General features: G+C 65.4%; 54 protein-coding genes and 1 pseudogene (1 of these 55 only partly in view). 29 read left to right on the forward strand and 26 right to left on the reverse strand.

The features are described 5' to 3' along the window. Positions 1-137: 137 nt before the first annotated feature. From AB4Z44_RS10765 to hemW, 3 genes are all read left to right on the forward strand, one after another. Positions 138-371, forward strand: a complete 234-nt coding sequence (locus AB4Z44_RS10765) for a hypothetical protein (protein WP_404714027.1) — start codon at positions 138-140, stop codon at positions 369-371. Positions 372-511: 140 nt separating this feature from the next. Then, on the forward strand, positions 512-1135 hold the full coding sequence (locus AB4Z44_RS10770) for a glycosyltransferase (protein WP_404714028.1): 624 nt from the start codon (positions 512-514) through the stop codon (positions 1133-1135). Between the two features lie 27 nt (positions 1136-1162). Beyond that, on the forward strand, positions 1163-2317 hold the full coding sequence (gene hemW / locus AB4Z44_RS10775) for a radical SAM family heme chaperone HemW (protein WP_404714213.1): 1155 nt from the start codon (positions 1163-1165) through the stop codon (positions 2315-2317). A gap of 97 nt (positions 2318-2414) precedes the next feature. Here the strand turns inward: hemW and AB4Z44_RS10780 are convergent, their stop codons facing one another. Beyond that, positions 2415-3599 carry a penicillin-binding protein activator gene (locus AB4Z44_RS10780; protein ID WP_404714029.1) on the reverse strand — a complete coding sequence of 395 codons (1185 nt, stop codon included), beginning with the start codon at positions 3597-3599 and terminating at the stop codon, positions 2415-2417. Positions 3600-3607: 8 nt separating this feature from the next. Between AB4Z44_RS10780 and rsmI the strand changes: the two genes are divergently transcribed. From rsmI to AB4Z44_RS10800, 4 genes are all read left to right on the forward strand, one after another. Then, on the forward strand, positions 3608-4459 hold the full coding sequence (gene rsmI, locus AB4Z44_RS10785) for a 16S rRNA (cytidine(1402)-2'-O)-methyltransferase (RefSeq protein ID WP_404714030.1): 852 nt from the start codon (positions 3608-3610) through the stop codon (positions 4457-4459). Next, the gene (locus AB4Z44_RS10790; RefSeq protein WP_404714031.1) at positions 4456-4809 is read left to right on the forward strand and encodes a YraN family protein; all 354 of its coding nucleotides are present in this window, start codon (positions 4456-4458) and stop codon (positions 4807-4809) included. Before rsmI ends, AB4Z44_RS10790 begins: the two co-directional genes overlap by 4 nt. Positions 4810-4862: 53 nt before the next feature. Continuing rightward, positions 4863-5807, forward strand: a complete 945-nt coding sequence (gene gshB / locus AB4Z44_RS10795) for a glutathione synthase (RefSeq protein WP_404714032.1) — start codon at positions 4863-4865, stop codon at positions 5805-5807. 101 nt (positions 5808-5908) lie between these two features. Next, entirely contained in the window at positions 5909-7267 is a 1359-nt protein-coding gene (locus AB4Z44_RS10800) for an MFS transporter (protein WP_404714033.1), read from the forward strand. 9 nt (positions 7268-7276) lie between these two features. Here AB4Z44_RS10800 and AB4Z44_RS10805 read toward each other — a convergent pair whose 3' ends face one another. Genes AB4Z44_RS10805 through AB4Z44_RS10820 form a run of 4 tightly spaced genes read right to left on the reverse strand, consistent with a single transcriptional unit; the run spans position 7277 to position 11724 of the window. Next, positions 7277-7579: a YciI-like protein gene (locus tag AB4Z44_RS10805; RefSeq protein ID WP_404714034.1), complete on the reverse strand. Its 303-nt coding sequence runs from the start codon at positions 7577-7579 to the stop codon at positions 7277-7279. Positions 7580-7581: 2 nt separating this feature from the next. Next, the gene (locus AB4Z44_RS10810; RefSeq protein ID WP_404714035.1) at positions 7582-8949 is read right to left on the reverse strand and encodes an efflux transporter outer membrane subunit; all 1368 of its coding nucleotides are present in this window, start codon (positions 8947-8949) and stop codon (positions 7582-7584) included. Further along, positions 8949-10055 (reverse strand): HlyD family secretion protein, encoded by a 1107-nt coding sequence (locus AB4Z44_RS10815; RefSeq protein WP_404714036.1) that lies wholly within the window; start codon positions 10053-10055, stop codon positions 8949-8951. Before AB4Z44_RS10815 ends, AB4Z44_RS10810 begins: the two co-directional genes overlap by 1 nt. Position 10056: 1 nt before the next feature. Beyond that, positions 10057-11724: an MFS transporter gene (locus AB4Z44_RS10820; RefSeq protein WP_404714037.1), complete on the reverse strand. Its 1668-nt coding sequence runs from the start codon at positions 11722-11724 to the stop codon at positions 10057-10059. Between the two features lie 189 nt (positions 11725-11913). Here AB4Z44_RS10820 and AB4Z44_RS10825 point away from each other — a divergent pair, with 189 nt between their 5' ends. The 3 genes from AB4Z44_RS10825 (at position 11914) to AB4Z44_RS10835 (ending at position 14348) form a co-directional block, all read left to right on the forward strand. After that, positions 11914-13068, forward strand: a complete 1155-nt coding sequence (locus tag AB4Z44_RS10825) for a sensor histidine kinase (RefSeq protein WP_404714038.1) — start codon at positions 11914-11916, stop codon at positions 13066-13068. Then, positions 13058-13801 (forward strand): LytR/AlgR family response regulator transcription factor, encoded by a 744-nt coding sequence (locus AB4Z44_RS10830; RefSeq protein ID WP_404714039.1) that lies wholly within the window; start codon positions 13058-13060, stop codon positions 13799-13801. Before AB4Z44_RS10825 ends, AB4Z44_RS10830 begins: the two co-directional genes overlap by 11 nt. Before the next feature lie 196 nt (positions 13802-13997). Beyond that, entirely contained in the window at positions 13998-14348 is a 351-nt protein-coding gene (locus tag AB4Z44_RS10835) for a hypothetical protein (protein WP_404714040.1), read from the forward strand. Positions 14349-14370: 22 nt separating this feature from the next. Here the strand turns inward: AB4Z44_RS10835 and AB4Z44_RS10840 are convergent, their stop codons facing one another. Then, on the reverse strand, positions 14371-15834 hold the full coding sequence (locus AB4Z44_RS10840) for a sulfotransferase (RefSeq protein ID WP_404714041.1): 1464 nt from the start codon (positions 15832-15834) through the stop codon (positions 14371-14373). 279 nt (positions 15835-16113) lie between these two features. On the opposite strand from AB4Z44_RS10840, the gene AB4Z44_RS10845 reads away from it, so the two are divergent. Continuing rightward, entirely contained in the window at positions 16114-16422 is a 309-nt protein-coding gene (locus AB4Z44_RS10845) for a hypothetical protein (protein WP_404714042.1), read from the forward strand. An 89-nt stretch (positions 16423-16511) separates the two neighbouring features. After that, on the forward strand, positions 16512-18416 hold the full coding sequence (locus AB4Z44_RS10850) for a CocE/NonD family hydrolase (RefSeq protein WP_404714043.1): 1905 nt from the start codon (positions 16512-16514) through the stop codon (positions 18414-18416). A 43-nt stretch (positions 18417-18459) separates the two neighbouring features. On the opposite strand, the gene AB4Z44_RS10855 is transcribed toward AB4Z44_RS10850, so the two are convergent. From AB4Z44_RS10855 to AB4Z44_RS10875, 5 genes are all read right to left on the reverse strand, one after another. Further along, complete coding sequence (locus AB4Z44_RS10855; RefSeq protein WP_404714044.1) at positions 18460-19398, reverse strand: GNAT family N-acetyltransferase; 939 nt, start codon at positions 19396-19398, stop codon at positions 18460-18462. A gap of 118 nt (positions 19399-19516) precedes the next feature. Next, complete coding sequence (locus AB4Z44_RS10860; RefSeq protein ID WP_404714045.1) at positions 19517-20206, reverse strand: phosphatase PAP2 family protein; 690 nt, start codon at positions 20204-20206, stop codon at positions 19517-19519. Beyond that, entirely contained in the window at positions 20206-22503 is a 2298-nt protein-coding gene (locus AB4Z44_RS10865; RefSeq protein ID WP_404714046.1) for a TonB-dependent receptor, read from the reverse strand. The genes AB4Z44_RS10860 and AB4Z44_RS10865 overlap by 1 nt, the downstream gene beginning before the upstream one ends. A gap of 107 nt (positions 22504-22610) precedes the next feature. Further along, complete coding sequence (locus AB4Z44_RS10870) at positions 22611-24065, reverse strand: sensor histidine kinase (RefSeq protein WP_404714047.1); 1455 nt, start codon at positions 24063-24065, stop codon at positions 22611-22613. Beyond that, positions 24056-24736, reverse strand: coding sequence for a response regulator transcription factor (locus tag AB4Z44_RS10875; RefSeq protein WP_404714048.1), 681 nt, complete (start codon positions 24734-24736; stop codon positions 24056-24058). The genes AB4Z44_RS10870 and AB4Z44_RS10875 overlap by 10 nt, the downstream gene beginning before the upstream one ends. A 187-nt stretch (positions 24737-24923) precedes the next feature. On the opposite strand from AB4Z44_RS10875, the gene AB4Z44_RS10880 reads away from it, so the two are divergent. Then, positions 24924-25820 carry an exonuclease domain-containing protein gene (locus tag AB4Z44_RS10880; RefSeq protein ID WP_404714049.1) on the forward strand — a complete coding sequence of 299 codons (897 nt, stop codon included), beginning with the start codon at positions 24924-24926 and terminating at the stop codon, positions 25818-25820. A 97-nt stretch (positions 25821-25917) separates the two neighbouring features. On the opposite strand, the gene AB4Z44_RS10885 is transcribed toward AB4Z44_RS10880, so the two are convergent. Further along, complete coding sequence (locus AB4Z44_RS10885; protein ID WP_404714050.1) at positions 25918-26778, reverse strand: transglutaminase domain-containing protein; 861 nt, start codon at positions 26776-26778, stop codon at positions 25918-25920. A 120-nt stretch (positions 26779-26898) separates the two neighbouring features. Here AB4Z44_RS10885 and AB4Z44_RS10890 point away from each other — a divergent pair, with 120 nt between their 5' ends. Beyond that, positions 26899-27132, forward strand: coding sequence for a DUF6894 family protein (locus AB4Z44_RS10890; RefSeq protein WP_404714051.1), 234 nt, complete (start codon positions 26899-26901; stop codon positions 27130-27132). Positions 27133-27323: 191 nt separating this feature from the next. Continuing rightward, positions 27324-29429, forward strand: a complete 2106-nt coding sequence (locus tag AB4Z44_RS10895; protein WP_404714052.1) for a catalase — start codon at positions 27324-27326, stop codon at positions 29427-29429. A gap of 308 nt (positions 29430-29737) precedes the next feature. Here AB4Z44_RS10895 and AB4Z44_RS10900 read toward each other — a convergent pair whose 3' ends face one another. The 4 genes from AB4Z44_RS10900 to AB4Z44_RS10915 all read right to left on the reverse strand — a co-directional run bounded on the left by AB4Z44_RS10900 (position 29738) and on the right by AB4Z44_RS10915 (position 32923). After that, entirely contained in the window at positions 29738-30538 is an 801-nt protein-coding gene (locus AB4Z44_RS10900) for a PEPxxWA-CTERM sorting domain-containing protein (protein WP_404714053.1), read from the reverse strand. A 598-nt stretch (positions 30539-31136) separates the two neighbouring features. Continuing rightward, the gene (locus AB4Z44_RS10905) at positions 31137-31667 is read right to left on the reverse strand and encodes an FxDxF family PEP-CTERM protein (RefSeq protein WP_404714054.1); all 531 of its coding nucleotides are present in this window, start codon (positions 31665-31667) and stop codon (positions 31137-31139) included. Positions 31668-32010: 343 nt separating this feature from the next. Then, positions 32011-32568 (reverse strand): DedA family protein, encoded by a 558-nt coding sequence (locus AB4Z44_RS10910; protein WP_404714055.1) that lies wholly within the window; start codon positions 32566-32568, stop codon positions 32011-32013. A 127-nt stretch (positions 32569-32695) separates the two neighbouring features. After that, positions 32696-32923, reverse strand: a complete 228-nt coding sequence (locus tag AB4Z44_RS10915) for a DUF3072 domain-containing protein (protein WP_404714056.1) — start codon at positions 32921-32923, stop codon at positions 32696-32698. A gap of 141 nt (positions 32924-33064) precedes the next feature. Here AB4Z44_RS10915 and AB4Z44_RS10920 point away from each other — a divergent pair, with 141 nt between their 5' ends. From AB4Z44_RS10920 to AB4Z44_RS10955, 8 genes are all read left to right on the forward strand, one after another. Further along, positions 33065-34072 carry an aldo/keto reductase gene (locus AB4Z44_RS10920; protein WP_404714057.1) on the forward strand — a complete coding sequence of 336 codons (1008 nt, stop codon included), beginning with the start codon at positions 33065-33067 and terminating at the stop codon, positions 34070-34072. A 93-nt stretch (positions 34073-34165) separates the two neighbouring features. Further along, entirely contained in the window at positions 34166-35530 is a 1365-nt protein-coding gene (locus AB4Z44_RS10925; protein ID WP_404714058.1) for a cryptochrome/photolyase family protein, read from the forward strand. A gap of 166 nt (positions 35531-35696) precedes the next feature. After that, positions 35697-35966: a GlsB/YeaQ/YmgE family stress response membrane protein gene (locus AB4Z44_RS10930; protein ID WP_404714059.1), complete on the forward strand. Its 270-nt coding sequence runs from the start codon at positions 35697-35699 to the stop codon at positions 35964-35966. 83 nt (positions 35967-36049) lie between these two features. Next, a complete protein-coding gene (locus AB4Z44_RS10935) occupies positions 36050-36352 on the forward strand; it encodes a hypothetical protein (protein ID WP_404714060.1) in 303 nt (100 codons plus the stop codon). A 21-nt stretch (positions 36353-36373) separates the two neighbouring features. Beyond that, positions 36374-36985: a general stress protein gene (locus tag AB4Z44_RS10940; protein ID WP_404714061.1), complete on the forward strand. Its 612-nt coding sequence runs from the start codon at positions 36374-36376 to the stop codon at positions 36983-36985. 156 nt (positions 36986-37141) lie between these two features. Beyond that, entirely contained in the window at positions 37142-38929 is a 1788-nt protein-coding gene (locus AB4Z44_RS10945) for an AI-2E family transporter (RefSeq protein ID WP_404714062.1), read from the forward strand. Between the two features lie 74 nt (positions 38930-39003). Then, positions 39004-39243, forward strand: a complete 240-nt coding sequence (locus tag AB4Z44_RS10950; RefSeq protein WP_404714063.1) for a hypothetical protein — start codon at positions 39004-39006, stop codon at positions 39241-39243. Positions 39244-40055: 812 nt separating this feature from the next. Further along, positions 40056-40349, forward strand: a complete 294-nt coding sequence (locus tag AB4Z44_RS10955; RefSeq protein WP_404714214.1) for a type II toxin-antitoxin system RelB/DinJ family antitoxin — start codon at positions 40056-40058, stop codon at positions 40347-40349. A gap of 321 nt (positions 40350-40670) precedes the next feature. Here AB4Z44_RS10955 and AB4Z44_RS10960 read toward each other — a convergent pair whose 3' ends face one another. The 10 genes and pseudogenes from AB4Z44_RS10960 to AB4Z44_RS11005 form a co-directional block, all read right to left on the reverse strand. Further along, positions 40671-41381 carry a hypothetical protein gene (locus AB4Z44_RS10960; RefSeq protein ID WP_404714064.1) on the reverse strand — a complete coding sequence of 237 codons (711 nt, stop codon included), beginning with the start codon at positions 41379-41381 and terminating at the stop codon, positions 40671-40673. Positions 41382-41447: 66 nt separating this feature from the next. After that, on the reverse strand, positions 41448-41921 hold the full coding sequence (locus AB4Z44_RS10965) for a hypothetical protein (RefSeq protein WP_404714065.1): 474 nt from the start codon (positions 41919-41921) through the stop codon (positions 41448-41450). A 440-nt stretch (positions 41922-42361) separates the two neighbouring features. After that, positions 42362-42748 (reverse strand): annotated as a pseudogene (locus tag AB4Z44_RS10970) (glycosidase); the annotation flags it as partial. A 405-nt stretch (positions 42749-43153) separates the two neighbouring features. Next, positions 43154-43327: an SHOCT domain-containing protein gene (locus tag AB4Z44_RS10975; protein WP_404714066.1), complete on the reverse strand. Its 174-nt coding sequence runs from the start codon at positions 43325-43327 to the stop codon at positions 43154-43156. Then, the gene (locus AB4Z44_RS10980; protein ID WP_404714383.1) at positions 43245-43706 is read right to left on the reverse strand and encodes a hypothetical protein; all 462 of its coding nucleotides are present in this window, start codon (positions 43704-43706) and stop codon (positions 43245-43247) included. Before AB4Z44_RS10980 ends, AB4Z44_RS10975 begins: the two co-directional genes overlap by 83 nt. A 97-nt stretch (positions 43707-43803) precedes the next feature. After that, positions 43804-43971, reverse strand: a complete 168-nt coding sequence (locus tag AB4Z44_RS10985) for a hypothetical protein (RefSeq protein ID WP_404714067.1) — start codon at positions 43969-43971, stop codon at positions 43804-43806. A 12-nt stretch (positions 43972-43983) separates the two neighbouring features. Beyond that, the gene (locus tag AB4Z44_RS10990; RefSeq protein WP_404714068.1) at positions 43984-47001 is read right to left on the reverse strand and encodes an autotransporter domain-containing protein; all 3018 of its coding nucleotides are present in this window, start codon (positions 46999-47001) and stop codon (positions 43984-43986) included. 723 nt (positions 47002-47724) lie between these two features. Further along, complete coding sequence (locus tag AB4Z44_RS10995; protein ID WP_404714069.1) at positions 47725-49020, reverse strand: glycoside hydrolase family 130 protein; 1296 nt, start codon at positions 49018-49020, stop codon at positions 47725-47727. A gap of 196 nt (positions 49021-49216) precedes the next feature. After that, positions 49217-49420 carry a hypothetical protein gene (locus AB4Z44_RS11000; RefSeq protein WP_404714070.1) on the reverse strand — a complete coding sequence of 68 codons (204 nt, stop codon included), beginning with the start codon at positions 49418-49420 and terminating at the stop codon, positions 49217-49219. 147 nt (positions 49421-49567) lie between these two features. Further along, the gene (locus tag AB4Z44_RS11005; RefSeq protein WP_404714071.1) at positions 49568-49921 is read right to left on the reverse strand and encodes a UrcA family protein; all 354 of its coding nucleotides are present in this window, start codon (positions 49919-49921) and stop codon (positions 49568-49570) included. A 408-nt stretch (positions 49922-50329) separates the two neighbouring features. Between AB4Z44_RS11005 and kdpF the strand changes: the two genes are divergently transcribed. The 6 genes in view from kdpF to AB4Z44_RS11035 are tightly spaced (at most 17 nt apart) and all read left to right on the forward strand, a layout consistent with a single transcriptional unit that may run on beyond the window. Further along, positions 50330-50419: a K(+)-transporting ATPase subunit F gene (kdpF, locus tag AB4Z44_RS11010; protein WP_404714072.1), complete on the forward strand. Its 90-nt coding sequence runs from the start codon at positions 50330-50332 to the stop codon at positions 50417-50419. A 16-nt stretch (positions 50420-50435) separates the two neighbouring features. Next, positions 50436-52139: a potassium-transporting ATPase subunit KdpA gene (kdpA, locus tag AB4Z44_RS11015; RefSeq protein WP_404714073.1), complete on the forward strand. Its 1704-nt coding sequence runs from the start codon at positions 50436-50438 to the stop codon at positions 52137-52139. 17 nt (positions 52140-52156) lie between these two features. Then, on the forward strand, positions 52157-54187 hold the full coding sequence (gene kdpB / locus AB4Z44_RS11020) for a potassium-transporting ATPase subunit KdpB (RefSeq protein WP_404714074.1): 2031 nt from the start codon (positions 52157-52159) through the stop codon (positions 54185-54187). 15 nt (positions 54188-54202) lie between these two features. After that, a complete protein-coding gene (kdpC, locus tag AB4Z44_RS11025; RefSeq protein ID WP_404714075.1) occupies positions 54203-54793 on the forward strand; it encodes a potassium-transporting ATPase subunit KdpC in 591 nt (196 codons plus the stop codon). Next, positions 54790-57432, forward strand: coding sequence for a DUF4118 domain-containing protein (locus AB4Z44_RS11030; RefSeq protein ID WP_404714076.1), 2643 nt, complete (start codon positions 54790-54792; stop codon positions 57430-57432). The genes kdpC and AB4Z44_RS11030 overlap by 4 nt, the downstream gene beginning before the upstream one ends. Next, positions 57429-57671: the 5' portion of a response regulator gene (locus tag AB4Z44_RS11035; RefSeq protein WP_404714077.1), read on the forward strand. The gene runs 450 nt beyond the window's last position; 243 of the gene's 693 nt are visible here — the first part of the coding sequence; its start codon is at positions 57429-57431; the stop codon falls past the right edge of the window. The genes AB4Z44_RS11030 and AB4Z44_RS11035 overlap by 4 nt, the downstream gene beginning before the upstream one ends.

Genomic DNA, 57671 nt, shown 5'->3' on the forward strand with positions numbered 1-57671 from the left:
CTTCGGACTTTAGACGATCGATCGATGACGTCGCGTCGCGCCTTGCCTGGGCGCGTGACGGGCGGATGCCCCTGGCCGGTGCCTTGGGACGATCGTTGCTGATGCGCCCGTTCCCACGATCGGCGAAGCAAAGGATATTGCTCGCTTATCAGGCGCACCAGCTCGCCGCGCCGCAATTTTATCCGTTCCTGCGCTATTCACGTCGCTTCGCGGCCAAGGGCATTCATTTCCGGGCGCTGCCGGCCGACGCGCTGACAGCGGCGAGCTTGCCGCCGAACCTTGACGCCCTGTTCCTTCAATCGACCTACACCCCCGCGAAGGGGAACTCGAAGATCTGCTCGCAAGCCTCAAGGCTGCGCAGCCCGATCTGAAGATCAGCTATTTTGACTGGTTCGCGCCCACCGATGTCCGTTTCGCCGAACGGGTCGAGCCGTGGATCGGCGCTTATGTCAAAAAAAGCCTGCTGAGCGATCGAAACCTTTATGCGGTGCCCACCGAGGGGCATACGATATTGGACGATCATTATTCGGCGCGCTTCCATCTCGAAAACCCGCCGCGCACCTGGACCATACCGCCCGAGATCATACCGAAGCTAACGTTGGGCCCGGCCTTCCACACGGCGCCCAATCTGATCGCTTTGTTTGAGGGGGAATTGCCCCCTGAGACGCAGCGCGACATCGACCTCCATGCCCGTATCGCGACCGGTGGAACGCCCTGGTACAGCGCCATGCGCCAAGAATTGAAGGCGGCGGTCAGCGATCACTTCGGGGATCTTACAGTCGCGAGCGAGGGCCGCGTGTCCTACGTCGAATTCATGCGTGAACTGGGTCGATCGAAACTGTGCTTCAGCCCGTTCGGCTATGGCGAAGTATGTTGGCGTGATTTCGAGGCGATCGCGGCGGGCTCGGTGCTGATCAAGCAGGATATGGGGATGGTCGCGGCCGATCCGGATATCTATCGGGCGGACGAGACCTATGTTCCAGTGGCATGGGATTTCTCGGATCTCGACGCGAAGGTGCGCGCGCTGCTGGCAGATCCAGCACGGCGGCGGCGGATCGCCGAGCGTGCTTTCGCAGTGGTTCGCGATCATCTGCGCGGGCCGGCGCTGGAGCAATTGATCGCCCGCCTGACATAGATGGCAACCGGCGTGAGTGCATCCTTGATGTGGGAGCGGGCCGCAGCGGACGGCAGGGCGATCGAGCCCGGGCATCCGCTCGCACTCTACATCCACTGGCCGTTCTGCGTTTCGAAATGCCCCTATTGCGACTTCAACAGCCACGTTCGCCAGAGCGTGGATCAGGCCGCATGGCGCGATGCGCTGCTGATCGATCTGGCGCACGAAGCCGCAGTCGGGCCCGAAAGAGCGCTGGGATCGATCTTCTTCGGGGGCGGCACGCCTTCGCTGATGCCGCCCGAGACCGTAGCCGCACTGATCGCGGCGGCCGAGCGTCACTGGGGCTTCCTGCGGGATATCGAGATCACGCTCGAAGCCAATCCCTCCTCGGTCGAGGCGGCGCGCTTCGCCGATCTGGCCGCGGCGGGGGTCAATCGGGTCAGCCTGGGATTGCAGGCACTCGACGATGCGACCCTGCGCTTCCTCGGCCGCGCCCATGACGTGGCCGAGGGGCTAGCCGCGCTGGAAACCGCGCAGCGCACATTCGAACGGGTGAATTTCGACCTGATCTATGCACGCCCGGGCCAGAGCGAGGCCGATTGGCAGGCCGAAATGACGCGTGCGCTCGGCTTCGGCACCAGCCACCTTTCGCTGTACCAGCTCACGATCGAGCCCGGCACGCGCTTCGCGACGATGGCCGCACGTGGTGAATTGCCGCCGGTCGATCCCGATCATGGCGCCCGCCTGTTCGAGCTGACCCGGGCAATGACCGCCGCCGCCGGCCTTCCGGCCTACGAAATCTCGAACCATGCACGCCCCGGCGAGGAGAGCCGCCACAACCTCGCTTACTGGCGCTATGCCGATTATCTGGGCGTGGGGCCGGGCGCGCACGGCCGACGCAACAGCGCCTTCACCGTGCGCGCGAAGAAGCCCGAAAACTGGCTCGCACGGATCGAGCGGGATGGCCACGGGATCGAGCAGGAAGACGGACTCGATCTCGCCACGCGGCGGACCGAGGCGCTGCTGATGGGGTTGCGGCTGGAAGAAGGCGTGCCGATCACGCGGATCGATGGTGCCGTGAACATGGGCGCGGTCGATCGGCTGGCGAAGCACGGCTTGATCGAGCGCACGACCGAGCGGTTGCGGGTATTGCCCGCGGGTATGCTGCTGCTGGATGCGATCCTGGCCGAGATCGCCGCGTAAAAGCCCCCGCCCCAAGGTAGGGTTTGTGCGGCTTCATGCGTCCAACCGAAAAAATCTTACGCTTCGCCCCCTCCCCTGGAGGCGAGCACAAATATTCCTAAAAGCCCTTCGGCGCAGGCGACACCGTCGTGCCCCCGCCGGGTCCGATCTGGTGCACCGCCAAGGCGCGCTCCGCGACGTGACCTTCGCTGAAGCGGAATGCGCCATCGACCCCGGCAAAGCCCCCCTGATCGGTCAATTTGTCGATCGGGAACGGATCGTTGCGCTTCCAGTCCTTGGCCACGCGCGCGGTGAGCAAGACCGCATCGTAGCCGAGGCTCGCCAGCCGATAGGGCGAGCGGCCGTAGCGAGCGCGGTAGCGGGTCGCCAATTGGCCGAACGTCTCGTCGTCGACGCTCGCGAACCACGCCCCCGCCATCGCCGGGGCCGCGCTCAGGCCGGGTTCCGCGTTCCACAATTCGGTGCCGAGCAGCCGTACCGGGCCGCCAGCGGCTTTGTTGATGAGCGGCGCCGTGCGGACCGCGATCCGGCCGCTGTCCGCGATCAGCACCGCGTCATATTTGACCTTGGCGAGCTTCGTGATCGCCGCCTGCAGCGAAGCCGCACTGCGATCGTAATTCTGCATTGCAACGACCGTTCCGCCAGCTGCCTCGACGCTGCGGATCAGGATACCCGATGCGTTGCGTCCATAAGCGCCCTGCGGCATCAGCCCGGCAAAACGCGTCAATCCCTTGCTCCGGGCGTAGCGAACGACCCGATCGATCGACTGGACGGGCGAGAAACCGAGCAGCCAGACATTGTCGGCAGTGACGGTAGCATCGTTCGAGAAAGCGATGACCGGCACACGCGCAGCCGCCGCAGCGGCCGATACCGCGCGGACATCCTCAGCCAGCAGCGGCCCGAGCAGCAGGCCATTGCCGTCTGCCAGAGCCTTCGCCGCCGCCGCCGAGGCGCCAGGCGCGGTATCGTAATTGGTGATGCGCAGATCCTTGCCGCCCGTGTCGGCGAGCGCCAGGGCGGCGGCATTGGCGATCGATTGGCCGACCGCGGCATTGGGGCCGGTCAGCGGCACCAGCAGGGCCACGCGATGCCGCGCCTGATCCTCGGGCAGCGCACCTTGTATCGGCTTGGTGGGTACCGTGACGGTCGGCGGGGGGGCCGTTATCGGCGCCGTGGTCTTGGGCACGATCGTCGAGCAGGCACTCAACAGTAAAGCCGCCGCCAGTGCAAAGCCGCGAGTCGGCCATTTGAACGATTGCCGCCCGTACCCAGCCTCTGCCATGTTACGCTATGTCCTTATCCACACCCGAAGACGGGCGCCTGTCGCCGGGCCTCTACATCGTCGCGACCCCGATCGGCAACTTGTCCGATCTAAGCCCACGTGCTGCCAACATACTTTCGCGCGCCGACGCGATCGCGGTGGAAGATAGCCGGGTCACCGCGCGGCTGCTCCAGCATATCGGCACGAAGCGGCCGATGATCCCCTATCACGATCACAACGCCGATCGGGTGCGCCCCGGCCTGATCGCCCGGATGGCAAGCGAGGCGATCGCGTTGGTGTCGGATGCCGGCACGCCGCTTATCTCGGATCCGGGGTTCAAGCTGGTGCGCGATGCGCGCGCGGCAGGCCACGCGGTCGTGACCCTGCCCGGCCCCTGCGCCGCCATCGCCGCGCTCACCCTTGCCGGGCTACCGACCGATCGCTTCCTGTTCCTCGGCTTCCTGCCCGCCAAGGCCAAGGCGCGCGCCGACGCGATCGCCGAAGTGGCGGCGATCCGCGCGACCCTGATCCTCTACGAATCAGGCCCGCGCCTCGCCGCGACCCTGGCGGCGCTCGGCGATGGATTGGGCAATCGCGAGGCGGCGGTCGCGCGCGAGATCAGCAAGAGGTTCGAGGAATGCGTCACCGGCACGCTCTCCGAACTCGCCGCACGCTATGAGGATACCCCGCCCAAGGGTGAGATCGTGATCGTCGTGGCACCACCCGGCGAAGCGCCACCGGTGACCGAGACCGACGCCGATGCGATGCTGCGCGAAGCCCTCACCCGTCTGCCCGCCGCCAAGGCCGCGAACGAAGTTGCCAAGGCGACCGGCCTGCAGAAGCGCGATCTCTATGCGCGGGCCCTCGAGATGAAGGGATGAGGGATCGCCGCCGCGCCGAGCGGGTCGGTCGCGTCGGCGAGACGGCGGCTGCCTGGTGGCTGCGGCTCAAGGGCTGGCGCATCCTCGCGCGGCGGGTGCGGACGCCGGCCGGCGAGATCGACCTGATCGCGCGCAAGGGCGGGCTTGTCGCCTTCGTCGAGGTCAAACGCCGCGCGACCGGGGCCGAACTGGATTATGCGATCGACCATCGCCGCCTCGCCCGCGTCGCCGCGGCGGCCGAATATCTTGGCCCGCGCTACATGGAGGCGGGCGACGATATGCGGGTCGACGTCATCCTGATCGCGCCGGGCCGATCGCTGCGCCATATCGAGAATGCCTGGATCGGGTGACAGGGCCGCGTTGCGACACTAGGTAGGCCCGCATTCGAACCGGAGGGTGAAGCATGAGCCTGCGCGTCGCGGTCCAGATGGACCCGCTCGAGACGATCAATATCGCCGGGGATTCGACATTCGCGCTGATGCTGGCGGCGCAGGCGCGCGGGCATAGCCTGTTCCATTATCAGGCGGGCGACCTAACCTATCGCGACGGCCGCCTGACAGCGCCGGCGCGACCGGTCACCGTCCAGCGCGTCGCAGGCGATCATTTCAAGGCCGGCCCGGTCCAGACGATCGATCTCGCCGCCGATATCGACGTGATCCTGATGCGGCAGGATCCGCCATTCGACCTCGCCTACATCACCGCCACCCATCTGCTCGAGCGGATCCAGCACGAGACCCTAGTGGTCAACGATCCGGCATCGGTGCGCAACGCACCCGAGAAGCTGTTCGTGCTCGATTATGCCGAATTCATGCCGCCGACGATGATCACGCGCAGCCTGGAGCAAGCACGCGCCTTCCACGCCGAGCATGGCGAGGTCGTGGTCAAGCCGCTCTACGGCAATGCCGGATCGGCGGTGTTCCATGTCGGCAAGACCGACGCCAACCTCGCCGCGCTTACCGAATTGTTCGGACAGGTGTGGCGCGAGCCCTTCATGGTTCAGGCCTTCCTCCCCGACGTTTCGAAGGGCGACAAGAGGATCGTGCTGGTCGACGGCAAGCCCGCGGGCGGGGTCAACCGCCTGCCCAAGGCGGGCGAGATCCGCTCCAACCTCGCGGTCGGCGGCAAGGGCGCAGCGACCGATCTGACGCCGCGGGAACTGGAGATTTGCGCGAAGATCGGGCCCGAACTTGCGCGGCGCGGGCTGGTGTTCGTCGGGATCGACGTGATTGCGGGCTATCTGACCGAGATCAACGTGACCTCGCCGACCGGCATCGTCGCGATCGACCAGTTCAACGGGACGGATACGCCGGGGCTGATCTGGGATGCGATCGAGGGGAAGGCGAAGTAGTGCCCTCCCCGTTCCGTCGCCCCAGCGAAGGCTGGGGTCTCGAGCGATCGGAGCGCACCGCCACTCTCCCGGGATCCCAGCCTTCGCTGGGATGACGAACGATGGCTAGCGAAGCTCCTGAACCCGACGGCCTCCTCACCCCCCGCCGCTACTGGGCCACCGTCGCGATCTGGCTCGCCATGTCGCTGTCGGTGCTCGACGGGTCGATCGCCAATATCGCGCTGCCGACGATCGCGAAGGATCTCGGCGCCAATCCGGTATCGGCGATCTGGGTGGTCAATGCCTATCAGATCGCGATCACGATGAGCCTGCTGACGGTGTCGTCGCTCGGCGACATCCTGGGCTACAAGCGTGTCTATATGGCGGGGCTGAGCTTGTTCGTGATCGCCTCGCTCGTCTGCGCGACCTCGACCAGCCTGCCCGCGCTCGCGGCGGCGCGTTTTGCGCAGGGGCTTGGATCGGCGGGAATCATGGGGGTGAACGGTGCGCTGGTGCGCTTCACCTGGCCGCGCGCGAAGTTCGGGCGCGGGCTGGGCTATAATGCGCTGGTCGTGTCGCTGGCATCGGCGGCCGGACCGAGCATCGCCGCCGCGATCCTGTCGCTCGCGTCGTGGCAATGGCTGTTCGCGATCAACCTGCCGATCGGCATCGTCAGCTTGCTGATCGGATCGCGCTGCCTGCCGGTCATCCCGACCGGATCGCAACGGCTCGATCGTGCCTCCGCCGCGCTCAACGCGCTGACCTTCGGGCCCTTCTTTCTCGGGCTGGCGGACCTTGTCCATGGCGGCGTCGCGGTGCGCGCTACGATCGAGCTGGCGATCGGGCTGCTCGCCGGAACCGTGCTGGTGCGGCGCGAATGGAGCCGGCCGCGCCCGCTGGTGCCGCTCGATCTGCTACGCATCCCGCTGCTGCGGCTCTCCTACATGACCTCGATAACCGCCTTCGCCGCGCAGGTGGCGGTGCTGATCTGCCTGCCTTTCTACCTGCTCGGACGGTTCGACTTCAGCCATGTCGAGATCGGCCTGCTGATCACCCCGATGCCGCTCGGCATCGCAGCGGCGGCGCCTTTATCGGGCCGTCTGGTCGAGCGCTATCCAGCCGGCCTGCTCGGCGGGATCGGGTTGGCACTCCAGGGCTCCGGCGCGCTGCTGCTCGCCGGTCTGCCCGATCATCCGCCCCACATACTGGCGGCGCTCGGCACTTTCGTGGTCGGCTTCGGCTTCGGCATTTTCCAGACGCCCAATAACCGGACGCTGCTCGGCACCGCCCCGCCCGAACGCAGCGGCGCCGCAGGCGGCATGCAGGCGACCGCGCGGCTGGTCGGCCAGACCTTCGGCGCGGTGCTGGTGGCGTTGATGTTCCGGATCAGCGGACCAGCCAGCCGTGCAAGCCTGCTGGCAGCGGCGGTGCTAGCGGGGATGGCGACCTTCTTCAGCTTGCGGCGGCTCTCGGTCAGGTAGCCCCCTCCTCTACCGCCGCACCGGCGTCGCGGCGCCCTCGCCTGCCACCGTTAGCCAGCGCCGTACCCGCCATTCCCGCACCAGCCCGTGAACGACATAGGGATCTGAGCGCGCAAACGCGTGCGGCACCGCCGCATCCTCGGCTTCGAACAGCAGAATCGCCCGATCGACCGGATCGTCGAGTGCACCGCCCAGAAGCAACTCGCCCCGGCTGCTCGCTTCCCAGGCGAGCTTCAGATGCACATCGCGAAACGCTGCGCGGCGATCGAGATAATCGGGCGCCAGATCGTAGATCAGCAGGAAATGCGGCATCGTCAGCGCTTCTCCGGCGTCCAGCCGCCGCCGAGCGCAGCATAAAGCTGGACCCGCGCGTTGAGCGCGTCGGTGCGCGCCTGCACCAGCCCGAGTTGCGAGGCCAGCAACTGACGCTGCGCATCGAGCTGCTCAAGATAGGGCGAATAGCCTTCCTTGTAGCGGTTGGTGGCGCGTCGGAGAACTTGCTGGAGCGCGTCGCGCTGGGCGGCGGCGGCAGCAGCCTGCTCGTCGAGGCGTTTCACACCGGCGAGCGCATCCTCGACCTCGCGGAATGCGCCAAGCGTGGCGCGGCGATAGGCGAAGGCCGCCTGATCGCGCTGGCCCGCGGCCGCCTCGGTCGCGCCGGTCAGCCGTCCGCCCTCGAACAGGGGCGCCAGCACGCTGCCGCCGAGCGACCACAAGGTGATCGGATCGACCAAGGCATCCGATACCGCCACACCCCCGCTTGCCGACAAGGTGAGACGTGGCAGGAAGCGTTTGCGCGCGGCGGCGAGCGAGCGGTCGGCGGCGGCGAGCTGATATTCGGCCTGCGCGATATCCGGCCGGCGGCGCAGAAGATCCGACGGCAAGCCAGCGGGGACACCCGGCGCCGCAAGCGAGTCGAGCTTAGCTCCGCGCGCGATCGCGTGCGGTGTATCGCCGGTAAGCAGGCTCAGGCTATCCTCGATGCGGACTATGGCGAGTTCCGCCTGCGGAATGATCTGCACCGCCGCCTGATATTCGGCGCGCGCCTGATCGAGCTCCAGTTGGGGCGAATAACCGCGATCGACCCGCGATTGGGCCAGGCGGAGCGAATCCGATCGCGCCGCCACCGTCGCCCGCGCCACGTCCAGCCGCGCGTCGAGCCCGAGCAAGGTGATATACGCGTTGGCGACCGCATTGGCGATGGCGAGGCGGGCGGCGTCCTGCCCGGCCTCGCTGGCGAGATAGGCATTGCGTGCGGCCGCTTTCTGGTCCGCCAACCGCCCGAACAGATCGATCTCGTAACCGACCTGTGCCAGCGGCTCGTAATAATTCTGGTTGAGTGGCGTGCCGACTCCACTCACGGAGCGGGAACTCCCGCCCGCGAGCGCCCCATCGAGCGTCGGCAGCAAAGCCGCCGACACGGCGCGGAGGTTGCCGCGCGCCTCGCGCACGCGCCCGGCCGAGATGGCGATATCGCTGTTATTGGCGAGCGCGCGCTCGACCAGGGCGGCCAGCACCGGATCGCCGAACGCCTGCCACCAGGTGGCGTCGATCCTGCCGGCAGCGGCATCGTCGGTGCGCCACGCAGCCGGCGGCGGCACCGGTGGCACGGCGACCGGCTGGATCTCCTTGCCCAGACAGCCGCCGAGCAGGAGCAGCAAGGCGGGAGCGAGGCGCCGCATCAGGCGCCGCCATCATGGGTGTGAACCTTGACCTCGACCGACATTCCAGGCCGCAGCCGTTTCGCCGCCTCCTGCCCCGGATCGACCGCGATTCGGATCGCTATACGCTGCGCCACCTTGACGAAATTGCCGGTGGCGTTGTCGGGCTTGAGCACCGCGAATTCGGAACCCGCAGCGGGCGCCATGTTCTCGACATGGCCGCGCAACCTGGTGCCGCCCAGCGCATCGACCTTGAAGGTCGCGCTTTGGCCGATCCGCATATTGTGCGTTTGCGCCTCCTTGAAATTGGCGACGATCCAGACGTCATGCGGGACGAGGAACAGCAATTGGGTCCCCGCCGTGACATAGGCACCGAGGCGCACCCCGATCTCGGATAGCTGGCCGTCGGCCGGCGCGCGGATGATCGTATTGTCGAGATCGACCTCCGCCAGACGAAGCTGCGCCTCGGCCGCCTCCACCGCCGCCTCCAGCGCCGCCCGGCCGACCACGACCGTACGCACGTCCTGCGTGCCGATCGCGCGGCCGGCGGTCGCCTGCCGCACCGTCGCTTCGGCCGCGAGCAGGGCGGCGCGCGTCTGGTCGCGTTCGCGGGCCGAAATCGATCCGTCGGCGACGAGCGCGTCGGCACGGCGCATGTCCTCCTTCGCACGGACCAATTGCGCTTGGGCCGACGCGATCCCGGCATCCTGGCTCTGCGTCGCCACCTCGCGCGATCGCTGCGCCTGCGCCGAATTGGCAAGTTGCGCCTTGGCGGCGGCGATATTGGCGCGCGCCTGCTCGACCCGCGCGCGATAGATACGGTCGTCGATCGTCGCGAGCACCTGGCCGGCTTTCACCTCGGCGAAATCCTGGACGAGGACCTTGGTGACATAGCCGCTCACCTGCGGGCTGATCACGGTCGTGCGGCCGCGGACATAGGCGTTATCGGTCGCCTCGTTGAAACCCGCAAAGGGTGGCAGCCGCCAGGCATAGAGCACCGCCAGGATCGCCAGCAGCGCGATTACCACGATCGACAGGGTCACCCGCATGCTGCGTTCGGGTGGTCGCCAGCCGGTCGCCGGCGGGGCGACGGGCGGATCGGATGGCGGTGCGGTGGGTTCTCCCAATTCACTTTCCCCCTTTGGCCATCTCCGCCAGCTTGCGCTGGAGCAGGATGATCGGTGACACCTCGCCGCGGCGGCGGATCGACATGCGTATCAGCAATCCCCAGATCGCGACTGCCACGGCGAGTAGGCCGACCGTGAAGAAGATGTCGTTAAAGGCAAGGATATTGGCCTCGCGCGTCACTTGCTGGGCGAGCAGGGCAGTACCCTCGGCCCCGCGCAACACCGGATCGCCGATCACGCCGCCCACGGCCCCGCCGCTAGCGCGGATCCGCGCAGCCACGATCGGATCGGTCAGCAATATGTGCTGGACGAGTTCGTTCGAATGGAATTTCTCGCGGATCACCTGCAGCGTGCCCAAAAAGGCGTTGCCGGCCAGCCCGCCGACGCTCTGACTGATGCTGAACAGCACGACGAAGCTCACGAACTGAGTGCCCCCCGCCAGCAGCATCCGTGCCATGCCGATCACCATCGCCTGGCCGAGGAACAGCAAGGAGGCAAAGCCGATGATCGCCTGGCTCAGATAGAAGTTGCTCGGCCGGGTGAGGTTGGTGCCGAACGCATCCATGAAACAGGCGATCGCGATGAGCACCACCGCGACATTGATGGGCCGCGAGACATCGGCCGGGTCGAAGGTCAGCACGCCGACCACGATTCCGGCAATCGAGGCGGCGACGATGATCAGGTTCAAGGTAACCATCTGATCGTTGATCATGCCGACTACGTTCAGCAGCCCGACCGATCCGAACGCCTGTTCCGACAGCAGGATACGCACCGAAGAAGCAACCAGCATCAACCGCACGATCTCATGCGTCGCCAGCCAGCGCGTGTTGATCAACGGGTTGGCACGGCGATGCTCGACGATCAGCCCGGCCGCGATCAGGACGATACCGCCGATCAGCGCCCAGGCGAGCCACTCGCGATCGGTCCACCACTGGATGCGCCCTTCCGACAGCACCGCGATCAGCAGCCACATGCCAGGTGCAAGCAGGCTGAAGGTGAGAAAATCGAGCGGCTCGAACGCCTTGCTTTTCTCGCTCGGCGGCAGCGGCAAGGTCATCACCGCAGCCAGCGTCGACAAGGCCATGCCGAGTTCGAACCAATAGACCATGTGCCAATCGCCCCAGTCGAGCAGCCGGGGCGACAAGGCACGCGCCAGCGGGGTGGCAAGCTGGGGAATGCAGATGCCGATCATCACGCCCGCCAGTCGTTTAGGCGGGGTCATTGCCTGCATGAGATAGAGAATGGTGAGCGTGGTGAGGCCGCTCGCGGCGATCCCACTCACAGCGCGCACCGCCACCGAGGTCCAGAAACCATGGAGGAACAGGTGCAGCAAGGTCGTCACCGCATAGACGACGAGGATGTAACGGATGAACGGCTGCAAGCCGAACTGTTGGCGATATTTGACCAGCAGCAGGTTCGCCGTGATGTTGGTCATGAAATAGGCTGCGGTCAGCCAGGTCACCTCGTCGCTGTAGAGGCCGAGTGTCCCTTGCGCGAAGTTGAGATTGACCGTCACCAGCGCGTTGCCGAGCCCGCCGGTGAGGCCGATCAGGCAGCCGATCGCGAAATAGCCCCGCCGCCGCGCGGCCGGATGATCCGGATTGGCCGGCGATCCGGGCAAGGTCGGCCGCTCGTGCGGCTTGAATATGTAGGCTGCCGGTTCGGCCATTATGCTGTCACGCTCCCGAGCCACCCCGTCCGATCATCACGGTGCAGGAGCGAGGCGTCGTCCGCAAGTGGCTACTCCCAGGCCAGAAGATCGAGAGCGGACGGATTTTTTCCACCAACCCCCGATGCTCGTCGACCAACCGACAGGCGCCAGATGCGTTGTTCAGCTTCCCGAATTATAAACCCCGGGATGCAAACCCTTGAAGCGGCCGCGCCGCCGCTCCCGCACCGTATCGCCTTCATCTCGATCATCGCCTTCTGGACGCTCTATTTCGCGGTCCTGACCTTCCGCGCGCTCGCTATCTATCATTATCATTACGGCATGGCCGCCCGCACGATCGTATCGGTCGCAGGCATCGGCATCACCATCCTGTTCTATCTGATCCTGCGTCGCATCCCTACCACGCGGATGGGGCTCGGCATCACAGTTGCCGCCTTGCTCGCCGCGCCCTGCGCGTGCGTCTATTCGACCGTCAACTATTACGCCTTCCGCCAGTCGGCGATGGAGGAAGAGAGCAAGAGTTGGAGCAAGAAGGCCGCTACGCCGGGGACCGCCATAACCCAGCCCGCGATGACCGTTGGTGCGATGAAAAGCCATGACGAGATGTCGATGCTCGGCGAGATCGCCGATCAAGCGGCCAATGGCTATTTCTTCTTCGCTTCGTGGGCGTCACTCTATCTTGCGCTCTGCTATGCGGCGCGGCTCGGCGCGGTCGAGCGTCGCGCGGCGCAATTGCAGGCGGCGGCGCAATCGGCCGAATTGCGTGCGCTGCGCTATCAGGTGAACCCGCACTTCCTGTTCAACACGCTGAACTCGCTCTCGAGCCTCGTCCTCACCGGCAAGCGCGACGAGGCCGAGCGGATGATCCTCAACCTCGCGACATTTTTCCGCACCAGCCTGACGGGCGATCCGACCGAGGATGTGCCCTTAGGTGACGAGATCCAGCTCCAGCGGCTCTATCTCGATATCGAGACGGTGCGTTTTCCCGAACGGTTGACGGTGGTGATCGATCTGCCCGAGGCTTTGCGATCGGCGTGCGTGCCGGGGCTGATCCTGCAACCTCTGGTCGAGAATGCGGTCAAATATGGCGTGTCGCGTACGCGCCGGCCGGTCACCATCCGCATCCGTGCGCGCGAGGAGCAGGGCAACCTCCAACTCACCGTCGAGGACGACGGCGATCCGATGGAAAATGACGCAGTCCAAGGCACCGGCGTGGGCCTGCGCAACGTCCGCGACCGGCTTGCGGCGCGTTATGGGGCCGATGCGCACAGCCTCTGGGGAAGACGGCCGGAAGGGGGATTCAGCGTGACCTTGCAGATACCGCTGGTGCGCGATGGTTGCTGACGTCCCGCTTCGCACGCTCATCGTCGACGACGAGCCGCTGGCGATCGAACGGCTCCAGATATTGTGCGCGCAGCTCGCCACGATCAGCCTGATCGGTACCGCCAATGACGGCGACGCAGCCCTCCGCCTGATCGAGGCGCTGACGCCCGATCTGGTGCTGCTCGACATCGCGATGCCGGGCCTCTCCGGCATGGAGGTCGCCCGCGCGCTAGAGGGCAAGGCGACGCCGCCGGCGATCATCTTCTGCACCGCCTTCGATCAGTTTGCGGTCGCCGCGTTCGACGTCGCCGCGGTCGGCTATCTGCTCAAGCCGGTCACTTCGGAGCAGCTCGCCAAAGCGGTCGCGCGCGTCCACGAACGCGTCCGCGTCGCGCGCGAGACGCCTACGCAGGCCCCCGGCTGGATCGAGGAATTCTGGGTTCCGCACCGCTCCGAGGTGATCCGCATCGCCGCGACCGACGTTGACTGGATCGAGGCCGAGCGCGATTATATGCGGCTTCACACCGGCACGCGCAGCTTCCTGCTCCACCAGACGATCAGCGAACTCGAACGCCGGCTCGATCCCGAACGCTTCATCCGCGTCCACCGCTCGACGATCCTCAGACGCGATTTCATCGATAGCCTCAAACATGACGGTCTCGGCACCTGGTCGGCCAGGCTCAACGACGGCCGTGAGGTGCGGATCGGGCGGAGCTACCAGGCGGCAGCGAAGGCGATGGCCGGGCGGGTCTGAGGCTGTTGCCATTGCGCCGAAGCCGCTACGAGGCTCACTCTCCCATTTCTGGGAGATGGCTTTCGGGACAGTCCATGAATCAATCGCTGAAGGTGTGGCTCCAGTTTCTCGGGCTTCTGGTCGTTGTGTTCGTCTTCGGCGTAGCGGTCATTTCGCTACGACGAATGGCCGGGCATTGAGCCGACGAGGCGTCACGATGAAGCCTCAGGCCTCGCTCGTTCTAACCGCTATTCTTGCCTTACCCGCCATGGCGCACGCGGATTCGCCTTTTGTCGAAGGCTGGCGCGATCGCGCGATCGGCGGGGCACTCAGCAGCGCCAAACCGTCACGATCGCTGCAACGCTGCATCACCAGCGGGCTCGGCGGATCGTCCGACGGCGCGCTGATCCACCGCGAGGAGCTCGGCCCGCGCATCGTCGAAATCGATACGCCCGCAAGGACTTTCGGCGTGCGCATCGTCGATCAGGGGAATCGGCGCGTGCTGATCTTCGTGACCGATCCCCGCATGACCGAACGCGGCGTGGCGGTGCTCAAGGGCTGCGTCTGAGCAATCCGGGAAGGCATGCGCCCTACCCTTCCCAAGCCTCGATGAACGGCGCCAGGAGCGCCCGGTACGGCTCCGCCGCACCGATCCCCGCGCGGTTGATCGGGCGGCGCACCTGCATCATGCTGGCCGTGGGAACGGGGCGCCGGTTCTCATGCGGCGCGAAGGGCTGTGCTTCTTCGGCCAGCCCGCAATGTGCCAGGATGCGACGGATCCAGCCGTCCGGCTCGGTCACCAGATCCTCGTAGGACAGGACCAGCAGACGATCGCCGAGGATCTCGCGCCATTGCGTCAGCAGGCGATCCTCCAGTCGAAAATGCGCGGCAATGTCGTTCAGATCATAGCTCCACGGCATCGCGCCGGCGGCGAAATTGGTGCGAAAGCATGACCATGCCTGATCGAGCGGATCGCGCGTCATCCAGATCAGGGGCGCGTCGGGCAACAAGGCCGCCACGAGCCCAAGGAAGCGGCTGCTGTTGACCGACTTGTCGACGATCCGCCCCGTCGCGGGATAGAGCTCGTCGAGCCAATGGTCCCACAGACGGGCCGCCGGAGCGACGCCTTGCGTTTCGACGGCGCGCGCAAGCGCGGGCCAGGACGCGCCGCCCATCTCCTCGGCGAGCAGCACCAGCCGGCTCGATTCCCCGCCATCATCGACCGCGCTGTGGCTGGTAAGGATCTGCTCGACCAGGGTCGTCCCCGATCGCGGCAGGCCGGTGACGAAGATCGTCCGTCCGGTCGGCTCGCTTTGCTGGCCGGAGATAGCTGCGATCCGCGCCGCATCATAGCCTTCGACCGCGCGCGCAGCCTCGGCCCGATCGGCCGCGTGATCGTAGGGCATGGTGGCCTTCATCAGCCGCGCGCCGCGCGCGAAGGCCGCGAAGGCGTCCGCATGCTCGCCGCGATCGGCATATGCCTTGCCCAGCGCATAATGATAAGGCGCGCGTTCGGGGCTCGGCGCCTGATCGATACCACGGCCGGCCGCGATCAAACGATCGGCGAGGTCCGGCTCGCGCGCGAAATCCACCGTCATCGCCAGCGAGAGCCAGGCCATTCCCGAATACAGCATCATCCGCGTCGCACGATCGAGCGCCTGCCGCGCCTCTTCCGCCCGACCGAGCGCGAGCGCCGAGATACCGCGAACATAGGCGTTGGTGGCCGGGTTGGGCACGTTTTCGGGCAACGAGCGGAGCAGCGCATCCGCATCCCTGGTTGCGCCGATCGTCGAGAGGAATGCGGCCTTGTGAAACTGCGCCCCGTTGCCACCGCCCGCAGCCTCGACCTGCAGATCGATCGCCTTCTTCGCCAGCGAAAGTTCGCCGTTGCCCGCGGCCAGATATGCCAATTGCTCCCACTGCCCGCCCATCGGCGCCCGGAGCGCGATCAGCCGTTCGACGATCTCGTTGATGCCGGCGCGGTCGCCCCGCTCGAGCGCGGGCCGGATCTGCGCGGCCAAGGCGACGACATTGGCGAGATTGGGGTCGGCCATGATTTCCGGATGGTTTCGTTGATCATCGACATAAGCGCGAACCCGGGGCGGGCACGCGCCCGTCGAGAAAAATTCCTGAACCCCCGCCTCCTCCCTGCGGACCTCAGGGATCGGCGGCGTCTACCCTTTGAACAGCGATCTTGTCGCCTTTATTTCAATGCCGAAATCGAAGGCGACCTGACAAAAGACTGATTTTGTAGACGCTTGTCTGTCAACGTCGCCATCGAACCGAAGCGACGCAACAGAAATCAACGGGAGAGAGGGAGGATGCCATCCATATTGGTTGGATCCACGGCGAAGACAGGGCGAGCCCCGATCGCCATCGGCGATGTCACGAAGCGACAACCCGTCCAGGTCCGCGCGGACATTCCGGACGACCACCCCGCGCTCAGCTTCCCGCCTGCCTGGCCGGGCATCGCGACGATGTCTGACGACAAGGCAATGCCCCCCGAGAAAAGCGGTGTCACCGGGTGCTGGCGCGCTGCGGATCTGAAGCGCGCGATCCGCGCGGCCGAACAGGCGGGTCTTACCGCCTATCGGGTCGAGATCGCATCCGACGGCACGATATCGATCATCGTCGGGAAATAACCGCCGGGTACGATGCGTTGCGCCGCAATCCCTTGCGGCGTCCGACAATTCTGGCACGCTGCCGCCCGACCAAAGGATCGGGGACGGGCATGAAAAATCTTGGGGTGTTGCTGGCAAGCGTGGCACTGGCGTGGGCGCCGGCGGCGCACGCGCAGAAACTACCCAACGGCATCCCTGCCAAATTCATCCCCGTGACCACGACCGACGATTATGATCGCCGCGAAGTCGACGTGAAGATGCGCGACGGCGTGACCCTGCACATGATCCTGATCGTGCCCAGGGGAACGCACGACGCGCCCATCCTGCTCGATCGCACCCCCTACAATGCCGACAAGTCGACCAGCCGGAACGACAGCAACCATGCGGTGATGCTGGTCGCGCCGGCCTACGCCGAACTGCTCCAGGCCGGCTACATCGTCGCGATCGAGGATGTGCGCGGCAAATACGGATCGAAGGGCGAGTATGTGAACGAGCGCCCCCTGATCGGGCCGCTCAACGGCACCAAGGTCGATCATTCGACCGATGCTTACGACACGATCGAATGGCTGACGAAGAACGTCAAGGAATTGAACGGCCGGGTCGGCATCATCGGCACCAGCTACGACGGGATGATGGCGGCCATGGCGCTGGTCCATCCGCATCCCGCGCTCAAGGCGGCCGCGCCGATGCACCCGGTGATCAACACCTGGATGAACGACGACGATTTCCACGGCGGCGCTCTGCGTCTGATCGGCTACGATTATTATTTCAGCCAGGATACCAAGCGCGGCAGCGGCGGCGATCTGTGGCGCGATGCCTATGACGATTACGACACCTTCCTGCGCGCCGGATCGGCGAGCGATTTCGTCAAGAGCCGCGGGCTCGACCAGATCCAATTCGTCAAGGATCTGCACGATCACCCCGCCTATGACGCTTTCTGGCAGGCGCAGGCGCTCGAGGTGATCCTGTCGAAGCAGCCGCTGACCGTGCCGACGCTCTGGATCGCCGGACAATGGGACCAGGAGGATATGTATGGCGCAGTCGCGGCCTATGAGGCGATCGCGAAGAACGACCCCAACCATTTCAACCATCTCGCGCTCGGCCCATGGCGGCATGGCGGGTGGTCGACCGCGGGCGACAGCCTCGGCCCGATCCGCTTCGAATCGGATACCGGCACATGGTTCCGCCAGCATGTGCTCATCCCGTTCCTCGACGGCTATTTGAAGACCGGCGGCAAGCCCGCCGATATCGCCCCGGTCACCGCCTTCCAGACCGGCACCAACGAGTGGCAGCGCCTGTCGACCTGGCCGACCGCCTGCATCACCGGCTGCACGCAGACGAGCCGCAAGCTCTATCTCCAGGCAGGCGGCGGCCTGTCCTTCACGGCACCGGTCGGCGATGGCGCCGACGATTATGTCTCCGATCCGGCCAAGCCGATCCCCTACCGCATCCGCCCGATCCGACCGACCGACGGGAGCGGATCGACCTGGGGCCAGTGGCTGGTCGACGATCAGCGCCCCTTCTCCGACCGGACCGACGTGCTGACGTACGAGACACCCCCGCTCGACGCGCCGATCGCGCTGGCAGGCGCCCCGATCGCCGATCTGGTCGCTGCCACCACAGGCACCGACGGCGATTTCGTGGTCAAGCTGATCGACGTCTACCCGGCCGAATATTTCCCGAAGCCCGAGCTTGGCGGCTATCAGCTGGCGGTATCGATGGACATCCTGCGCGGCCGCTATCGGGAAAGCTTTTCCGATCCCAAGCCGATCACGCCGAACGTGCCTCTATCGTACCGCTTCGCGCTGCCCAACGTGAACCACGTCTTCCTGCCCGGCCACCGCATCATGGTGCAGATCCAGTCGAGCTGGTTCCCGCTCTACGATCGCAATCCGCAGACCTTCGTGCCGAACATCTTCGACGCTAAGCCGGGCGACTATCGCAAGGCGACTATCCGGGTGTTTCACACACCCGCGCAGGCGAGCGCGATCGAATTGCCGGTGGCAGGCGACTAAACATACTTCGTCATCCCCGCCTGCGCAGGGATGACGGTTAAGCTTACCTCGCCCGATACAGCATCGCCACATTGCACCGCGCGTAACGCTTTCCAAACTCCTCCATGATCCCGGCGTCATGGACGAAGCCGAGCTTCTCATAGAGGTGGATCGCCGCTGCGCTCTTGCTGTTGCTCAGCAGGTAGAGCCGGTCGCAGCCCAGCGCATGAGCGCGCGCGATGACCGCCTGGAGCAGGAATTCGCCCGCCTTTCGCCCGCGCGCGCTTTCGAGTACGCCCATCTTGGTCAGCTCGAACTGCCGCTCGCCGGTCTTCTGCAATGCGCAGGTGCCGACGATGCCAAGCTCGGGATCCTCGACGAACAATATGTCGCCGCCAGGCGCGATGATGCGCTCGCGCGGATGTTCGAGCACGTCGAGATCGGTCTGCTCGATCCGGTACATCGTCTCGATCCACTCGGCGTTGATGCGGTAGAAATCACCCGCCAGCTTATCGCTGAACCACCGGATCGCGAGACCGCCCCGTGGCCGTCGATCGAGCGGCCGATCGGCCAGCGCCTGCTCGGCCTCGGCTACCAGCGCGAGCAACGCGGGGACGTCGCATAGCTCCGCCACGGCGGCGCGCAGGCGCGGCCAGAGCGAGGTCATCGCCAGTTCCATCGCCGCCCGCCCCTGCGCGGTCAGCGCCATCGTCTTGCTGCGCTGATCGCGCTCGTCGCGCACCGTCTCGACCAGCTCCATTTCGAGCAGTTTCGAGAGGAGCCGCGTCACCGCCGGCTGGCTGATGCCGAGCACCTCGACCGCCTCCCCGACCGTCATCGGCCCCTGGCGGTACAGGGCGGTCAGCAAAGGCATCTGACTCGGCTGGGTCGGCAGGCCGCAATCCGCCGCGATCCGCTCGGCGCCGGCCTGCAGCCGCTCGGCAAGGCGTTTCAGCCGACTGCCGAGCATCACCGCGCCTTCAAACGCAACTGCATCGATCATCACACCATTCCTCGCATTTACATAACGCACTATATAACACGTTATTTATCGATGCCAAGGAGAAGGCGCATGCGCCGAACTTGCGCATGCGCCTTGCGTCATTCTCTCATGCAGAGCCTTAGTGGAAAGACTGCAACTCGGCTGCGGCGGCGCGGAACTGCGCCTGGAATGCGGGCTGCTGCATCAGCCGCTCGGCGATCAGCATGCCATAGGTCTGCCCGGCAGTCACATCGCTGGCGAAATGCATTTCGCAGACCAGGCGGCTGTGCCCATAGTCCGCCGCACGGGCGAGGATCGCTGGCGCCTTGGTGGGCACCAGATCGGCCAGCACCGCCGCCATCGCATAGCCCATCGTCGCGTGCCCGCTCGGATAGCTGCTCTGCGGTTCGTCGTCGGTGCTGCACGGATGGAGAGTCTTGTCGACGATCCACGGACGGTTGCGCAGGAAATGATCCTTGGCGCGATCGGCCGCCGCTTTCTCCTCGGCCCGCACCGTCTGGAACAAGGCTTTGGTGGCGGGCAGGCGATCCAGGTCGAAACCCGGCCCCATGATCGCGGCGAAGATGGTGACGTCCTTGACTCGGTTGTCGGTCTTCGCCCGGGCTTCCTCAGCCGGGGTGCGCGTGCGGTCGACCACGAACAAGGCGGCCAGTTCGGCCTTGGCGATGGCGCTGCCGTCCGCCGGTGGTGGCGGCAGCAGCAGGGCCGGATCGAAATTGGCCTCGTTCAGCAGCAGCGGGCCGGCCGGGCCCGGCTTCGCCGCGACCAGAACGGTGGCGGCGAGCACAAGGGCGAGCGTGCGGCGCATCAGAATTTCACCGTGATGTCGCCGCTGATCTGGCGGCCGGGTTGGTAATAGAATTGATCGGACGTCTGGTTGACGCCGTGGGCGGCGTTACCCGACGGGCCGCTGCCCGAGAGATTAAGATTCTCGACCTTGCGCGAGTCGAACAGGTCGGTGACGTTCAGCCCGAAGCGCAGATTGCGCCACTGATAGCTCGCCGACAGCACGGTATCATTATAGGGCGAGATCCGCACCGAACGCTGCAGGACGAAGAAGGTCTGCGTCGGATCGAGCGCTTCGGTCGTGGCATATTGCGGACCGGTCCACTTATCGATCAGCGAGAAGCGGATCGGGCCATGCTTGTAGAGCAGGCCGGCCGCAGCCGTTCCTTTCGGCGCATTGGAGACCGGGTTGTGCGTGCCCGCCTCCTTGGCGTAATTGAGCGAGCCATTGGCGAAGATCGCGAAGCCGCCCGCCAGCACGTAGGTCGCCTGACCTTCTATGCCTTTGTAGAGCACGCGCCCGGCGTTGAAATAAGCTGTCTGGGCGGTGTTCGTATCATCGATCACCGTCTCTTGCTGAATCTTGTTATTGATCTTGATGTAATAGAGATCGGCATCGAGGCTGAGCCGCTCGCCATGATAGACCGCGCCGGTTTGGTAATTGGTCGAGGTCTGCGGCTGGATCGACGACAGATTTGGATTGTTGACATACAGGTCGCCGAGGATCGGCAGGGCCATGCCCTTCGCGAACTGGCCATAGACCGACAGGCGCGGCGTGACCGCATAGTTGACGGTCACGAACGGCAGATCTTTTCTGTAATTCTGGCTGATATCCTGCGGGATGCGCGTGGTTTGATTATATTTTGCGTCGATCTTCAGATTGAAATCGACATGCTTGTAGCCAGGCGTGATCGTCAGCCCTTGCAGCGGGCGCAGCTCCAGCTCGACGAACTCTTCGGCATGGCTGAAACCGCTATTCTGGTTGAACTTCACATATTGCGGCGTGTTCGCGCCCTTCACCACCTTCTCGACATAGTTGAAATTGCCGGTGACAAGATCGACGTCGGTCTGCTGGCGGAACGTGTTCGCCTCCTCGATCCACACGCCAGCGGTCAGCGCGCCGAAACCGAGGTCGAAGCGCACCTTGGGAATGTCGCCCCAGACGCGATATTTGTTGGTCTTGGTGTAGCCGGGCACGCCGGAAACCGCTTTCGCGCCGGGCGAAAGGGTCACCGTCTGCTGCGGGCCGCCGGCCGAAACCGGGAGCGCCGTCGCACTGCTGCCGCTCAGCGTCTCGTTGTCGTAATAATACGTGTAGGCCGTGTTGACGAACGTCGTGCCCGGCCGGATTTCGGCATCCAGCTTGGCGATCTCGAAATCGGTCGTCTTGGTGGTCTTGTTGTAATCCCAGTAGCTCTGGCTAGTCGGATCGTTGTTTAGATTATAATATTTGCCGTAAATCGCCTGCTGCGCCAGCGTAACACCATTCTTGTCGGGCTGGAAGAAGTGGTTCTTGTTGTATGTGCTGAGAAGCGACAGATGGACATCGTTGCCCAGCGGGATAACGACCTTGCCGAAGACGTTCTTCTGATTGTAGCCGCTGAGGCTCAGACGGCCGTCGGTCTTGATATATTGGGCTGAGATCACCGCCTCGGTGCCGTTCAATTTGTCGATCGCGCCGGTCTGGAGCAGGCCGCGGAGCAGATAGGTGTTGAAGCTGCCATAGGCGCCCTTCAACTCGATCGAGCGATCGGCGCGCGTCTCGCGCGAGAACAGGTTCATGTTGCCGCCATAGGTCGATTCACCGAGTTGGCTGGCATTGCCGGGGCCGCGATCCACCACGAGCGTTTCGACCGTGTTCGACGGGAAGAAGGTGTTTGAATGGTGCGTCGGACCGTTGGTGTCGCCGAACGGTACGCCATCGTAGGTGATGTTATATTCGCCGTCCTGGAACCCGCGGATCGTCATCTTGGACTCGTTGAGCCCGACGCCATTCTCGCCACCGGTGTTGGCGACCGAGGGCGAGATCAGCGCGATATCGTTGAAATCGGCGCTGGCAGGCAGCGAATCCTCGATGAACGAGCGCGACACGATCGAGGCCGGCTGGGTCGCCCGGAGCGATGCGGTGACCGGCGCGATCTCGTTCGCCTTGGTGCCGGTGACGACGATGTCCGAACCCTCGGCGATGTCGTTGGGCGCTGGCGCGGGAGGCGGCGGCACGCCGTCGGCGGCATGGGCGGACTGACCGGTCAGCGCCATCACCAGAGCGAGTGCAGGCACAGTTATACAGGCGCGCGAACGCCTTGCCGAAATCGTCATGGCTGAAATTCCCCAACAGGTTTTTGCTGTTGGGGCGCGGGTAGGAGCGGTTTGTGACACTTCCGTGCAAACGCATGCTGCAGAAGCGAAGGTTGTAAATTTGCAATCTAGGCGAAGGTGACGCGCCCGCGCTGATCTTCGGAATTTATCCGCGCCATGTCGAAAGCGCGCGGTATAACAGCCTGAAAAGGCTGGGGGCTCGCAATTGCCGGGATGCGGATGCGCACCTGGAGCCCCGGTGCGCCGGCCAAGAGTGCGAGGTTGCCGCGATGGAAGCGCGCGATTGCGTTGGCGATGGCGAGTCCCAGGCCGCTGCCCTTGCGCAGCGAGGAGGCGGTCCCGCGCTCGAACGGCTGCATCACCCGCGCGAGATCGCTCGCGGCGAGCCCAGGCCCGTCGTCGCTCAGTGTGATCACCGCATCATCGTGCTCGCGTTCGAGCGAGAGGACAGCGTTCGTGCCCGCCGGCGTGTGCGTCGCGACATTTTCGAGCAGATTGATCAGCAACTGGTTGATCAGATCGGCATCGCCGACGATCGCGACATCGTCGAGGCGGCGGATGGTGAGCGTGCCGCCATGATCGATCATGACGGGCTCCATCGTATCCGCCACATCCTCCACCAAAGTCCGTAGCGGCAGCGTGGCCATCGCCGACGGATGCTGGCCCGTCTCGATCTCGGCGAGCCGCAGCAGCGCCTCGAAGATACCGATGATCGACGCACACTCGCGATCGGCCCGCTCAAGCAGAGCTGTCGACCCCGGCGCGCCCTCGCGCGATGCCTGCGCCAGCATGCCGCGCAGCCGGGTGAGCGGGGTGCGTAGATCATGCGCAAGATTGCTGGAGAAGAGTTGTTGCGATCGAACCAGCTCCGCCATCTTGTCGAGCATCTGGTTTAGGCTGCCCGCCTGGACCGCGAACATGCCGTCGAGCCGGTCGGTCGGGATCCGCCGGCTAAGATCGCCACCCGCAATCGCAGTTGCGGTTTCCTGCGTTTCGGCCAGACGCTGGGCCGTCATCCGCGCGAACAGCAAGGTCGCCGTCACGCCCATGACGAGCGCGACCAGCGTGATCCCGATCACCATGATCGGCAGGAGCGCGTGGAGGCTCGCCGCCGCCTCGCTATGCTGGACGACGACGAACAGCCCGCCGGTGGAGAGCCGCGTCGCGAGCGCGCGCCCCACCTCATAATGACGGCCGCCGGCGGTAAAGCGAACGTCGGAGAAGCCGGTCGGCGGCGGACCGATATCGAGCCGCCCGGCCAGTCGCCGGCCATGGCGATCGAACAGCAGATAGGTCCGCTCGCTCAGCACCTTGCGGCGCTGCCAATCGAAGATCCTGGCCTGCACCGTCGTATCGGCCGCCGGGTCGTTCGCGACATCCGACACATATTTGGCGGTGTGATAGGTCAGCGATGCATCGATCCGCCGCGCCACCCAATCGTCGGCCACGCCGAAGCCGATCACCCCGACCGCGAGCATAGCTGCGGCGAAAGCCAGCCCGACGTCGATCGCCAGCCGGCCGAGCCGCATCGGCCCCGCCCAGAGCGGGTGCCTCAAGCGCATCGTTCGGCCCGCAGGATATAGCCGGCGCCACGCTGCGTCTCGATCGGATCGCAGCCGATCTCCTGCAGCGCGGTCCGCAACCGGCTCATATTGCTTTCGATGATGTTGGTGGTCGGCGAGAAGGAATAGGACCAGACGCATTCGAGCAGCATCGATCGCGTGACGAGCCGATCGGCATTGCGCATCAGATGCGCGAGCAGGGAATATTGCTTGCGATTGAGCACCGCCGAAGCCGAGCCATAAAGGACGCGATGGCTGCTGGGATCGAGCCGCAACCGGCCGACCTCGATGTTGACCCCGTCCGACCGCGGCACGCCGCGCCGGACGATCGCGTTGAGCCGCGCGGCGAGTTCGTCGATATCGAACGGCTTGGCGAGATAATCGTCCGCGCCCAATTGCAGCCCCTCGATCCGGTGCTTCACCGAAGAGAGCGCGCTCAGCATCAGCACCGGCACGGCACCGCTCTGGCTACGCATATGGCGGATGACCGAGGTGCCGTCGCCATCGGGCAGCATCCGATCGAGCACGACCGCATCATGCGCCCGCCCCGCCAGCGCGGCGATCGCCTCCGACCCTGTCCGTGCGAGCGTCGCACTATGGCCGAAATGGCCGAGCCCCGACACGATATGATCCGCGATAACCGGATCGTCCTCGACCACCAGCAGATGCACGCCTGACTCCTTCGCGCCGGAGCTTCGGCATCTATGACGTTTTGATTTCAGTTACGTGTCGCTTCGCAAATGCCCCTTCCCGTCTCGGGATCCCCCCGGCGCGTTTTCCAACCGTCGTACGCTCGATCCCACAGAGGGTTAATCGTCCCGCTTCCGGGGGCCAGACGGACATGATACGTTCCGGCCCATGCTCGCTTCGTTGCCGGTCGAAACCGCGTCGCCCGATCCCGATTTCGTCGTCGTCGACGTGGAAACCGCCTGTTCGCGGGTCAGCAGCATCTGCCAGATCGGAATCGTCGGCTTCCGGGGCGGGGCCGAGGTCTTCGCTTACGAGACGCTGGTCGATCCGTGCGACGACTTCTCGCCGTTCAACACCCGCATCCACGGCATCAGCTGCGATCATGTCGCCGGCCAGCCGACATTCGCCCATATCCATGCCACGATCGACGCGCATCTGTCGCGCAGGGTCACCGTGGCGCATTCCTATTTCGACAAGGGCGCGCTGGCAGCGGCTTGCCGGGTGCACGATCGCTCCGCGATCGAGACGACGTGGCTCGACAGTGTCCGCGTCGCCAAGCGCGCCTGGCCCGAACTGCCCAGCCACCGGCTCAACGTGCTGACCAAGTTCCTCGGCGTGCGCCACAAGCACCATGATGCACTGAGCGATGCGCGCGCCGCCGGCATGGTGATCGTGCGCGCGATCGACCATACCGGGATCGATCTGGCCGGCTGGCTGGCACCCGCCAACACCCGCGGCGGCGCGGCCCCCAAACCCGCGGCGGAGGGCCCGCTCAAGGACGAGCGGATCTACGTGCTGGGCGGTCCACGCGATGGGCCGCTGGGATTGCGATTGGCGCAGGCAGGCGCGCGCGTTACGGCATCGGTCGGCGTCAGCACGACGATGCTGGTGGTAAGCAACGACCAGCCATTCGGCCGCTTCGCACACGCCAGCGCACCCTACCGGCGGGCCGAGGAACTGCGCCGGGCGGGGGCGAATATCGCGATCCTGAGCGAGGACGAACTGCGTATGCGGATCGATGCGCCGTCGGACGAGGTGGCCCCTGCCCGTTGCGTTGCAGGGTGATGACCGGAGCCCGCCGCCGAGCGACGTCGAGGCGGACCGACCTGATCTTACGCTCGACGCAGCAGACCATGTGCCGGCAATGGACCCTATCGATTGATCAGCCGATGCGCGTCACGACGACCGAAACCTCCATCGCGACGAAATCCTCCGCCGCGCCAAGATAGCCCCCCGTCACGGGCATGATCTGGCGATTGTTGCGCGCGATCGCGACCGGCACCAAATTGGCGCCGCCCGTCCGGCGATGGGTGGGATCGAACGCGATCCAGCCGGCGCCCGGTAAAAAGATCTCGGCCCAGGCATGCGTCGATCCCGCGTCCCCTTCGACCGCGGCGGGATCGTAGAGATAGCCAGAAACCGCGCGCGCCCCGAAGCCCAGATGGCGCGCAGCCTCGATGAACAGGGCAGCGATATCGCGGCATGACCCGCTACGCAGATCCAGTGTCTGCTTCGGGCTCTGCGTGCCCTCTTCGTCGCGCACGCGATAGGCGATATCGGCGGTGACCCCGGCGTTGAGATCTTTGAGCAGCGCCAACGTATCCGTCTGTAGCCCGGCGACGAAACCCCGCGCCCACGTACCGACATCGCCCGTGCCCGACGCCAGCCAATCGGGCTCCCGCAACTGGCCGAGATCGATCATGTCATCGAGCGAATAAGCGAAGGGGTAGACATGCGCTGCAGGATCGATCGCGAAGATCGGCCAATCGGGTGCAGTCAGGTCCACCTCGGCCTTGCCGACGATCGTCAATGTATCGGTACGATCGGGGAAAGTCGCAGTCGCGATGAGGTTCCCGAAGATGTCCTGCGTCCAGCTGATCTCGGCTACCGGATCGCATTGCACGCTGTGCGACAGCACCACCAGTTCGTGTCCGCCGCGCGGCGACAGCAGCAACCGATGCGGCTGGAGCGTCACCGGCGAGCAATAGGCATAGTGCGTGCTGTGTTCGATGGTGAGGCGCATGAGCCTAACAACGCGCGGCGCATCGAGACGGTGCCGGAACTTCTCCATGCGCCAGCAGCTTTGATAGGAAGCGGAAGGTCGGGTCCGGTCCAAGCGCCCACTCGCGACCGAGAGAGGCCCATGATCCGCTATCACTTCAATATTCGTGACGGGACCTATATCCCCGATTGCGAAGGATCGGTGCTTCCCACGCTGGGGCACGCGCACCGGGAGGCAGTATGCCTTGCCGGCTATGTCCTGATGACCCAGCCGGGCAAGTTCTGGAACGGCGAAGCCTGGTTCGTCGAAGTCACGCTCGATGACGGCACCATGCTGTTCCGCGTCAAGTTCCAGGCCGAAAGCTTCACGGCCTGAGGGCCGTGGGCGCGTACTGGTTGGCCGACGAGAAACTGCACGTCCGTTTCATCAGGCAGTCGCGTCGCAGTTAATTCAAGTTAAGTGGGTGATATTTCCTCAGATTATTTTGTCACGTCGGCGGTCTTTTACCGCGCCCACGCGTTGCAGGGTGGCTTTCTATTCAGATGCTATGACAAGGGCCCGCACATATGGCGAACGACCTCGGCTACGACACGACCACCGGTTCCGGCGGTGAGACGCATCAACAGGCGTCGGGCGGCGCGGATGCCGCCTACCTCACGACCAACCAGGGCATCCGCGTCTCGGACAACCAGAACCAGCTCAAATCCGGCGCGCGCGGCCCCGCGCTGCTCGAGGATTTCGTACTGCGCGAGAAGATCTTCCACTTCGATCATGAGCGCATCCCCGAGCGCATCGTCCATGCGCGCGGATCGGCCGCACATGGCTATTTCGAGGCGACCGACGACATTTCGGACATCTCGAAGGCGGCGCTCTTCCAGAAGGGCAGCAAGACCCCGGTCTTCACCCGCTTCTCCACCGTCGCCGGCGGCGCCGGATCGGTCGATACGCCGCGTGACGTGCGCGGCTTCGCAGTCAAATTCTACACGCCCGAGGGTAATTGGGATCTGGTCGGCAACAATATCCCGGTCTTCTTCATCCAGGACGCGATCAAGTTCCCCGATCTGATCCACGCCGCCAAGATGGAGGCGCAGACCGGCTACCCGCAGGCCGCCACCGCGCACGATACCTTCTGGGATTTCATCAGCCTGATGCCCGAATCGACCCACATGATCATGTGGGCGATGAGCGATCGCACCCTGCCCGCCTCGTTCGCGACGATGGAGGGCTTCGGCATCCACACCTTCCAGCTGATCAACGACGCTGGCGACGTCACCTTCGTCAAATTCCACTGGAAGCCCAAGGCCGGGTTGCAATCGACCATCTGGGATGAAACGGTCAAGATCGCTGGCGCCGATCCCGATCACCAGCGCCGCGACCTGTTCGAGCGGATCGACCGCGGCGATTTCCCGACCTGGGAGCTCGGCATCCAGGCGTTCGACAAGGCGTTTGCCGACAGCCTCGATTATGACGTCCTGGACTCGACCAAGATCATTCCGGAGGAGGTGCTGCCGGTCCGCATCATCGGGCAGATGGTGCTCGATCGCTATCCCGACAATTTCTTTGCCGAGACCGAGCAGGTCGCCTTCTGCCCGGGCAACATCGTGCCGGGCATCGGTTTCTCGAACGATCCGCTGCTGCAGGGGCGGCTCTTCTCCTATCTCGACACGCAGAAGTCGCGGCTCGGCACCGCCAATTTCCACCAGCTGCCGATCAACGCGCCGAAATGCCCCGTCATGAACTTTCAGCGCGACGGCCAATTCCAGATGGCCATCCCTAAGGGCCGCACCAACTACGAGCCCAACGGCCTCTCCGCTGAAGGCGAAGCGCGCCCCGGCGACGAGCCTGGCCCGCGCGAATGCCCGGTCACCGGCTATAAATCGGTCACCGCAGCAACCGGCCCGGATGAAGAGGGCGAGAAACTGCGCGTACGCCCGGAGAGCTTCGCCGATCATTACAGCCAGGCGCGCATGTTCTTCCGCTCGCTTGCCGCACCCGAGCAGGCGCACCTCGCCTCGGCTCTGGTGTTCGAACTGAGCAAGGTCGGGCTGGCGCATGTGCGGACGCGGATGCTGTCCAACCTCGTCAACGTCGATCCCGATCTGGCCGGGCGCGTGGCCGACGGCCTTAACATGCCGGTGCCGGAAGCCTCGCCGACTGCAGTGCCGGTCAAGGACATGGAGCCCTCGCCAGCCTTGCGGATCATCGAAGGCCCGCGCGCGCCCAAGTCGATCGAGGGCCGCACGATCGCGATCCTGATCGCGGATGGCTCCGACGCCGCCGCGGTCGACACGCTTACCAGCCAGATCGGCGATGCCGGCGGCCGGCCGGTGATCGTCGCGCCCAAGGTGGGCGGTGCCAAGATGTCGGACGGCTCCTTGCTCCCGGCCGACTTCCAGCTAGCCGGTGGACCATCGGTGTTGTTCGATGCGGTGGCGCTCGCTTTGTCCGCGGAGGGCTGCGCCGCTTTGCTGAAGGAGGCGGCTGCGGTTCAGTTTGTGATGGACGCCTTCGGCCATCTCAAGGCGATCGGCCATACTGCCGAGGCGCAGCCTTTGCTCGACAAGGCCGGGGTCGAGCCGGATGATGGCGTCACGGGTCTCGACAAGGCCTTCATCGCCGCAGCGGCGAAGCGCTTCTGGGATCGCGAACCAAAGCTGCGCACATTGGCCTGAGCCCGCGCGACGCCCCCTCGAGCCTTGCCCGGGCAAGATTCGAGGGCCGCGTCCCGCGGCGCTCGATTTGGAAATCGTTGGAAGGCCGTGGCCATGCCATCGTATGGTTGAAAAGCGTTAACCTCGAATATCGGCTGTAGCCGATTGGTTCTAAAGGACGTTCTCGTTACCGAAGGTGCTGGCCTCCCCCGGACGGCATCTTCGAGCTGCCACTTTCAGCGACAGCGGACGGTCCGCCCGTTTAACGCGCGGGCGGGCCGTCAACCGCGCTGCCAGGGTGGCCCTCACAATGCCAAGGGGGGGCGGTTTCACGCCAAGCGGGCGCTCGGCCGTGTTCGACGCATCGCGCCGCCGACGATGCCGAACCCACCCAGCATCAGCATCCACGAGGCAGGCTCGGGCACCGGTACCGCCAGGAAAGCATTGCCGACCTGCGCGATTGGCTTGGTCGAAGCGATCTGGGTCGTGCCGAGCGTGCTATAAATGCGATCGAGATTGGCCATGTCGGTCGCATCGGGCGCCAAATTGGCCAGCGTGCCGTTGGTGCCGAGCTTCCCGGTGGGATCATTGGTGTAATCGGTGCAGGTGCCCGAATTGGCGTTGCCGAAATTGTGATCGGAATCGTCGAGTCCAAGCGCATTGCCCAGTTCCTGGCATGTCACCAACTGCCGCCACGCCACCGTATTGTACTTTGGTTGTGAGAAGTAATATTCATTCAGCTTGACGGTTGCCTGAACGATGTAATTGTTCAGTGTCCAAACTTGAGTATAGCCGACCCAGCCCGTCGCACCGTAATTGGCATTGCATACCTGGAGGGTGCCATAGGACGCCGCGCATGTCGTGCTGGTCGAAGGGGTGCCGGCTTTGACGACATAATCGATATACTGATCCTTCGACCATTGCGCTGCCGCAGCGGTGACATACGGTGTCCAGGCCGAGCTGACATTTGCCTTGAGCGTAATGGCCAGCGGTCCGGTCCGCGACCACTTCCACCCGTTCCATGATTGCGGCAGCAAAGTAGCCGAAACGGAGGCTGCCGCCAAATTCATCGCTGCAAAAAGCGCGCAGCCGATCACACCGCGAAAAGCGGTCTTCCCAAAGCTCGACATTTCTCAACCCCACCCAACAGCGGCCTGCGAGCGAACACCCGCACGAAGCTTCCCCGGAAGCCCCTTCGACCGCGGTCCTGATCTCATTGAAATGGTTAACAGGCCATAAAGCTGCGGCAAGGGGTTCGTTTAGGCCGACAGGAGGCCGGTCGCGGCGGAACCATTCGAACGTTTAATCGACGTGCGCGCCTTCATCGATAAAATGGCCCGTCTCACCGTACTTGCAACGTCACGCCGCGATTCGGGCGATTGCAATGCGGAGAGAGGCACTTGCGATCGAGCGCACCACGCTGGATCGCGCCGTCGCGGGGCTAGGTCGGCAGGGTGAGATAGGACCCTTGGGCGTCGATGGCCGAAAGGCCGGCTCGACCGCATGTTCCGCTCGATCACGACCGCTTGCGGAGGGTCGCGACAATCTAAGCTCACGAAGCCTAATACCGGGACTTTGCAATCGACCAGTTCACTAAGGCAGGCATTACACTTCAAGCCGATTTTAAGAAGGATCGGCCTAATCCTAAGGCTCAAGCGGGCACCGCGAGCGCATTACGATCAAAAACCGGGGGCATCGGCGTCGCCGATGGCCCCCGACCTTTACATGTTAGGCAAACTTGATCGCGACGTTGCGGCGACGGGTGGTGCGAAGCGCGCCACCAACCATGCCGAAACCGCCGAGCATCAAAGCCCACGAAGCCGGCTCAGGAACGGCGCTCTGCGGGTTGCCGCCGGCGTTGAATGGCGCAAACGCGACGGTGCCCGAATAGGAACCCTTACCGCTACCCGAGATGAGCAGGGTCTGCAGCCCTGCGTTCACCGGAAGATCGGTGAACGAAAACGACTGGTTCGGCAGCGCCGGCATGAAGTTCAGATCGACCCCGTTGAGCGAAACCGAGGTGAACGTCAGGCCCGACGAACCCGTTACGTTGGCCGATCCAACGAGCGAGCTGATCACGCCATCCGCAGGAACATTGAACGTCCAGGAATTGTTGAACGTCCCGTTCACGTTGGATCCGAAGAATCCGGACAGGTACGTTGCGGGGTCGCCGGCGAGGCCGATCGTCGCCGCATTGGCGCCTGAGGAAACAGCAAACACGGCTGCGGTCGCAGCAATCGCACAAAAAACTGAACGCATAAACATAACTCCCTGAACCACCGGCTCATGGCGCCAGGCAAATAGCCCATGCGAGGTGGTAACCTCGGCGCTGGTCGGGTTAACAAAATGTTAAAGACGATTGTTCCGCCCCGGACCGGTTGAATTTCACCAACCTTTACATGACGATGCCGTAACAATCTCGCCGGTACCGGTGGGCAGCGGCCATTCAGGCCCGCGAGCCGCCTGCCGGCCGCGATAGACGAACCGGACGATGGGTGGGCCGTTGGAGGCGCCTTTGCGGGCGGGCTCCACCCTCCAAATTGCTGCAGCGCAGCGTGATGGGCGGCAGTCTTTTAGCGAACGCCACTCCCGGGGGCTGGCCCTATGAGGGGCCAGGCTCTGCCGGTTCCGATTGCCGCTGCTGCCACCAGCGGAGCAGCCGCGGGCTCATCGCGATGGCCAGGACGACGGCGCCCGCCGCAAAGATCAGCAAGGTCGCCGATTTGATCCGGTGCAGCCAGGGATCGATCGTCTTGCCGAACAGGAACCCGCCCCACACCATCAGCACCGCCCACACCGCCGCCGAGATCGCGTTGAGCATGACGAAGGTCCGCGATTGGATATGCGATGCCGAGATCGCGATCGGGGTTACCGTCCGCATGCCGTAAATGAAGCGGAAGCTCAGCGTGAACAGGATAAGGTGATGCTCGAGGATGCGGAGCGCGCGCTGGAAGGCCGGACGCTTCTCGACCCGTTTGACCCACTTCTCCTGCTCGTAATGCCGCGCGAGCCAGAACCAGAGCTGGTCGGCAATGCACGCCCCGACCCCGGCGGCGACCACCACGCCCCAGACCGGCAAGAGACCGTTCTGCGCCAGTACCCCGCCGGTGATCGCCACCGCCTCCCCCTCGATGCCCGCACCGACGAAGATGGCGGCCAAACCGAAGCGCGCGATCAGGGTTTCCAGTGCCAGCGCGATACCCCTTGGTTTGGTTGCAAGAGTTTAGGCCACGGAATGACGCGCGCAAGCTTGCACGGATTCCACCGCCGCTCCGCATGCCACGACCTCACTCGAGGCCGAGCTTGCCTTTGAGCGCGTCGATCCGCTTCGAGGCTTCGGCCTTGCTGAGATCGGCCACCGGCATTTCCTCGCCCGCTTCCTCGCTCAAGGTCGCCAGATAGGAGGCCTGCGCGCCGGTGATGGGATCGTCGCCCGAGACCCAATTGTCCGGATCTTTCTCGGTATTCGAGCCGGGATGCTCGTCGAGCTTGGGGTTGTGCAGCTGTTCGCTCATGTCGACCTCGATGTTCCTTGTTTGTTCGGCCCTTAAACGGCATGGCGGATGGATGGTTCCGGCGCGGCGAGCCGCGGGTCCTTGATCGCGACCATGCCGATGGCCATCTGGCGCCCGCGGCCCCAAGCGAAGGATCGAGTCATGGCACTGCGCGACATTCTGCCCGGCAAACTCGGTTTCGGCGCGGCGCCGCTCGGCAATATGTTCCGCGACATTCCCGAGTACGAGGCGCTGGCGACGGTCGAAGCCGCGTGGGACGATGGCATCCGCTATTACGACAATGCGCCCTTCTACGGCGCCGGGTTGGCGGAGATCCGCATGGGCCGCGCGCTCGCGGGCAAGCCGCGTGAAGACTATGTGATCAGCACCAAGGTCGGCCGGGTGATCCTCGACGAGCTCGAGGATGTCGGCGCGCGCGACCAGGGCGAGAAAGCCGGCGTCTTCGCGCATGGCCGCGCCAACAAAGTCGTCAACGATTACAGCCACGACGCGACCTTGCGATCGATCGAGGGGAGCCTGGAGCGCTTGCAGACCGATCGGATAGAGATCGTCTTCGTCCACGATCTGGCGCGCGATTTCTGGGGCGATCAATGGATCGCGCGCTTCGAGGAGGCGCGGACGGGCGCGTTCCGCGCGCTCGATCGGTTGCGCGACGAGGGCGTGATCAAGGCGTGGGGGCTCGGCGTCAATCTGGTCGAGCCGATCGAGACCTTGCTCGATCTGAAGGAGTCGCGCCCCGACGGCGCCTTGCTGGCGGGGCGTTACACCCTGCTCGATCATGCGCGCGCGCTGCAGCGGGTGATGCCCACGGTGGCCGCCAAGGGCCTCGGCATCGTCGTCGGCGGGCCGTACAGTTCGGGCGCGCTCGTGGGCGGGCCCAATTTCGAATATGCCCCTGCCCCGCCGGCCATCCTCGACAAGGTGGCACGGATCAAGGCGATCGCGGATCGCCATGGAGTCAGCATGAAGGCGGCCGGACTGCAATTCGCACTGGCCAATCCCGCGGTTGCGGCGGTGATCCCCGGCGCCAGCCACCCGAGCCGGATCGCGGAGGATCGCGCGGCGCTGGACGAGAGAGTGCCGGCGGATTTCTGGCACGAATTGCGGACGGAGGGACTGGTCGATCCAGCGGCGCCGTTGCCGGCATAACCCAACGGCAGCCCATCCGTCTTCGTGTCCGGAGTCCTCTGATCGGCCGATCCCGCACGGAACCCGGCGCGCCGTTCCGGCGTAGGCAATCCCGTGTCTAAACCCGTCCTGCTCTGGCTCCGCCAGGATCTCCGCCTCGCCGATCAACCCGCGCTCATGGCTGCCATCGGCGAGGGCCCGGTCATCCCGGTCTATGTGCTCGACGACGAGACGCCGGGTGATTGGCGGATCGGCGGGGCGCAACGCTGGTGGCTGCATCACAGCCTCGCCAGCCTCGCACAAAGCCTGAAGGCGAAGGGCAGCCGGCTGATCCTGCGGCGCGGGCGTGCCGATACGGTGCTGCGCGATCTGATGGCCGAGACCGGCGCGAGCCAGATCCACGCGATCCGCCATTACGAGCCATGGTGGCGCAAGGCCGAGGCCGCGCTCGGCGATGCGCTCTGCCTGCACGACGGCAACCATCTCGCCCCGGTCGAGCAGGTGCGCAACGGATCCGGCCAGCCGTATCGGATGTACTCGGCCTTCTGGCGCGCGCTGCAGGAGCAATTGCCCCCGGACAAACCGATCCCTGCGCCGGACACGATCCCTGCCCCGCCCCACTGGCCGAAGAGCGAACCGCTCGCGGACTGGCAGTTGCTGCCGCACAAGCCCGATTGGTCCACCGGCTTCGGCGACGCCTGGACGCCGGGCGAGGCCGCGGCGCTGGCCAGGGCCGAGGATTGGGCCGACGAGGTCCATGCCAATGCCGAAGCCCGCGATCTGCCCGCCGCGCCGGGCACGTCCATGCTCTCGCCGCATCTCCACTTCGGCGAGCTTTCGGCGCGCGCGCTCTACGGGCGGGTGCATGATCGCGCGCATGCCGGAAAATTCGTCAAGGAGCTCGCCTGGCGCGATTTCAGCGACGGGGTGATCCTCGCGCTGCCCGATTATGGCCGCCGTAACGGCCGCCCCAAATACGACACGCTGCGCTGGCGCAGCGATGCCGCGGCGAAGCGCGATCTGCGCGCGTGGCAGCGCGGCCGCACCGGCTATCCGATCGTCGATGCCGGCATGCGCCAGCTCTGGTCGATCGGATGGATGCACAACCGGGTCCGCATGATCGCGGCGAGCTTCCTGGTGAAGCATCTGCTGATCGATTGGCGCGCGGGCGAGCGCTGGTTCTGGGATTGCCTGGTCGATGCCGATTACGGCAACAATTCGGTCAACTGGCAGTGGATTTCGGGCACGGGCGTCGACGCCAACATGTTCGGCCGGATCATGGCGCCGCTCAGCCAATCGGAGAAATTCCACGCCGGCGACTATATCCGCCGGTGGGTGCCCGAACTGGCCGGCCTGCCCGACGGCGCGATCCACGATCCCGACGCGGCAGGCTGCCGGCCCGAGGCCTATCCCGCCAAGATCGTCGGCCACCGCGAGGGGCGCGAGCGCGCGCTGGCGGCGGGGCGCGCCCTGGACTGAGGCGATCGCATCGTCCGGGGGCAATCCAGCTGCCGGACGACCCAGGTCTTTCGATCCGTCCCGAAAGTTATCGATAATTAACCATTTAACATCGTGAAGTGATGAACCCTTATCCCCGCCGTCCGTTGGAGGGCCACCCGATATTGGGCAGCCAATAGGAATCCACATGAACCTTATCATCCTCCTCGTCGTGGGCGGCATCATTGGCTGGCTCGCAAGCCTCATCATGCGCACCGACGCGCAGCAGGGCATCATTCTCAACGTCGTGGTCGGCATCGTCGGCGCACTTCTGGCGGGCTTTCTCCTGACGCCGCTCATCGGCGGCGTGCCGATCACCAGCGGTTCGCTCAGCATCCAGTCGATCCTGGTTTCGCTGCTCGGCTCGGTCGTCCTGCTGGCAGTGGTCAATCTCGTCCGTCGCGGCAGCGTTCGCTGAGCGGACACAAGGCCCGACAGGGCAAATGAGCGGTCGCGGCGATGCCGCGGCCGACACATAAAATCATCGAGAGGAACATACCTATGAAGATCTGTCTTGCCGCGCTCATCGCCGGCGGCCTCGCGACCGGCGCCCTCGCCCAGGACGCGCAGAGCGGTTCGCACAATCCCGTCGTGAAGGACAGCAGCGCGCATGCCGTCGCGGCGCCGGCCAAGGGCCACAGCTCCTTCACCGAATCCCAGGCCAAGAAGCGCATCGCCAAGGCCGGCTATACCGGCATCAGCGATCTCAAGAAGACCGACGCCGGCTGGACCGGGACGGCCATGAAGAGCGGCCAGAGCGTCACCGTCACGCTCGACTACAAAGGCAACATCAGCTCGAATTGATCGAGTTTTAAGGAGAGTATCATGTCCAGAACCATCACTCGACTGTTCGACGACTATGCCGACGCCAAGGCCGCCGTGGCCGAGCTCGAGCGCCTCGGCGTTCCGCACGACGATCTGAGCATCGTCGCCAACAACACCCATGGCGACCATGTCGTCGGTGACGGCACCACCGGCGGCGATGTCGGCCGTGGCGCGACGACGGGCGCCGCGATCGGCGGCGTCGGCGGCCTGCTCGCCGGGCTCGGCCTGCTCGCCATTCCCGGCCTCGGCCCGATCGTGGCGGCCGGCTGGCTCGCAGCAACCGCAGCCGGTGCCGCCATCGGCGGTGTCGGCGGCGCCGCAGCCGGCGGTCTGGTCGGCGCGCTCAAGCATGCCGGGCACACCGAAGAGGAGGCCCATGTCTATTCGGAGGGCGTCCGCCGCGGCGGCACCCTGGTGAGCGCGCGCGTCTCGGACGAGCTCGCGCCGGCCGCCGAAGCCGCCCTCAACGGCCGCAACGGCGTCGATGCGACCACCCGTGGCGAGGATTATCGCCGCGCGGGCTGGGCCGGCTTCGACGAGACCGCAGCGCCCTACACCGCCGAGGAGATCGAGCGGGATCGCGGCAGCTATCGTCGCGAACCGATCGTCTGACGCCAATCCGGGCCGGATCGCACACGCGATCCGGCCCGAACGGCACCATCCGCCCCCTCCCCCCTCACGCGGAAGCACGCAACGGCCAGGATCCTGCCTTCGAGTGACGGCCCGTTCGGGCGCCGGGCCGCGGAACTGGCGATCAGTTCGCGCCAGGTGCTGACATCGTGGCTGCTCGCGGCGATCGCGATCGGCTTCCTCTATTTCGGCCGATCGGTCCTGATCCCGATCACGCTGGCGGCGTTTCTCGCCTTCCTGCTGGCCCCGATCGTCGCGACGATCCGGCGCGCCAGGGTGCCCAAGCCCTTGGCCGTCCTGCTGGCGATGCTGATCGCGCTGGGCGTGATCTCGACCACCGCGGTGATCCTGATCGGCCAGGCCGCGGTGCTGAAGAGCGACGCCCCGGTCTACGTCCAGCGCATCACCGAGAAGGCCGAGCGCGCCCGCGCCAGCATCCAGCAGCGTTTCACCTTCCCCGCCATCAGCGCGCGCGAGCAGCGCCGCCGCCCCACCGCGGCCGAGCGCGCCGGCGCCAGCCTGAAGACCCGGCAACAGCAGAGCGCCGACGCCGGGACCGTACCCGTCGCCATCCGCGGCGCGCCGCCCGCGCTCACCGAACAGCTCCAGACCTATGTCATGCCCCTGCTCGCGCCGATCGAGACCGGGCTGATCGTGCTGGTCGTGACCTTGTTCTTCATGGTCCAGAAGGAGGATGTGCGCGATCGCGTGATCCGCCTGATGGGCGCGGCCGATCTCCACCGGACGACGATCGCGCTCGACGATGCGGCCAAGCGCCTCAGCCGCTATTTCTTCGCCCAGGCGATCGTGAACTGCGCCTTCGGAGGCGTGATCTGGATCGGCCTGTGGCTGCTCGGCATTCCGGCGCCGGGCCTGTGGGGCATCCTTGCCGGGCTGCTGCGCTTCGTGCCCTATGTCGGCATATTGATCGCCGCGGTCGGCCCGCTCGGCCTCGCCGCCGCGACCGCGCCGGGCCTGGGGCTGGTGTTCGCGGTCGCCGGGCTGTTCCTGATCATCGAGCCGATCGTCGGCTATGCGATCGAGCCGATGGTCTATGGCCGCTCGACCGGCCTGTCGCCGGTCTCGGTCGTCGTCTCGTCGATCTTCTGGGCGTGGATCTGGGGCCCGATCGGGCTGGTGCTGGCGATGCCGCTGACCCTGATGCTGGTCGTGCTCGGGCGACATATCCCGGCGTTCGAGCTGTTCGATATCCTGCTGGGCGATCGGCCGCCGCTCAGCGTGGCCGAGACCTTCTACCAGCGCGCGCTGGCGCTCCGCCCCGAAGAGGCGATCGAGAATGCCGAGGAGCAGCTGGAGCAGCTCTCGCTCCAGGATTTCTACGATCAGGTGGCGCTGCCCGGGCTGCGGCTGGCGGCGGCCGATGTCGAGCGCGGCGTGGTCGAGCGGGCGTCGATGAAATCGGTGTGCGAGACCGTCGTCCAGGTGGTCGATGCGCTGCGCGACCTGCCCGCCGACCAGACCGACGATCCCGACCAGCCCGCCGATATCCTGGCGGGCCGCACCATCCTGTGCGTGCCCGGGCGCGGGCCGCTCGACATCGCCGCGGCGGCGATCGCGGCGCACCTGCTCGAACAGGCGGGCGCCACGATCCATCGCGTGACGCGCGAGGCGATGGGCCAGTTCGATCCGGCCGGCGAGACGACGGACGCGATCGACACGGTGTGCATCGTCGGGCTGTTCAGCGCCAAGTCCGCCCGCCGGCTGGCGCAGGTGGCCGGGCATGTCCGATCGAAGCTGCCCGACGCCGCGATCTGCGTGGGCGTCGACCGCTACGAGGACGGCGCGGTCGACGGCGATCCGCCGCTGGCCGGCTCGTTCGGCGCATATGTCGATTGCGTCGCCGCCGCCCAGGATTTGCCCGCCCCGGCCGCGCGCCGCGCGGCAAGCACGGTCCTGCCAAAGTGAAATAACGGCAATAAAGCGCGCGCGCCCGGAACAGACATACCGGCCAAGCCTTCTGGTATCGAAGGAGAATAGATGTGAAAATCTTGAAGATCGCCCTGATCGCCGCCACGATCGCGATTGGCGGGGCCGGCGCAGCCGAGGCCAAGCAATGGGATCGCGATCATCACGACCGGGGCTATCACCGCGGCGAGCGCGATCGTCACGACCGCTCCTACAATGGCGGCTATGGCTATCGCCACCATCGCGAATGGCGCGAAAACCGCTATTACGGGCACCGCCGCTACGAGCATCACGGCCGCCGTCACTGGGGCTGATCCGCCCGTCGACGACGTCGACCGGCTTATGATTTGAGCAACGCCCACCGCGCCATCGCCGTGGGCGTTTCGCGTTCGGGCGGGCGCGATCGTGCCCGTTGCGATCGGCGCGGCTTGGCTCCGCCATCGCCTGAGGCGCCGAAATGCAGCCCGCGGGCGCGACCTCCCCGTCCATACAGCCCGCCGCGCAGCGGATCGGGCCGAGGCCCGCCAGAGGGCGATTTTCCCTGTTATGCGCAAATAACAGGGAAAATCCGACTTTTTCGGCACGCGATCGGCGCCGAGGATCCCCGCAAGCCATTGGGAAGGCGAGCCTGTTCCGGCAATTTCCCGTCGTGTCGGAACAGGGAATTCGGCGTGCGGAAAATCGCTTTATCAGGGGCGCATATCGCCCGGAACAGGGAATTGATCGCGCCAATATTCGGCGCGCGTTCTGGCGATAACGGAATACATGGTCAGGCGACGCCGGACAATTCCTCCGATCCATTCTCGCCTCCAATCTTTTCATATGTCCAATCCGCCTGTCCCGTAGTCTATCCCGAAGGACACAGGACGATCCGACGGCGTCGTTAAATTCTGTGTACTTCGATATCGGGCCATTATAGCGGAAGATTGACCGATTTTCCCGCGCGTATTGGAGCGGAGACGCGGCAATTTCTGATGCCAACTGCGCTTGCCCTCCGATCGACAAGCCGTGGCGAGAGCCGTGAAAACGACCCAAAGGCTGGATCGTGTCATGCAATTGCATTACGGGCGGCATATCCTTTGTCATGCAATTGCATGACACGCCCTACACCACGGAAGCCCGCCCGATGCCCGCCAATGCCCTCATCCAGACCCGGATCGATCGCGATCTCAAGGATCGCGCGGCCGCGGTGCTCGACACGATGGGCCTCACGGTATCGGATGCGGTCCGCATCCTGCTCACCCGCATCGCCCACGAAGGCCGCCTCCCCTTCGAACTGGCGGCGGATCGCGAGGCGTACGACGCCTGGTTCCGCGCCAAGGTCTACGAGGCTCTGATGGGGGACGAGCAGGACGGGTTGAGCGAGCAGATCGAGGCGGCCGCTGGCGCGCGCGGCGCCGCCGTTGCACACAAGGCATGATGCTGGTTGATCTTGGCGTGCCGTGCGACCGGCTGGCGTGGCGACCGAGCCATGGGCCGGCGCTGGCGGATCTTCCCTAACGGGCACGAAGACCCAGAACCCGAAATTTACGGTAGCTTGAGCGTTCGCCAAAAGCTGCCGTTGGTTGGGGCGTTGCCAAGCGGCTGGAACAGGGTCGCTGACGGCATGGCGGCCTCCGCCGGTGCTTGGTGGAAACTGCCGTTCGGCTCCCTCCGCAGCGGTGCAACAATATGGGCAATTTTGTTGCAGGCTAACACGTTGATAATACGTAAATTCCCGGCGAATGCTCAGGGTGCACCGCTAACCGCTCACGGTGAGAAGTCCGGATTTTTCAACGTACGCCTGCCCAGTAGGTAAAATCTGTACCGTCGCATTCCGCTCATCGAAATGAACCCATGCCTTGCTGTGCAGGTCCTTCAATACCTTGCGCTTGAAATCAGTGCCGTTCTTATATTCGACCCACGTCTGCAATTGAGCGACGCTTACTGGTTTTCCCTCGGCGTAAAGAAGTATCAAGGCTTTTTGGGCGGCGGTCTTCGCGGGTTCCAGCACTCGGCGTACGTTACCAGCTGACCAGACGATCTGAAACGTTCGAGCGGTAACTGCCTCCACCACCGCGTGGGAGTCCGCGAGAGGGAGCCGCGAATAGTTCCGCACGAACTCCCCCATAACCCATTTCATGCCTCGCAAGAAAAGCTCGGCATCCATATGATTGGGGCTGACATCGGCTGACACATGACCAATCGCACGGTTATTCCGAAGCTCGTAGAGAGCCGCCAACATCTTCGGTACTTGCATGCAAAGCGAGCGACCTTTGGAGGCGTTGTACTGCTCTAGGTCACGGCAAGCCTGCGGGAAGTTTCCCGGCTTCGAGGGTGTCGCAGCGTAGGTTCCGGTGGCGTGCCCAGCGCAGATACAAAAGGCGATTTCGCAGAACTTTCCTGCCTTGAGGCCGACCTTTTCCCAGTCTGCAGCGCGATACTCGTCGAGGGCTTGGCTAAACTCCTCCACTAGTGGATCACGAAGACTGGGGGGAACCGTCCGTAGCGATTCTTGGAGCGTGGGGAGGCTCAAGGATTAGTCCCTATCCCAGTAGTACTTGAACGGTCCTGAACCCTCTTTAGTTCTTTGCAGGAGGCTCCGCTTGAACAAGGACTCGCCTGCTGCCGCAACCTGATTCGACTTGTGGGTATACCCTTTTGCTGAGAGGCCTGCGACAATATCCCCGCCGGTTCTCTTGGTCTTGAAGAACCCTTCCTCCTTCAAAGCAATAATCCGATCCGCACAGGTGTGCCCCTTCGGAGCGACGTTGCGCTTGCGTTTGAACTTTGCCTTATCCGGGGCTCCTCCATCCTCAACGGCACCGCTATCCTGCGTGTTGGTGGCTTCATTACTGAGTTCGGGTGCTTCTTTTGCCGCAGGCGGACGGCTGCCAAACCCGGCTTCCTCAAGTAAGGGAAATAGTTTCGCTAGCAGGCCCTCCACGAAGTCCTTTTCGCCCTCGATTTCGACGACACCGGCCGGCGCGTCGATATGAACTCGGTTGGTCATTTGGCTAATCCTCCCCCAAAAACGATGCACGATCCTCGGCTGAGTCTCAGTGATATGCAAGTGCCAACTTGATTTGCCGTATGACCTACTGGAATCGCTGTATTATTTATCATGGCGGTAACCCATCCCCCTATCAAAGCAGAGCGAGCCATTGCTTCTGAGCCTTGGTGGCGTGCCATTGGTTAAACCGATCGAGAATTTATTCGCGCAACCCTATTGCCCATTCTGTTGCACCTCAGCCCCTGCGACCGGCAGCTTCCGGGTACTCCCGATCGGGCGTTGTCGACCGATTTTGGGGGCGCATAGCTGTCGCGGGGAAGCAGCCGACGAATATCCGGTTACCTCTGGCAGCCGCTCCAAACCGGCCATTCCGGTTTCCACCCATCGGCGGCCAATCTCGTTGGAATAATAGAATCCTTAGACGCTCGGGTAGCGGCCCCTCACTCCATCCGCGCCAACAGCTCATCCACCCCGCAACTCGCAAAACTCGCGAAATTGTCCGCGATCCCGAACGGCAGCAGCAGCGTCCGCTCGTGCACGATCGCCCCGCAGCTATACACCACGTTGGGCACATAACCGTTCCGCTCGCTCGGGCTCGGGCGCAGGATCGGTTCGGGGGTGCGGGCGAGCAGCTTGGTCGGGTCGGCCTTGTCGAGCAGGCAGGCGCCCATGCAGTAGTTGCGCATCATGCCCACGCCATGGGTCAGTAGCAGCCAGCCTTCGTCGATCTCGATCGGCGATCCGCAATTGCCAATCTGGATGAACTCCCACGGGAAATGCGGGCGCACGATCTTCGTGCCGCCGTCCCAGGTGGTGATGTCGTCCGATGGAGACGAACACCGTCAGCCCCTCCTAGGGCGTCCTGATCCAGATCGACATTCTGGGACGATCGCTGAGTTCGCGCTCAACCGGTTCGGGGCGGACGTCGTTTGGCTCTTTCTGCTCTTGCGGAGGATAAGTACCAGCCGGGCAACCCCTGATGTTCCCATGGTGGCCGCAGGAGCCGCCGTGCACCGCCTGATTGGCATGACAACTAAAAGAGCCATTGTTCAGCCTGACGCAGCTAGCCTCTTGGCAAGGCTGGTAGCACTTACCCTGACAGGCATTACGATTAGCTATGGCGCATGCATTGGCTGGAGTGTCGGCCACGCCAAACCGATATTCCGCCAGCGACGGAGCACTTAAAAAACAAACCGCGGAAAGCACAAATAACATCTTCATGGCGACAATACTCACCGCGCTAGCAGCTTCGCCTTCTGTGCATCGAATTCGACCTGCGTGATGATACCTTTGGCTTTTAAATCCGCGAGCTTGATCAACTCGTCAGCGATGCCGAGCCTGGCATTCCCCTCCGCAGCGACGACCGTTCTGATCGCGCAACTCGGGCTGGAGCTCAACCTTCGCACCGGTATCGCATGTCGTTACGCTTTCCAGCGCGTTGCCCCAGGAAATGGTGCCGTTGGCGTCGCTCAGGATCCAGAAACCTTGCGCGCCGACATAGCCGCCCATGCGATTCTTGGCGTTGAGAGTGCCGCAGGCGATCCAACCCCATGTACGCTTGCCAATCAGCGGCTTCGCATAACCCCATTGAAAGCCGCTCGTATAAACGATCTGCGCCGAGACCGGATCGAACAGAGGCGCTTTTAGCGACGCTTCGCCGGTTGCGCGCACTTTGGCAAAATCTGGCTTCGGCACGGGCGGTGGCGGCGTCACCTGCGCCGCGAGCCCGGGCACCCACAGGGCGCTGACGACGATGGCGATCCCGCTCAAACCCTCTGACTTCATGCCCACCCCCGCCGGCTCATTTCGAGCACTCTTATCGCAGCCTACGGATCTGTCACGGCGATTTTAATCCAATCCCATTGGGCAAGAGGGCTTCGGTTCAACTCATCCGCCCCAACAAATCATCCACCCCACAACTCGCAAAGCTCGCGAAATTATCCGCGATCCCGAACGGCAGCAGCAGCGTGCGCTCGTGCACGATCGCCCCGCAGCTATGCACCACGTCGCGGTAGAGCCGGGCCTGCCCGCCGATCCGGCGGCCGAGCAAGCCCGTCCCAACTCAGAAATTGTAGCTGAGGGACACTCTGGCACCATAGTCGCCGAGCGCGCCCGAGGTCTGGCCGAAGGCGGATCCGCCGATGCGGAAGCCGTGGCCTGCCACGATATCGGCGCCTCCCTCCACGCGGAGGGCATCCTTGCCGGTGCTGGCACCGGTAATCGAGAAGGCGCTGCCCGCTCCTGCAAAGGTCGCATGCTCGATGCCGAGAATGTTGCCCCACATATGCTGGTAGGAGATCGACAGCTTGGGCAGCAGCGTCGCCCCGCCGATCGGTGCCGCGCCGTAGATCTTCAGGCCGAGCTCGGCGACATCGATGTTACGCGTCGTTCCGCTGACGGTGAGTGCAGCCACCGTGCCACTTTCGGCGAAGCCGTCGCGATGGGTGCGCAGATGCGAATAACCAGCGAACGGCGCGAAGCTCGCACCCCTGTAGCTGATCGCATAGGCAGCCTGGCCGAATAGCTGCGCGCTGTCGGCGTCATACTGCGCCGTGGTCAGACCACCGATCGTGCCGAGGCTGACGGTGCGACGGGTGTGGATGTCATGCCAGGTGTAGCTGATCCCGCCGTCGAGCATCAGCGCGTCGCGCGTATAGCCAGCGTAGGCGGTCACGATCTTGCTGTCGATATCGGCCTGGCTGGCGCGGCCGGTCGCGCCGATGTTGCTGCGCAGATAGCCGCCGGCGATGCCGGCACGCAGCCCTTCGTGCCCATAATCGATGCCGGCGATACCGCCCCGGCGATCGGTCCGCGTCGGGGCGACGCCATCGCGCGCAGCGCTCTCGGCCAGATTGTACATGGCCTGCCCCCAGACACCGACACCCTCGCCATCGAAGGTGGCGCGGTTGCGCACGACGCGACCGACCTCATTCACCTCATCGAGCAGGCTGGTCGGCACGCTCGCGTGGATTTCCCCCGACAGGCTGGTGAATGCCGCCTGTGCGCCGCTCGCATCCTGCATCAGCACATAATTGTAGAGCGGGTTGCCGAGCCCGCGCGACTGGACCGCCGCGGCGACGCTGCGCTGATTGTCATTGCTGGCGATCGCGGCGAAGTTCACGTCGTTGCGCGCGAGCGTCAGCGTGACGGCATTGGCCGAATAATTCAGCAACGGCGTCAGGAAGGCAAGGTTGGAGGTCACGGAAGCGAACTGCCCGCTCACGCCGCCCGGCGCGGTCAGAATGACGTAGTTGGTCAAATTGCTGTAGGTGCCGGTCGCCGCCAGCACGCGCACGGTGCCACCCTGCAGGGTGGCGGTGCCGGTCGCGTCGATCCGGTCGGACTGGCCGGCGGCATTGGCCTCGACCGCATAGGTCGATCCGGCCGCGAACGTGACGTTGCCGGTCACGGCCTGCGTGCCGATCGAATTGCCCGGCGCCCAGACGCCGCCCGATTGCACGATGGTCGAGCCGACCCGCCCGGTGCCGCCCAGCGTGCCGCCCGACGCGACCACCACCGGCGAGACGATGCTGCCGTTGACCGACAGGGTGCCGCCGTTGATCGTGGTCGTGCCGGTATAGCTGTTCGTCCCGCTCAGGTTGAGCCGCCCGCTGCCGGACTTGGTGAGGCTGCCACTCCCGATCACCGCCCCCGCGAAGGTGGTATCGCTGGTCTGGGTGGTGGTCAGCGAGCCGCCGGCGATGTTGATCGTCGTCGATGTGTTGGTGCCGCTCAGCGAGGCGACGCTCTGGTTGGTGCCCGCCAGGTTGAGCTGGCCGGCTCCTTCCACGTCGAGCTGGATGGTGGGCGCCATCGGTGCGCTCAGTCGGATCGAACCGTCCTGGATCGTCATGACGCCATTGAGCGCATAACCGGCAGCGAAGACGAGCTCGCCCGCACCCCGCTTCAGCAGGGTGCCGTTGCCGCTTAGGCTTCCGCCGAAAGTCGTGCCGTCGCTGCGATCGACCACCAATGCGCCGTTGTCGACCAGATTGCCGGTGAAGGTGCCGGTTGTCCCGCCGGTGCCGATCTGCAGTGTGCCGCCGGTGTTGGTGGCGAAATTGCCCCCCTGCGTGCCGCTGATCAGCGCGGTGGCGCCGGCGTCGATCGTCGTCATACCCGTCGTCTGGATGCTGTTCACGCCATCGAGCGTCACCTTGCCTGCGCCGGTGAGCAGTATGTCGCCCGAGCCGGTCACCACCGTCGAACCGAAGGTGGAGCCCGCCGACGCCGCGCTGCTGCGCACGACCAGGGTGCCATTGTCGACGATGGACGGCGTCGTCACACCCGTCAGCCCATTCGCACCGTTCTGGCTCTCGAGGCTCGCGCCCGATTCGATCGCAACGCCGCCGGAGAAGTTCAGGGCGGCTGTCGTCCAAATCCCCGATTGAACGTCCAGCGTCTCGAAATGGGAGACGGCGTTCAGGGCGCCCGGCCCCGCACCAGCCAGGATCAAGGCGTCCGTGCCGGCACCGCCATCGACGGTTCCACTAATACGGGCGCTCGAAAATAGGGTCAAAGTGTCGTTGCCGCTGCCGAGCGCTATTGCGGCGCCGGCACCGCCCGTAACCGAGCCTGCGATCTTGAGGATTGCGGCCGTTCCGGTTCCGGTGATGGCCGCGCCTTGCGACGACGCAATCGATCCACTCGCCTGCAGATCGATGCTGACGGTTTGGCCGGGCCCGGCCATATAGCTGATCGCATCGCTGCCGCTACCGATCGCCGCAACCTGCCCCGCAATCTGCAGATCCGAACCCCCGGCAAGCTGGATCGCCGCCGAAGAGGCGCCCGAGGTCGAAACCACACCAGTCTGTCCGACAGTGATCGAACTGCCGTAGTAGCTCGTCCCGAACAAGCCGTTCGAGCCCGTGGCAATGGCGGCCGAGCTGTTTCCCGACGTCCGCACCGTGCCATCGACGGAAATGTTCGTTAGCGCGCCCATCACGCCAATAGCAGGCGCGAAACCGAAATGGTTCGACGTCGTCTCGACAAGCCCGGTCTCGCTGATGACAAGCGACGATCGCGCGCCGAGCAAGACGGCGTCGGCACCGCTACCGGAGATCAGGCCGGAAATGCTCATCGAGGCGCCGCTACCGCTTGTGACCGCGGACCCGTAAAAATTGCGGATCTGACTGCCGGCTGCGGTCGTCAGCGTTCCATTGTTGGCGATGGAAACGGTGTAGGATTGCGGGGACCCACCGGCAAAGGGATCGTCGACCTGGACAATGGCGCCAGGAAGAAGGGTTACCTGCAGGCCAGAAGTACCATTTCGCTCCGGGTTCGGCGCAGCAGCGTCGCAGGTGACCGTCGTTCCGGTGGTTACGCAGTGCGCTTCGAGGCGGCTCCCGCAAAACAAGCTCGTCAGGGCCAAGCAGGACGTGCCCAGCAAGCGCGAGCGCGCTGCGAAACCAAAGATTTTCATACTTCCCCCAGATCTTATCGGGCGCTCTTGAACGCCGCGATGCACACCCGCCAATTGTCCGAGCCGCGGCTGTAAGGCAAGCCGCTGTATCACCGTAATGGTTGTATCCGCCTCCGGCCCGGTGGCATTCGCCCTCGACGGTAAAATGAGACGCTCACCGCCGCCGAGACCTCCTGCCAGCGCGCGCTGCCGGCCTTCGTCGATCCGGATCGTCGGCGTTGACTCCCGGGCCGTCATTCTGATGGCCCGTGCGCAAGTGGCCGCGCAAGCGTGACCTCGACGCCCCGGCAAAGTCGTTTAGCGGCAACCATTCTGATCGCGCCTGAAGAGGCGCCCATAGCGACAATGCGGTGGGCGTTTCGCGTTCAGGGCGAGAGCCGCTCAGGCCATCCGCTCGAGCAGTTGATCCACCCCGCAACTCGCAAAACTCGCGAAATTGTCCGCGATCCCGAACGGCAGCAGCAGCGTGCGCTCGTGCACGATCGCCCCGCAGCTATACACCACGTTGGGCACATAGCCGTTCCGCTCGCTCGGGCTCGGGCGCAGGATCGGTTCGGGGGTGCGGGCGAGCAGCTTGGTCGGGTCTGCCTTGTCGAGCAGGCAGGCGCCCATGCAGTAATTGCGCATCATGCCCACGCCATGGGTCAGCAGCAGCCAGCCTTCGTCGATCTCGATCGGCGATCCGCAATTGCCCATCTGGATGAACTCCCACGGGAAATGCGGGCGCACGATCTTCGTGCCGCCGTCCCAGGTGGTGATGTCGTCCGATGCGATCAGCCACAAATTCTCGCTGTCCTGCCGGCCGATCATGTGGAAGCGGCCGTCGATCCGGCGGGGGAAGAGCGCCATGCCCTTGCTCGCCGGCACCGATCCCTTGAGCGCGGTCATCTCGAACGTGTTGATGCCGGTGCCGCGGAACAGCTCGCAGCGCGCATCGCGGCCGTCGAAGGCGGTGTAGGTGCCGAGGAAGGTCGGGCGGCCGTCATCCTCGATGAAGCGCACCATGCGCAGATCCTCGATCCCCTGGCGCTGGCTGGCGGTGACCGGGAAGAGCACGCTTTCGGACGGGCTCTCGCTGCCTTCGCAGATCACCCGCGTCGTGCCCAATCGGCCGCTCTCGTCGGGGCCCTCGATCCGCGGCGAGGTGACCCATGGGCTCGGATCGTCGACATGGAAGCCGGCGGCGGCGCTCCAGTGGCCGGTGCGGAAGGTGACCGAGGAGACATGCCCCTCGCCGATGCCGCGCAGCGAGAGGATGAAGTTGATCCCGTCGGCGGGCGCGTCATCCTGGTTCATCCGCATCACGATGCTGGGGTTGAACAAGGCGGCGGCCTCGAACGAATATTCGGCGCTGAGATAGGCGCCGATCAGCAACTGCTGCTCGGGATCGGCGGTCACCGTCTCGGGCAGGCAATCGCACACCTGCTCGAAGCGGCGGACCAGCATGGTTTCGACGTTGCGATGGCGTTCGGAGAGCGCGGCGACGGCGGCGGTGCATTCCGCGCGCCGGGCCCCCTCGTCGAGCGTGAGGACGCGTTCGATCACGGTGCGCATGCGTGGCTGCGCGGCATCGCGGAACGCCTCGGGATAATCGACGCTGAAGGGCTTGATCACCGTGCGCGCGGGATCGGGGCGCAGGTGGAGACCCGAGAAGGTCAGGAGGTCGTTGTCGCTCATGGGGGGCAGGCTCCGATCGCGGGATGGCGATGGGTGGGGGTGTAAATTCCTCCCCACGATTTCGTGGGGAGGGGGACCATGCGCAGCATGGTGGAGGGGCCGCCGTCGAAGACGGCGGTCTGCGACCGCCGCCCCTCCACCACGCCGCTATGCGGCGCGGTCCCCCTCCCCTGCGAAGCAGGGGAGGATCTTCAGATCAGCAATTGTTGAACTTACCGACGTGGCCGCGGCAGCGTTCCACCTTCACCGGGTGATGCGCTTTCAGGTTCACGCGCGGGGCGACGACCTTGTGGCAGGGGAAACGCTTGCCGTGGCTGTTGTGGCACATACGCGCTTCGGCGGGCGCGACGCCGGCGATCGCCACGCAGACCAGGGCGGCGGCAGTCATCATCTTCAACATGCGGGATCTCCTCGGCGCGCCGGGGAGGCACGCCGCCCGCTCAACGAGCCGGCACCCGATTGGATGCGGGGCCGTGACGACCCCATAAAAACAAGGCCCCCGGAGCGCACTCCGGAGGCCTTCAGGTGAGACATTCTCACAGGGGAGTCAGAATGCCCTCGCCGTGACGGCGATGCTGTTGGCGGCAAGGCGGCGCCCGGCGTCGCGGGCGGCGAGCGCGAGCTGGACCTGCTGGGAGGCGTCGTCGATCGCCTGCGTGCGGCAGGTGCGGGTCGCCTGCGTGCCGATGAGGTCGATCGCGTCGGGGTGGCCGCACACCATGCCGGCGGCGTGGCCGATGCGGCGGGCGAGCGTGGCGCGGCCGGCGCTGCTGGAGAGATCGAGGTCGGCGGTGGGAACGCCGACGCTCATGGCCTCGCCGGCGGGGGCGGCATAGGCCGGGCTGGAGATGATCGCGCCCGCCAAGGCGAGCGCCGCGGTCAAACGGGCAAAGCTGATCACGGGAGTGTTCCTTCCTTCGGCGGCGGCCGCTCATCGGCGCCGCTGGAGCCTTCCTAGGCGGCCGGCCGGGCCGTTGCGCGCCCGGTTCGACCGGGCGGGAAGCCGCGTCCACCGGTCGACGAAGTGCGGAGAGACGGCGACGAACGGCGCGAACGGTCCGTTGGGGTGCGCCGCGACACGAGCGGACAACTACGTAGAGACCGACGGTCGGCCGCCCTTCCATATGCGAATCCTACGCGACGAACCGAGTGCCGATCTCGCTTTCGAACGTGCCGGCCTCCTAATCGCACAGCTTCGATTACCCATGAGGGCACCATGCAAGATATCCTATGGATCGCGGTGATAGCGGGGCTGACGGCGGCGACGCTCGCTTATGCCCGCCTCTGCGACAAAGCGTGAGGCGGCACGATGACGCTGGACCTCACCCTCGCCGGGCTGACCGCGGTCGGCCTGCTTTTCTATCTCGTGGCCGTGCTCCTGCGGCCCGAGCGCTTCTGAACGGGGCGCGCACATCATGACCATTCAAGGCTGGATCCTGATCCTCGTCTTCCTCGGCATCCTCCTCGCGCTCACCAAGCCGATGGGGATGTGGCTGTTCGCGCTCTACGAAGGCCGCCGCACCCCGCTCCATGCGGTGCTGGGCCCGGTCGAGCGCGGCTTCTATCGCCTCGCCGGCATCGATCCGGCCGAGGAGATGGGCTGGCGCCGTTACGCGGTGCACATGCTGATCTTCAACGTCGCTTTGATGCTGTTCACCTATGCGATCCTGCGCACCCAGGCCTTCCTGCCGCTCAACACGCCGGGCATGGCCAATGTCGGGACGGACGGCGCGTTCAACGTCGCGGTGAGCTTCACCACCAACACCAACTGGCAATGGTATTCGGGCGAGAGCACGCTTTCGAACCTCAGCCAGATGCTGGGGCTGACGATCCACAATTTCATGAGCGCCGCCACCGGCATCGCGCTCGCCTTCGCGCTGTTCCGCGGCTTCGCGCGGCGCCAGGCAGGCACGATCGGCAATTTCTGGGCGGATGCGACGCGCATCACGCTCTACCTGCTGCTGCCGATCAGCATCGTCTATGCGGTCTATCTGATCGCCGCGGGCGTGCCGCAGACCTTGACCCAGCAGGTCACCGCCACGACGGTGGAGGGCGCCAAGCAGGTGATCGCGCTCGGGCCGGTCGCCAGCCAGGAAGCGATCAAGATGCTCGGCACCAATGGTGGCGGCTTCTTCAACGCCAATTCGGCGCATCCATTCGAAAATCCGGACGCGCTCACCAACCTCGTCCAGATGCTGTCGATCTTCGTGATCGGGTTCGGGCTCGCCTGGTGCTTCGGCAAGGCGGTGGGCAACACCAAACAGGGCTGGGCGATCCTGAGCGCGATGGTGCTGCTGTTCCTCGCCGGCACGACGGTCGCCTACTGGCAGGAGTCCGGCGGCACGCCGCTGCTGCACAGCTTCGGGCTGCAGGGCGGCAATATGGAGGGCAAGGAGGTGCGCTTCGGCATCGCCGCCTCGTCTTTGTTCGCCACCGTCACCACCGATGCCTCGTGCGGCGCGGTCAATGCGATGCACGACAGCTTCACCGCACTCGGCGGGCTGGTGCCGATCTTCAACATGCAGCTGGGCGAAGTCGTCGTCGGCGGCGTCGGCGCGGGCATCTACGGCTTCCTGCTGTTCGCCATCCTCGCGGTGTTCGTGGCGGGGCTGATGGTCGGCCGCACGCCCGAATATGTCGGCAAGAAGATCGAGGGCCGCGAGGTGAAGCTCGCCGTGCTGGCCATCGCGGTGCTGCCACTCGCCATTCTCGGCGGGGCGGCGATCGCGAGCGTGACCACGGCGGGTCTGGCCGGGCCGCTCAACAAGGGGCCGCACGGCTTCTCGGAGATCCTCTATGCCTTCTCCAGCTCGGTCGCGAACAACGGGTCGGCCTTTGCCGGGCTCACCGCGGGCACGCCCTTCTACAACGCGATGCTCGGCGTCTGCATGTGGGTCGGCCGCTTCTTCATGATCGTGCCGATGCTCGCCATCGCCGGCAGCCTCGCCGCGAAGAAGTACACGCCCGAGACCGCCGGCTCCTTCCCCACCACGGGCGGGCTGTGGGTCGGGCTGCTGATCGGGGTGATCCTGATCATGGGCGGGCTGACCTTCCTGCCGAGCCTCGCGCTCGGCCCCATCGCCGATCATCTCGCGATGATCGGCGGCCACCTCTCCTGATCCTTAGGACGCGTCATATGGCACGCACCGCCACCAAGTCCCTCTTCACCGCCGATCTGCTGTTGCCAGCGGTCGGCCAGGCCTTCCTCAAACTCTCGCCGGCGCAGCTCGTGCGCAATCCGGTGATGTTCGTCACCGCCTGCGTCGCGGCCTTGCTCACCGTCCTGCTCGTCGTCGGGCATGACGGCCTCGCGATCGGCTTCAAGCTCCAGCTCGTCGTCTGGCTGTGGCTGACCGTCCTGTTCGGCACCTTCGCCGAGGCGATCGCCGAAGGGCGCGGCAAGGCGCAGGCGGCGAGCCTGCGCGCCACCAAGGCCGAGCTCAACGCCAAGCGCGTCAAGGGCGACAGCGTCCAGACCGTGCCCGCCAGCCAGCTGCGCATCGGCGACGTCGTGCTGGTCGAGACCGGCGATCTGATCCCGTCGGACGGCGACGTGGTCGAGGGTGTCGCCAGCGTCAACGAAGCCGCCATCACCGGCGAAAGCGCGCCGGTGATCCGCGAGGCGGGCGGCGACCGTTCGGCGGTGACCGCGGGCACCCGCGTCATCTCCGACCAGATCAAGGTGCGCGTGTCGGTCAATCCCGGCCAGGGCTTCCTCGATCGCATGATCGCGCTGGTCGAGGGCGCCGAGCGGCAGAAGACCCCGAACGAGATCGCGCTGACGATCCTGCTCGTCGGGCTCACGATCATCTTCCTGATCGCGGTCGGCACGATCCCGAGCTTCGCCAGCTATGCCGGCGGCGCGATCCCGGTGGCGGTGCTGGCGGCTTTGCTGATCACGCTCATCCCGACGACGATCGCGGCCCTGCTGTCGGCGATCGGCATTGCGGGCATGGATCGGCTGGTGCGCTTCAACGTGCTCGCCAAATCGGGCCGCGCGGTCGAAGCCGCGGGCGACATCGACACCTTGCTGCTCGACAAGACCGGCACGATCACGATCGGCGATCGCCAGGCGAGCGAGTTCCGCCCCGCGTCCGGGATCGCCGTGTCGGATCTCGCCGAGACCGCTTTGCTGGCCAGCCTCGCCGACGAGACGCCTGAGGGGCGCTCGATCGTGCTGCTCGCGCGCGAACGCTTCGACGTACGCCACACCGCCCTGCCGGCGGGCGCGGAGGTGATCCCGTTCACCGCGCAGACGCGCATCTCGGGCGTGAAGATCGGCGAGACCCTGATCCAGAAGGGCGCGGTCGATTCGGTGCTGCGCGCCAATCCGGGCCTGGGCGAGACCGCCGCCGCGACCGAACTGCGCCGCGCCACCGACGAGATCGCGCGGGCCGGCATGACCCCGCTGGCGGTGGCCCGCGACGGCAAGCTGCTCGGCGCGATCGCGCTCAAGGACGTGGTCAAGGCGGGCATTCGCGAACGCTTCGGCGAGCTGCGCAAGATGGGCATCCGAACGGTGATGATCACCGGCGACAACCCGCTCACCGCCGCCGCCATCGCCGCCGAGGCCGGGGTCGACGATTTCCTGGCGCAAGCCACGCCCGAGGACAAATTGGCGCTGATCCGCAAGGAGCAGGCCGGCGGCAAATTGGTGGCGATGTGCGGCGACGGCACCAACGACGCGCCCGCATTGGCCCAGGCCGATGTCGGCGTGGCGATGAACACCGGCACGCAGGCGGCGCGCGAGGCGGGCAACATGGTCGATCTCGACAGCGATCCGACCAAGCTGATCGAGGTGGTCGGCCTCGGCAAGCAATTGCTGATGACCCGCGGCGCGCTCACCACCTTCTCGGTCGCCAACGACGTGGCGAAATATTTCGCGATCATCCCGGCGATGTTCGTGGTGCTCTATCCGGGGCTGGCGGTGCTCAACGTGATGCACCTCGCCTCGCCCACCACCGCGATCCTCTCGGCGATCATCTTCAACGCCCTGATCATCCCGGCTCTGGTGCCGCTGGCGCTCAAGGGCGTGACCTATCGCCCGATGAGCGCGGGCCCGCTGCTGCGCCGCAACCTCGCCATCTACGGGCTGGGCGGGCTGATCGCCCCGTTCGCCGGGATCAAGCTGATCGACATGGTCGTCAGCGGGATCGGGCTCGCCTGAGCAAAGGACATTCCGATGAACAACGACATCCTCTCTTCCTTCCGCCCGGCGATCGTTATGACGCTGCTGTTCGCTTTGCTGCTCGGCATCGCCTACCCGCTCGCGCTCACCGGGATCGGCCAGGCGCTCTTCCCGCATCAGGCCAATGGCAGCCTGATTGAGGACAACGGCAAGGTGATCGGCTCCGAACTGCTCGCACAGGGCTTCGCCGCCGACCGCTATTTCCATCCGCGCCCGTCGGCCGCCGGCAAGGGCTATGACCCGCTCGCCTCCTCCGGCTCGAACCTCGGGCCGGCCAGCCAGGCGCTGCACGATCGCATCGCGGGCGATGTGAAGACACTCAAGGCTTCCGTACCAGGTAGTTCCGTTCCACTGGATCTGGTCACGGCCTCCGCCTCGGGCCTCGATCCCGATATCACGCCCGAGGCGGCTTTGTATCAGGTGGCCCGCGTCGCCAAGGCGCGCGGGATGAGCGAGGCGGCACTCGACGTCATCGTCGCCAACGCCACCAAGGGGCCGCTGTTCGGCTTCCTCGGCGAGAAGAGGGTAAACGTGTTGCTGCTCAATCGACAGCTGGATAGCTTGAGCGCTACAAAGACGAAGTGAGCGACGAACGCCCCGATCCCGACGCGCTCCTGCGGCAGGCCGAGCAGGAGTCGCGCGGCAAGCTCAAGGTCTTCCTGGGTGCCGCGCCGGGGGTCGGCAAGACGTACGAGATGCTGTCCGAAGGCGCCGCGCGCAAACGCGCCGGCGCCGATGTCGTGATCGGCGTCGTCGAAACCCACGGCCGCGCCGAAACCGAGGCGCTGATCGCGGGGCACGAGGTCATTCCGCGGCGCGCGGTCGAATATCAGGGCCGCGTGCTGTGGGAGATGGACCTGGACGCGGTCCTGGCACGCCGGCCGGCGCTCGTGCTGGTCGACGAGCTCGCCCACACCAACAGCCCGGGCAGCCGCCATCCCAAGCGCTACCAGGATGTCGACGAGCTGCTGGCAGCCGGGATCGACGTCTATTCGACGATCAACATCCAGCATATCGAAAGCCTCAACGACGTCGTCGCCTCGTTCACGCGCGTCCGGGTGCGGGAGACGGTGCCCGATCGCGTGCTCGAAACCGCCGAGATCGAGGTGGTGGACATCCCGCCGGACGAGCTCATCGAGCGGCTGAAGGACGGCAAGGTCTATGTGCCCGACGAGGCGACCCGCGCGCTCGCCCATTTCTTCTCCAAGTCCAATCTCTCCGCCCTGCGCGAATTGGCGCTCCGCCGCGCCGCCCAGGCGGTCGATGCGCAGATGCTGGATTATGTCCGCACCCATGCGCTGTCCGGCACCTGGGCGGGCAGCGAACGCATCCTGGTCGCGGTCAGCGAACTGCCCGGCGCGGATGGGCTGGTGCGCGAGGCCAAGCGGATCGCCGATGCCCAGCGCGCGCCATGGACGGCGATCTCGATCGAGACACCGCGCACGCGCGCCTTGCCCGACGCCTACAAGCAGCGCGTGGCGGCCACGATGCACCTCGCCAGCCAGCTGGGCGCGACCGTCATGTCGATGCCCGCGGCGTCGGTGCTCGAGGGGCTCAAGGCCTATGTCGAGGAAGGCCGCATCACGCAGATCGTTATCGGCAAGTCGCAGCGCTCCAAGCTGTTCGAGCTCCGCTATGGATCGGTCGTCGATCGGCTGGTGCGCGAGACGGCCGGCGTTGCGGTCCACGTCCTGCCGATGGAAACGCCGGTGGAGGAACCGACGCGCCGCCTGCCGAGCCGGCCGAGCGCGTGGGGCCGCCGCAGCGACTATCTCTGGGCGACATTGATGGTCGCCGTCGTGACCGGCATCGGAACCGGCCTGTCGCAGTTCCTGAACATCGCCAACGTGGCCTTGCTCTATCTGCTGCCGGTGATGGTCGCAGCCAGTTCGTTCGGGCTGCGCGCGGGGCTGTTCGCCGGCATCTGCTCGAGCCTGGCGTACAATTTCTTCTTCCTGCCGCCGACCGGCACCTTGACGGTCAACAACCCCGAAAACGTCGTGACGATCGTCGTGCTGCTGGGGGTCGCCTTCGTGACCAGCCAGTTCGCCGCGCGGGTGCGCGCGCAGGCCGATCTCGCCGCCGCGAGTGCGAAGGCCAATGCCTCGCTGGCGGGCTTCCTCCGCCAGATCACCCAGGTCTCCAACGAAGAGGAACTGGGCCACGTCATCTGCGCCGAAGTGTCGCACCTGTTCGGGGTCCGCGTCGTGCTGATCGTCGCATCCCCGGAGGGGCCACGGGTCGCCGCCGCCAACCCGGCGGACGATCGGCTCGACACGATCGAGCTCGCCGCGGCGCAATGGACGCTGGAACGCGGCCAGTCGGCCGGGCGCGGCTCGGAAACGTTGACGGCGTCGGACTGGCTGTTCACGCCGATCCGCACCGCCGATCGTACCCTCGCCGCGATCGGCCTCGCCCGTGACGATGGGCGCGAGCCGGTGTCGTCGGACCAGCTCCCCTTGCTGACCGGATTGCTCGATCAGGCGGCGCTGGGGCTGGAGCGCGCGCGGCTGGAGCATGAAACGCGCGACGTCGTGCAGTTGAAGGAGCGCGATCGGCTGCGCGCAGCTTTGCTGTCCTCGGTCAGCCACGATCTGCGGACGCCGCTGACGTCGATCCTGGCCGCCGCAGCCGGCCTGCGCAGCGGCGTCAGCGAGGATCTGATCGACACGATCCAGGCCGAGGCCGAACGGCTCAACCGCTTCGTCGCCAACCTGCTCGACATGGCGCGGGTCGAGGCGGGTGCGCTCGCGCTCAAGAGCGAGGCGATCGACCTGACCGATGCGGTGGCAAGCGCGGTCCACGACACGCGCCGCGTGCTGGAAGGGCATGAGGTGGTGCTGGAGGTCGCGCCCGATCTGCCGCTGGTGCGCGCCGATCCGCAATTGCTCCACCATATCCTGATCAACCTACTCGACAATGCCGGCCGCTATGCCGACGCGGCGAGCCCGGTCACGATCCGCGCCGAGCGCAAGCCGGACTCGCTGATCCTCTCGGTCCTCGATCACGGCCCGGGGCTGCCCGCCGGCCGCGAGAGCGAGGTATTCGAAACCTTCCGCCGGCTGGAGGGATCGGATCAGAGCAAGGGGGGCACCGGGCTCGGCCTCGCCATCGTCAAAGGCTTTGCCGATGCGCTGGGCCTCGCGGTCGAGGCCGCCAACCGCACCGACGCGCATGGCGCGCGTTTCTCGCTTCGCTTTCCCGATAACGCACTGGTCCTATGAGCGACGCTGCCACCGTCCTGATCGTTGACGACGAACCCCATATCCGCCGCCTGCTGCGCGGCGCGCTGGAGCGGGCGGGCTATCACGTTGTCGAGGCCGGCGGCGCCCGCAGCGCGCTCGAGCGGCTCAGCGAAGGCGCACCCGATGTCGTGCTGCTCGATCTGGGCCTGCCCGATCGCGACGGGATGGAGCTGGTCCAACTCTTTCGCCAGCGCACCACCGCCGCCGTGCTGGTCATC

It is taken from the genome of Sphingomonas sp. MMS24-J13, assembly GCF_044905095.1.
GTDB lineage: Bacteria > Pseudomonadota > Alphaproteobacteria > Sphingomonadales > Sphingomonadaceae > Sphingomonas_I.

Bases quoted from the DNA above. Each gene is read 5' to 3' on its own strand.
- AB4Z44_RS10980 (WP_404714383.1), bottom strand. From the start codon at position 43,706: ATGAAGTCAGAGGGTTTGAGCGGGATCGCCATCGTCGTCAGCGCCCTG.
- kdpB (WP_404714074.1), top strand. From the start codon at position 52,157: ATGGCACGCACCGCCACCAAGTCCCTCTTCACCGCCGATCTGCTGTTG.
- AB4Z44_RS10955 (WP_404714214.1), top strand. From the start codon at position 40,056: ATGCCCGCCAATGCCCTCATCCAGACCCGGATCGATCGCGATCTCAAG.
- AB4Z44_RS10790 (WP_404714031.1), top strand. From the start codon at position 4,456: ATGAGGGATCGCCGCCGCGCCGAGCGGGTCGGTCGCGTCGGCGAGACG.
- rsmI (WP_404714030.1), top strand. From the start codon at position 3,608: ATGTCCTTATCCACACCCGAAGACGGGCGCCTGTCGCCGGGCCTCTAC.
- AB4Z44_RS10940 (WP_404714061.1), top strand. From the start codon at position 36,374: ATGTCCAGAACCATCACTCGACTGTTCGACGACTATGCCGACGCCAAG.
- AB4Z44_RS10965 (WP_404714065.1), bottom strand. From the start codon at position 41,921: ATGACCAACCGAGTTCATATCGACGCGCCGGCCGGTGTCGTCGAAATC.
- AB4Z44_RS11000 (WP_404714070.1), bottom strand. From the start codon at position 49,420: ATGTTGAAGATGATGACTGCCGCCGCCCTGGTCTGCGTGGCGATCGCC.
- AB4Z44_RS10835 (WP_404714040.1), top strand. From the start codon at position 13,998: ATGAAGCCTCAGGCCTCGCTCGTTCTAACCGCTATTCTTGCCTTACCC.
- AB4Z44_RS10805 (WP_404714034.1), bottom strand. From the start codon at position 7,579: ATGCCGCATTTCCTGCTGATCTACGATCTGGCGCCCGATTATCTCGAT.
- AB4Z44_RS10780 (WP_404714029.1), bottom strand. From the start codon at position 3,599: ATGGCAGAGGCTGGGTACGGGCGGCAATCGTTCAAATGGCCGACTCGC.
- AB4Z44_RS10860 (WP_404714045.1), bottom strand. From the start codon at position 20,206: ATGCGCCGCACGCTCGCCCTTGTGCTCGCCGCCACCGTTCTGGTCGCG.
- kdpC (WP_404714075.1), top strand. From the start codon at position 54,203: ATGAACAACGACATCCTCTCTTCCTTCCGCCCGGCGATCGTTATGACG.
- hemW (WP_404714213.1), top strand. From the start codon at position 1,163: ATGTGGGAGCGGGCCGCAGCGGACGGCAGGGCGATCGAGCCCGGGCAT.
- AB4Z44_RS10840 (WP_404714041.1), bottom strand. From the start codon at position 15,834: ATGGCCGACCCCAATCTCGCCAATGTCGTCGCCTTGGCCGCGCAGATC.
- AB4Z44_RS10920 (WP_404714057.1), top strand. From the start codon at position 33,065: ATGGCACTGCGCGACATTCTGCCCGGCAAACTCGGTTTCGGCGCGGCG.
- AB4Z44_RS10830 (WP_404714039.1), top strand. From the start codon at position 13,058: ATGGTTGCTGACGTCCCGCTTCGCACGCTCATCGTCGACGACGAGCCG.
- kdpF (WP_404714072.1), top strand. From the start codon at position 50,330: ATGACGCTGGACCTCACCCTCGCCGGGCTGACCGCGGTCGGCCTGCTT.
- AB4Z44_RS10915 (WP_404714056.1), bottom strand. From the start codon at position 32,923: ATGAGCGAACAGCTGCACAACCCCAAGCTCGACGAGCATCCCGGCTCG.
- AB4Z44_RS10865 (WP_404714046.1), bottom strand. From the start codon at position 22,503: ATGACGATTTCGGCAAGGCGTTCGCGCGCCTGTATAACTGTGCCTGCA.
- AB4Z44_RS10855 (WP_404714044.1), bottom strand. From the start codon at position 19,398: ATGATCGATGCAGTTGCGTTTGAAGGCGCGGTGATGCTCGGCAGTCGG.
- AB4Z44_RS10900 (WP_404714053.1), bottom strand. From the start codon at position 30,538: ATGTCGAGCTTTGGGAAGACCGCTTTTCGCGGTGTGATCGGCTGCGCG.
- gshB (WP_404714032.1), top strand. From the start codon at position 4,863: ATGAGCCTGCGCGTCGCGGTCCAGATGGACCCGCTCGAGACGATCAAT.
- AB4Z44_RS10935 (WP_404714060.1), top strand. From the start codon at position 36,050: ATGAAGATCTGTCTTGCCGCGCTCATCGCCGGCGGCCTCGCGACCGGC.
- AB4Z44_RS10850 (WP_404714043.1), top strand. From the start codon at position 16,512: ATGAAAAATCTTGGGGTGTTGCTGGCAAGCGTGGCACTGGCGTGGGCG.
- AB4Z44_RS10905 (WP_404714054.1), bottom strand. From the start codon at position 31,667: ATGCGTTCAGTTTTTTGTGCGATTGCTGCGACCGCAGCCGTGTTTGCT.
- AB4Z44_RS10810 (WP_404714035.1), bottom strand. From the start codon at position 8,949: ATGCGGCGCCTCGCTCCCGCCTTGCTGCTCCTGCTCGGCGGCTGTCTG.
- AB4Z44_RS10890 (WP_404714051.1), top strand. From the start codon at position 26,899: ATGATCCGCTATCACTTCAATATTCGTGACGGGACCTATATCCCCGAT.
- AB4Z44_RS10930 (WP_404714059.1), top strand. From the start codon at position 35,697: ATGAACCTTATCATCCTCCTCGTCGTGGGCGGCATCATTGGCTGGCTC.
- AB4Z44_RS10870 (WP_404714047.1), bottom strand. From the start codon at position 24,065: ATGCGCTTGAGGCACCCGCTCTGGGCGGGGCCGATGCGGCTCGGCCGG.
- kdpA (WP_404714073.1), top strand. From the start codon at position 50,436: ATGACCATTCAAGGCTGGATCCTGATCCTCGTCTTCCTCGGCATCCTC.
- AB4Z44_RS10825 (WP_404714038.1), top strand. From the start codon at position 11,914: ATGCAAACCCTTGAAGCGGCCGCGCCGCCGCTCCCGCACCGTATCGCC.
- AB4Z44_RS10895 (WP_404714052.1), top strand. From the start codon at position 27,324: ATGGCGAACGACCTCGGCTACGACACGACCACCGGTTCCGGCGGTGAG.
- AB4Z44_RS10885 (WP_404714050.1), bottom strand. From the start codon at position 26,778: ATGCGCCTCACCATCGAACACAGCACGCACTATGCCTATTGCTCGCCG.
- AB4Z44_RS10820 (WP_404714037.1), bottom strand. From the start codon at position 11,724: ATGGCCGAACCGGCAGCCTACATATTCAAGCCGCACGAGCGGCCGACC.
- AB4Z44_RS10880 (WP_404714049.1), top strand. From the start codon at position 24,924: ATGCTCGCTTCGTTGCCGGTCGAAACCGCGTCGCCCGATCCCGATTTC.
- AB4Z44_RS10995 (WP_404714069.1), bottom strand. From the start codon at position 49,020: ATGAGCGACAACGACCTCCTGACCTTCTCGGGTCTCCACCTGCGCCCC.
- AB4Z44_RS10990 (WP_404714068.1), bottom strand. From the start codon at position 47,001: ATGAGCATTTCCGGCCTGATCTCCGGTAGCGGTGCCGACGCCGTCTTG.
- AB4Z44_RS10800 (WP_404714033.1), top strand. From the start codon at position 5,909: ATGGCTAGCGAAGCTCCTGAACCCGACGGCCTCCTCACCCCCCGCCGC.